General features: G+C 73.7%; 50 protein-coding genes and 2 tRNA genes (1 of these 52 running past the window's edge). 40 read left to right on the top strand and 12 right to left on the bottom strand.

Features of this window, described 5'->3' with window-relative positions; translation table 11 throughout:
* Both AC1C2W_RS08560 and AC1C2W_RS08555 read left to right on the top strand, forming a co-directional pair.
* A partial coding sequence (locus AC1C2W_RS08560; RefSeq protein WP_495412870.1) for a helix-hairpin-helix domain-containing protein occupies nt 1-856 on the top strand: 856 nt, incomplete at its 5' end.
* A gap of 140 nt (nt 857-996) precedes the next feature.
* A complete protein-coding gene (locus AC1C2W_RS08555; RefSeq protein WP_495412869.1) occupies nt 997-2,163 on the top strand; it encodes a glycerophosphodiester phosphodiesterase family protein in 1,167 nt (388 codons plus the stop codon).
* 43 nt (nt 2,164-2,206) lie between these two features.
* Here AC1C2W_RS08555 and AC1C2W_RS08550 read toward each other — a convergent pair whose 3' ends face one another.
* Nucleotides 2,207-2,608 (bottom strand): DUF6841 family protein, encoded by a 402-nt coding sequence (locus AC1C2W_RS08550; RefSeq protein ID WP_495412868.1) that lies wholly within the window; start codon nt 2,606-2,608, stop codon nt 2,207-2,209.
* A gap of 35 nt (nt 2,609-2,643) precedes the next feature.
* Here AC1C2W_RS08550 and AC1C2W_RS08545 point away from each other — a divergent pair, with 35 nt between their 5' ends.
* Nucleotides 2,644-3,252 (top strand): hypothetical protein, encoded by a 609-nt coding sequence (locus AC1C2W_RS08545; RefSeq protein WP_495412867.1) that lies wholly within the window; start codon nt 2,644-2,646, stop codon nt 3,250-3,252.
* 69 nt (nt 3,253-3,321) lie between these two features.
* Here the strand turns inward: AC1C2W_RS08545 and AC1C2W_RS08540 are convergent, their stop codons facing one another.
* Nucleotides 3,322-4,167 carry a serine protein kinase RIO gene (locus AC1C2W_RS08540; protein ID WP_495389489.1) on the bottom strand — a complete coding sequence of 282 codons (846 nt, stop codon included), beginning with the start codon at nt 4,165-4,167 and terminating at the stop codon, nt 3,322-3,324.
* Nucleotides 4,168-4,495: 328 nt separating this feature from the next.
* Here AC1C2W_RS08540 and AC1C2W_RS08535 point away from each other — a divergent pair, with 328 nt between their 5' ends.
* Nucleotides 4,496-5,350: an MBL fold metallo-hydrolase gene (locus tag AC1C2W_RS08535; protein WP_495412866.1), complete on the top strand. Its 855-nt coding sequence runs from the start codon at nt 4,496-4,498 to the stop codon at nt 5,348-5,350.
* Nucleotides 5,351-5,354: 4 nt separating this feature from the next.
* On the opposite strand, the gene AC1C2W_RS08530 is transcribed toward AC1C2W_RS08535, so the two are convergent.
* Nucleotides 5,355-6,179 carry a metal-dependent hydrolase gene (locus tag AC1C2W_RS08530; protein WP_495389163.1) on the bottom strand — a complete coding sequence of 275 codons (825 nt, stop codon included), beginning with the start codon at nt 6,177-6,179 and terminating at the stop codon, nt 5,355-5,357.
* Between the two features lie 236 nt (nt 6,180-6,415).
* Here AC1C2W_RS08530 and AC1C2W_RS08525 point away from each other — a divergent pair.
* Both AC1C2W_RS08525 and AC1C2W_RS08520 read left to right on the top strand, forming a co-directional pair.
* Nucleotides 6,416-6,500: transfer RNA gene (locus AC1C2W_RS08525), tRNA-Leu, on the top strand.
* A gap of 378 nt (nt 6,501-6,878) precedes the next feature.
* The gene (locus AC1C2W_RS08520) at nt 6,879-8,567 is read left to right on the top strand and encodes a DHA2 family efflux MFS transporter permease subunit (protein WP_495412865.1); all 1,689 of its coding nucleotides are present in this window, start codon (nt 6,879-6,881) and stop codon (nt 8,565-8,567) included.
* 10 nt (nt 8,568-8,577) lie between these two features.
* Here the strand turns inward: AC1C2W_RS08520 and AC1C2W_RS08515 are convergent, their stop codons facing one another.
* Entirely contained in the window at nt 8,578-9,621 is a 1,044-nt protein-coding gene (locus AC1C2W_RS08515) for a DUF2776 family protein (RefSeq protein ID WP_495389165.1), read from the bottom strand.
* A 208-nt stretch (nt 9,622-9,829) separates the two neighbouring features.
* Between AC1C2W_RS08515 and AC1C2W_RS08510 the strand changes: the two genes are divergently transcribed.
* The 4 genes from AC1C2W_RS08510 (at nt 9,830) to AC1C2W_RS08495 (ending at nt 15,011) form a co-directional block, all read left to right on the top strand.
* Nucleotides 9,830-11,056 (top strand): AI-2E family transporter, encoded by a 1,227-nt coding sequence (locus tag AC1C2W_RS08510; protein ID WP_495412864.1) that lies wholly within the window; start codon nt 9,830-9,832, stop codon nt 11,054-11,056.
* Nucleotides 11,057-11,088: 32 nt separating this feature from the next.
* The gene (locus AC1C2W_RS08505; RefSeq protein WP_495389167.1) at nt 11,089-11,688 is read left to right on the top strand and encodes a GNAT family N-acetyltransferase; all 600 of its coding nucleotides are present in this window, start codon (nt 11,089-11,091) and stop codon (nt 11,686-11,688) included.
* Between the two features lie 246 nt (nt 11,689-11,934).
* Nucleotides 11,935-13,566, top strand: coding sequence for an ABC-F family ATP-binding cassette domain-containing protein (locus AC1C2W_RS08500; RefSeq protein WP_495412863.1), 1,632 nt, complete (start codon nt 11,935-11,937; stop codon nt 13,564-13,566).
* Between the two features lie 68 nt (nt 13,567-13,634).
* Complete coding sequence (locus tag AC1C2W_RS08495; protein ID WP_495389169.1) at nt 13,635-15,011, top strand: M20/M25/M40 family metallo-hydrolase; 1,377 nt, start codon at nt 13,635-13,637, stop codon at nt 15,009-15,011.
* 31 nt (nt 15,012-15,042) lie between these two features.
* Here AC1C2W_RS08495 and AC1C2W_RS08490 read toward each other — a convergent pair whose 3' ends face one another.
* Both AC1C2W_RS08490 and AC1C2W_RS08485 read right to left on the bottom strand, forming a co-directional pair.
* The gene (locus AC1C2W_RS08490; protein ID WP_495389490.1) at nt 15,043-15,912 is read right to left on the bottom strand and encodes a fructosamine kinase family protein; all 870 of its coding nucleotides are present in this window, start codon (nt 15,910-15,912) and stop codon (nt 15,043-15,045) included.
* Nucleotides 15,909-16,160 (bottom strand): DUF5703 family protein, encoded by a 252-nt coding sequence (locus AC1C2W_RS08485; RefSeq protein ID WP_495389170.1) that lies wholly within the window; start codon nt 16,158-16,160, stop codon nt 15,909-15,911. Before AC1C2W_RS08485 ends, AC1C2W_RS08490 begins: the two co-directional genes overlap by 4 nt.
* Before the next feature lie 73 nt (nt 16,161-16,233).
* Here AC1C2W_RS08485 and AC1C2W_RS08480 point away from each other — a divergent pair, with 73 nt between their 5' ends.
* Nucleotides 16,234-16,575, top strand: a complete 342-nt coding sequence (locus AC1C2W_RS08480) for a primosomal protein (RefSeq protein WP_495389171.1) — start codon at nt 16,234-16,236, stop codon at nt 16,573-16,575.
* On the opposite strand, the gene AC1C2W_RS08475 is transcribed toward AC1C2W_RS08480, so the two are convergent.
* Entirely contained in the window at nt 16,557-17,522 is a 966-nt protein-coding gene (locus AC1C2W_RS08475) for an aldo/keto reductase (RefSeq protein WP_495389172.1), read from the bottom strand. The two genes, AC1C2W_RS08480 and AC1C2W_RS08475, sit on opposite strands and share 19 nt — an antisense overlap.
* 51 nt (nt 17,523-17,573) lie before the next feature.
* Here AC1C2W_RS08475 and AC1C2W_RS08470 point away from each other — a divergent pair, with 51 nt between their 5' ends.
* Nucleotides 17,574-18,446, top strand: a complete 873-nt coding sequence (locus AC1C2W_RS08470) for an undecaprenyl-diphosphate phosphatase (RefSeq protein WP_495389173.1) — start codon at nt 17,574-17,576, stop codon at nt 18,444-18,446.
* 60 nt (nt 18,447-18,506) lie between these two features.
* A complete protein-coding gene (mshC, locus tag AC1C2W_RS08465) occupies nt 18,507-19,790 on the top strand; it encodes a cysteine--1-D-myo-inosityl 2-amino-2-deoxy-alpha-D-glucopyranoside ligase (RefSeq protein ID WP_495389174.1) in 1,284 nt (427 codons plus the stop codon).
* A gap of 25 nt (nt 19,791-19,815) precedes the next feature.
* Here the strand turns inward: mshC and AC1C2W_RS08460 are convergent, their stop codons facing one another.
* Nucleotides 19,816-20,049 carry a hypothetical protein gene (locus AC1C2W_RS08460; protein ID WP_495412862.1) on the bottom strand — a complete coding sequence of 78 codons (234 nt, stop codon included), beginning with the start codon at nt 20,047-20,049 and terminating at the stop codon, nt 19,816-19,818.
* 94 nt (nt 20,050-20,143) lie between these two features.
* Nucleotides 20,144-21,064: a PAC2 family protein gene (locus AC1C2W_RS08455; RefSeq protein ID WP_495412861.1), complete on the bottom strand. Its 921-nt coding sequence runs from the start codon at nt 21,062-21,064 to the stop codon at nt 20,144-20,146.
* An 85-nt stretch (nt 21,065-21,149) separates the two neighbouring features.
* Here AC1C2W_RS08455 and AC1C2W_RS08450 point away from each other — a divergent pair, with 85 nt between their 5' ends.
* A complete protein-coding gene (locus AC1C2W_RS08450; RefSeq protein ID WP_495389177.1) occupies nt 21,150-21,863 on the top strand; it encodes an HAD family hydrolase in 714 nt (237 codons plus the stop codon).
* A gap of 9 nt (nt 21,864-21,872) precedes the next feature.
* On the opposite strand, the gene AC1C2W_RS08445 is transcribed toward AC1C2W_RS08450, so the two are convergent.
* The gene (locus AC1C2W_RS08445) at nt 21,873-22,790 is read right to left on the bottom strand and encodes a RecB family exonuclease (protein ID WP_495389178.1); all 918 of its coding nucleotides are present in this window, start codon (nt 22,788-22,790) and stop codon (nt 21,873-21,875) included.
* Between the two features lie 77 nt (nt 22,791-22,867).
* Between AC1C2W_RS08445 and AC1C2W_RS08440 the strand changes: the two genes are divergently transcribed.
* The 23 genes from AC1C2W_RS08440 (at nt 22,868) to pyk (ending at nt 53,197) form a co-directional block, all read left to right on the top strand.
* Nucleotides 22,868-23,986, top strand: a complete 1,119-nt coding sequence (locus tag AC1C2W_RS08440; RefSeq protein WP_495389179.1) for a site-2 protease family protein — start codon at nt 22,868-22,870, stop codon at nt 23,984-23,986.
* Nucleotides 23,987-24,033: 47 nt separating this feature from the next.
* Nucleotides 24,034-25,122 (top strand): tRNA (adenine-N1)-methyltransferase, encoded by a 1,089-nt coding sequence (locus tag AC1C2W_RS08435; protein ID WP_495412880.1) that lies wholly within the window; start codon nt 24,034-24,036, stop codon nt 25,120-25,122.
* Between the two features lie 172 nt (nt 25,123-25,294).
* On the top strand, nt 25,295-26,962 hold the full coding sequence (arc, locus tag AC1C2W_RS08430; RefSeq protein ID WP_495389180.1) for a proteasome ATPase: 1,668 nt from the start codon (nt 25,295-25,297) through the stop codon (nt 26,960-26,962).
* 59 nt (nt 26,963-27,021) lie between these two features.
* Nucleotides 27,022-28,749 (top strand): depupylase/deamidase Dop, encoded by a 1,728-nt coding sequence (dop, locus tag AC1C2W_RS08425; protein WP_495412879.1) that lies wholly within the window; start codon nt 27,022-27,024, stop codon nt 28,747-28,749.
* A gap of 179 nt (nt 28,750-28,928) precedes the next feature.
* Nucleotides 28,929-29,126, top strand: coding sequence for a ubiquitin-like protein Pup (locus AC1C2W_RS08420; protein WP_495389181.1), 198 nt, complete (start codon nt 28,929-28,931; stop codon nt 29,124-29,126).
* 6 nt (nt 29,127-29,132) lie between these two features.
* Nucleotides 29,133-30,062 (top strand): proteasome subunit beta, encoded by a 930-nt coding sequence (gene prcB / locus AC1C2W_RS08415; RefSeq protein ID WP_495412860.1) that lies wholly within the window; start codon nt 29,133-29,135, stop codon nt 30,060-30,062.
* Nucleotides 30,059-30,781, top strand: coding sequence for a proteasome subunit alpha (gene prcA, locus AC1C2W_RS08410; RefSeq protein ID WP_495412859.1), 723 nt, complete (start codon nt 30,059-30,061; stop codon nt 30,779-30,781). The genes prcB and prcA overlap by 4 nt, the downstream gene beginning before the upstream one ends.
* Nucleotides 30,782-30,835: 54 nt before the next feature.
* Nucleotides 30,836-32,197: a Pup--protein ligase gene (pafA, locus tag AC1C2W_RS08405; protein WP_495389184.1), complete on the top strand. Its 1,362-nt coding sequence runs from the start codon at nt 30,836-30,838 to the stop codon at nt 32,195-32,197.
* Between the two features lie 226 nt (nt 32,198-32,423).
* Nucleotides 32,424-33,401, top strand: a complete 978-nt coding sequence (locus AC1C2W_RS08400) for an FKBP-type peptidyl-prolyl cis-trans isomerase (protein WP_495389185.1) — start codon at nt 32,424-32,426, stop codon at nt 33,399-33,401.
* Nucleotides 33,402-33,408: 7 nt separating this feature from the next.
* The gene (gene hisF / locus AC1C2W_RS08395; protein WP_495389186.1) at nt 33,409-34,182 is read left to right on the top strand and encodes an imidazole glycerol phosphate synthase subunit HisF; all 774 of its coding nucleotides are present in this window, start codon (nt 33,409-33,411) and stop codon (nt 34,180-34,182) included.
* Nucleotides 34,183-34,209: 27 nt separating this feature from the next.
* Nucleotides 34,210-36,165 carry an ABC transporter ATP-binding protein gene (locus AC1C2W_RS08390; protein WP_495412858.1) on the top strand — a complete coding sequence of 652 codons (1,956 nt, stop codon included), beginning with the start codon at nt 34,210-34,212 and terminating at the stop codon, nt 36,163-36,165.
* On the top strand, nt 36,162-37,979 hold the full coding sequence (locus AC1C2W_RS08385; RefSeq protein ID WP_495412857.1) for an ABC transporter ATP-binding protein: 1,818 nt from the start codon (nt 36,162-36,164) through the stop codon (nt 37,977-37,979). Before AC1C2W_RS08390 ends, AC1C2W_RS08385 begins: the two co-directional genes overlap by 4 nt.
* A 79-nt stretch (nt 37,980-38,058) precedes the next feature.
* Nucleotides 38,059-38,508, top strand: coding sequence for a phosphoribosyl-AMP cyclohydrolase (gene hisI, locus AC1C2W_RS08380; RefSeq protein ID WP_495389189.1), 450 nt, complete (start codon nt 38,059-38,061; stop codon nt 38,506-38,508).
* Between the two features lie 35 nt (nt 38,509-38,543).
* Entirely contained in the window at nt 38,544-40,109 is a 1,566-nt protein-coding gene (locus tag AC1C2W_RS08375; RefSeq protein WP_495389493.1) for an anthranilate synthase component I, read from the top strand.
* Nucleotides 40,110-40,161: 52 nt separating this feature from the next.
* Nucleotides 40,162-40,869, top strand: a complete 708-nt coding sequence (locus tag AC1C2W_RS08370; protein WP_495412856.1) for a Trp biosynthesis-associated membrane protein — start codon at nt 40,162-40,164, stop codon at nt 40,867-40,869.
* 41 nt (nt 40,870-40,910) lie between these two features.
* Nucleotides 40,911-41,189, top strand: a complete 279-nt coding sequence (locus AC1C2W_RS08365; protein WP_495389191.1) for an HGxxPAAW family protein — start codon at nt 40,911-40,913, stop codon at nt 41,187-41,189.
* Nucleotides 41,190-41,345: 156 nt separating this feature from the next.
* Nucleotides 41,346-42,170, top strand: coding sequence for an indole-3-glycerol phosphate synthase TrpC (gene trpC, locus AC1C2W_RS08360; protein ID WP_495389192.1), 825 nt, complete (start codon nt 41,346-41,348; stop codon nt 42,168-42,170).
* Between the two features lie 96 nt (nt 42,171-42,266).
* The gene (gene trpB / locus AC1C2W_RS08355; protein ID WP_495389193.1) at nt 42,267-43,613 is read left to right on the top strand and encodes a tryptophan synthase subunit beta; all 1,347 of its coding nucleotides are present in this window, start codon (nt 42,267-42,269) and stop codon (nt 43,611-43,613) included.
* Nucleotides 43,610-44,494, top strand: a complete 885-nt coding sequence (gene trpA / locus AC1C2W_RS08350; protein ID WP_495389194.1) for a tryptophan synthase subunit alpha — start codon at nt 43,610-43,612, stop codon at nt 44,492-44,494. Before trpB ends, trpA begins: the two co-directional genes overlap by 4 nt.
* The gene (gene lgt / locus AC1C2W_RS08345) at nt 44,494-45,525 is read left to right on the top strand and encodes a prolipoprotein diacylglyceryl transferase (RefSeq protein WP_495389494.1); all 1,032 of its coding nucleotides are present in this window, start codon (nt 44,494-44,496) and stop codon (nt 45,523-45,525) included. The genes trpA and lgt overlap by 1 nt, the downstream gene beginning before the upstream one ends.
* Before the next feature lie 118 nt (nt 45,526-45,643).
* Entirely contained in the window at nt 45,644-50,218 is a 4,575-nt protein-coding gene (gene gltB, locus AC1C2W_RS08340) for a glutamate synthase large subunit (protein ID WP_495389195.1), read from the top strand.
* On the top strand, nt 50,211-51,677 hold the full coding sequence (locus AC1C2W_RS08335) for a glutamate synthase subunit beta (protein ID WP_495389196.1): 1,467 nt from the start codon (nt 50,211-50,213) through the stop codon (nt 51,675-51,677). Before gltB ends, AC1C2W_RS08335 begins: the two co-directional genes overlap by 8 nt.
* 95 nt (nt 51,678-51,772) lie before the next feature.
* Nucleotides 51,773-53,197, top strand: a complete 1,425-nt coding sequence (gene pyk, locus AC1C2W_RS08330) for a pyruvate kinase (RefSeq protein WP_495389197.1) — start codon at nt 51,773-51,775, stop codon at nt 53,195-53,197.
* A 104-nt stretch (nt 53,198-53,301) separates the two neighbouring features.
* Here the strand turns inward: pyk and AC1C2W_RS08325 are convergent.
* Nucleotides 53,302-53,375: transfer RNA gene (locus AC1C2W_RS08325), tRNA-Leu, on the bottom strand.
* Nucleotides 53,376-53,570: 195 nt separating this feature from the next.
* Here AC1C2W_RS08325 and AC1C2W_RS08320 point away from each other — a divergent pair.
* Both AC1C2W_RS08320 and AC1C2W_RS08315 read left to right on the top strand, forming a co-directional pair.
* Entirely contained in the window at nt 53,571-54,194 is a 624-nt protein-coding gene (locus AC1C2W_RS08320; protein ID WP_495389495.1) for an ANTAR domain-containing response regulator, read from the top strand.
* Between the two features lie 220 nt (nt 54,195-54,414).
* Nucleotides 54,415-55,188, top strand: coding sequence for a GNAT family N-acetyltransferase (locus AC1C2W_RS08315; RefSeq protein ID WP_495389198.1), 774 nt, complete (start codon nt 54,415-54,417; stop codon nt 55,186-55,188).
* Nucleotides 55,189-55,238: 50 nt separating this feature from the next.
* Here the strand turns inward: AC1C2W_RS08315 and AC1C2W_RS08310 are convergent, their stop codons facing one another.
* Nucleotides 55,239-55,679, bottom strand: coding sequence for a hotdog fold thioesterase (locus tag AC1C2W_RS08310; RefSeq protein ID WP_495389199.1), 441 nt, complete (start codon nt 55,677-55,679; stop codon nt 55,239-55,241).
* Here AC1C2W_RS08310 and polA point away from each other — a divergent pair.
* Nucleotides 55,678-57,201 carry the 5' portion of a DNA polymerase I gene (gene polA, locus AC1C2W_RS08305; protein ID WP_495389200.1) on the top strand. Its footprint extends 1,251 nt past the window's final position, so the window shows 1,524 of its 2,775 coding nt (coding positions 1-1,524); the start codon lies at nt 55,678-55,680; its stop codon lies off the right edge, out of view. The two genes, AC1C2W_RS08310 and polA, sit on opposite strands and share 2 nt — an antisense overlap.

Below are 57,201 nucleotides of genomic sequence, written 5' to 3'. Positions count from 1 at the left end.
GGTTGAGCCTGTCGAAACCCCGCCGGTTGAGCCTGTCGAAACCCCGCCGGTTGAGCCTGTCGAAACCCCGCTGGTTGAGCCTGTCGAAACCCCGCCGGTTGAGCCTGTCGAAACCCCGCCGGACGGGGGGTTCGGGCCGGAGCCGGACCCGGCGCTGGCGGTGCGCCTCGGGCTGTCCGCCGTCCGGGGGATCGGGGACGAGCTCGCCGAGCAGATGGTCGCCGAGCGGGAGGACGGCCCGTTCCGGGACCTGCGGGACCTGGCCCGCCGGGTCGGGCTCAGCACCTTCCAGCTCGAGTCGCTCGCGACCGCGGGCGCGACGGAGGGGCTCGGCACGGGACGCCGGGAGGCGCTGTGGGCGGCGGGCGCCCTCGGTCAGGAGGGGCCGGGCACCCTGCCGGGTGTGTCCGTCGGGGTCGACGCCCCGACGCTGCCGGGTATGACCTCGGTCGAGGTCGACGTCGCGGACGCCTGGGCCACCGGCATCACGCCGGGCTCGGCGTCGCCGCTGGAGCACGTGCGCGAGGGCCTGGAGCGGGCGGGCGTGCTCACCGTCGCCCAGGCGTTCGCCACCGAGGCCGGCCGGCGGGTGGCGGTCGGCGGCGTCGTGACGCACCGCCAGCGCCCGGGCACGGCGGGCGGTGTGACGTTCCTGTCGCTCGAGGACGAGACGGGGCTGCTCAACGTCATCTGCACGGTGGGCCTGTGGCGACGGTTCGCCGCGGTGGCCCGCGCCGCCCCCGCGATGGTGGTCCGCGGCCGGGTGGAGAGCGCGGACGGCGCGGTCAACCTGCTCGCGGAGCACCTCGCGCCGCTGCGTCTGCCGGTGGCCACCCGATCGCGGGACTTCCGGTGAGGGGCGTCGTCACGGTGCCCGGGCCGGACGGGGAGAGGGCTCGGCGCCCGTTGCGAGGACGCCGTGAGTTCACCGTGCCGTCGCCGACACGCCGCGCCCGGTCCACGCGGCGGCCACGGGGCGGGTCGACGCTCGACGGCATGCGAACACGACAGGTGCTGAGCTCTGTGCTGCTCGCCGGGGCGCTGGTGGCGACAGGCGTCGTCCCCGCGACCGCCGCCGATGCCCCCGCCGGCGCTCGACAGGGCGCCGGCCAGGAATCTGAGCGCGGACGCGGCCAGCACGGGCAGCGGACGTTCGACCTGCAGGCACACCGGGGCGGCGTGGCGATGACGGTCGAGAACACGCTGCCCGCGTTCGCGAAGGCCCTCGAGCTCGGCGTGAGCACGCTCGAGCTGGACGTGCAGATCACCGCGGACGGGTACGCGGTCGTGACCCACGACCGCGATCTCAACCCCGCCAAGTGCGTGGACACCGGGCCCGCGTTCCCGGACGACCCCGAGTACCCGTACGTGCCCGGCACCACGTACATCAAGGACCTCACGCTCGCCCAGGTGCGCACGATCGATTGCGGGTCCCTGCGCCAGCCGCAGTTCCCGGACCAGGAGGTGCACCCCGGCGAACGCCTCCCGCTGCTGTCGGAGGTCTTCGACCTCGTCAACGACTACCGGGCACGCCAGGTCACGCTGAACGTCGAGACCAAGGTCGAGGCGGGCGCACCGGAGCAGACCGCGCCGCGCGAGCAGTTCGTGCAGGTCGTGGCGCGGGAGGTGCGCCGCGCGCGCCTCGTGGACCAGGTGACGATCCAGAGCTTCGACTGGGGCTCGCTCATGCGAATGCGCGAGGTGGAGCCGCGGCTGCCGGTCGTGGCGCTGACCAACGGCCAGCAGTTCCTGCAGCAGAGCCAGGCCGGCGCGTCGCCCTGGCTCGGCGGCCTCGACATCGACGACTTCGACGGCTCGCTGCAGGAACGGTTCGTCGCGGCGGCGGTGTCGTTCGGCGCCGACGCCGTGTCCCCGGTGCACGGCGACCCGCAGGACGGCACCGTCGACGACCCTGGCTACGTCGTCTTTACCACGCGCCGGCTCGTGGACGCCGCCCATGGCGAAGGCATGCGCGTGATCCCATGGACGGTCGACGACCCCGCGACGATCGAGTTCCTCATGGACCTGGGGGTCGACGGGCTCATCACCGACGCCCCGGACCTGTTGCGCAGCATCATGGCCGAGCGACACCTCAAGCTGCCCAAGCCGTACCACGCGCGGCGGCACCGCGAGGCGCCGTCGCCCGCGGGCGACATGGGCTGATCACCACGGGCCGGTCGCGGAGGGCAGCCCCCGCGCCGGGCGGTCAGTCGACGGGTGCGAGGACGCAGACGGCGAACGTGCTCCGCCCGCGGCGGAGCAGGTAGCGGACCCGTTCGGTCGCGCTCTCGCCCGCGAGCTCGTCGCGGTAGCTCCATCGCACGTCCACCCACAGGAGGCCCCAGCCTGCCTCGTCGACGGCCACCACCTCGGGGACGGCCGCGACGGCCTCGCGGGCGTCGTCGGCCATGGGGCGCGACCGGTGCAGGTCCAGGACCTCCTCCGGCGAGGTCAGGACGCTCGACGCGGTCTGGCCGGCGTGCAGGGCGGGCAGGTCGAAGCGCTCGGTGAGGTCCTCCAGGTCGCCCGCGCCCAGCGCGAGCCCGAGGTCCGCGAAGAAGGTCGCCAGCGCCTCGCCGTCGTACGTGTCGGCCGGCTCGGTCCCCATCCGCCCACGGTAGCGCCGTGGCATCATCAGCGCCCATGAGCCCTCGTGGTGCGCGACGCCTCCTGCCTGCCGGTGCCGTGCTGCTGCTCCTGTCCGCGTGCGCTCCCGCGGGCCCCGCCGGCGGGGACGACGTCGCCGCGGCGGCGGCCCGATGGGGGACGGCGCCCCGGTACGTGCTGACCACGACGGCGACGGGCTTCGATCCGGTGCCGATGTCGGCCGGCGCCTACGGCACCGACGGGTTCTCGCTGATCTTCTCGGACGACACGGGCAGTACCTTCCTGCTCACCGCCACGGGCGACGCGATGAGCGCGGACGACTGCGCGACCGGCCAGGTCAGGGACACCACCGGCGGCTCGGTGGACGGTCCCGTCATGTGCACGGTGGAAGGGGAGCTGTTCCACCGGACGTCCGGGGAGGCGGAGGAGTTCGTCGTCGTGCGCGACGGGGTCGAGCTGCGGGTCTCGGGGCCCGCGGTCGACCGGGCCTCCCTCCGGGAGGCCGCGGAGCACGTCCGCGTCCCGACCGACGACGAGCTGGCGGAGCTGGTGTCCGAGGCACCCACGACGCAGGAGCCGGTCGAGCGCGGCGACCTGCCGCCGGGGGACGGCGCCCCCGACAACAGCGTGGGCCTGGGTGGCTGAGGGCACACCGTCAGGTCGGTGCACGGGCACGCCCCGAGCTTCGTCGATGGGTGAAGGGCGCCGCGGCCGCTACCAGGCCTGCGCGAAGACGTCGGCGAACAGCTCGTCGGGGTCGACGTCGAGTCCTCGAGCGGTGAACCACGTGCAGACGTTGCGGCAGTCGCGGTGCAGCAGGTCCGCGCCGAACGGGTTCGCCACGAGGTCCACGACCTGGGGCAGGTCGATGATCACGAGGCGTCCCCCGTTGTCGGCGTTGTCGGCGCCGTCGACGAGGATGTTGTACGGCGACAGGTCGCCGTGGGCCCACCCGAGGCGGGAGATCACCCCCATCCCGCGGCGCAGCTGGTCGAACCACTCCGCCAGCAGGTCCGGCGCGGGCCGGGTGCGGGCGAGCCGGGGCGCCGCCTCGTAGGTGCCGTCGTCCGTCTCCCCGCCGACGAACTCCATGAGAAGCTCCGTGCCGTCGATCTGCACGGGGTAGGGGACCGGTGCGCCGGCGTCCCAGAGCCTCGACAGCGCCAGGAACTCGGCGTCGGCCCACTGGGTGGCGGCCACGGCCTTGCCCCACGACGACTTGCGGTCCTCGATGGCGCGCTGGTCGCGGGTGCGCCGCACGCGGCGCCCGTCGGTGTACTCGCCGTCGCGGTGGAACTGCCGGTGGTCGCGGCTGCGGTACCGCTTGGCGGCGAGCAGGCTGTGGCGTGTCGGGTCGTCGGGCACGGCGCGCTCGAGGAGGAAGACGTCCGCCTCCTTGCCGGTCTTGAGGATGCCGAGCTCGGTGTCGAACGCCGCGTCGGCGGTGACGACCCAGTCGGGCCGCGGATCGGGGCCGCGCTGGCCCTTGGTCACGGACGTCCAGGTGGACCACCGCTGGTCGGGGCCGGGCTCTGCCGGGAGGACACCGTCGGCCGGCAGGGCGGCGGCGAAGGGGAGAGGGGGAAGGTCGTCGATCTGTTCGTTCCGGGGGTGGTGCTGGTGCACGCGAGACTCCTGCTCAGGCAGAGGAGCTCGCTTCGCGGCCCCTCAGGATCGGGTGGTGACCGCCCGCCGGAGAGTCTCCGGGTGGGCGCACGTGACGACGTCGTCCATCGTTCTGCCCTCCTTCGCTGCGGGCCCGCGCCGATCGCGTGCCGCCAGCCGAGAGCATGCCAGCGGGTCCTCGCGTGGGTCCAGGTCTTTTCGGTTCGGCCTTTTCTTCGCGTTCGGCCTTCTTCCCGCTCGTCCCGCTCCGTATCGTGCGGGGATGGGATTCGTGCCGGTCGTCGACGACGACGAGGGGGTCGCCGTCCGCACCAGCAGGCGGCTGAGCACCACGACCACCCTCGTCCTCGGACGGCACGGGGAAGCCGGGCCGGGCGCCCTCCTCGTGGACCCGGCGTGGGAGGCGGACGAGCTCGCGGCGATCGCCGCCGAGGTGCGGGCCCGCGGCGCGCGGGTGGTCGCGGGGTTCGCGACCCACGCCCACCACGACCACCTGCTGTGGCACCCGGACCTCGGGCTCGACGTGCCGCGCTGGGCGACCCCGCGGGCCGCCGGGGTGGCGGCGTCGGCGCGCGCCCGGCTACGCGCCGAGGCCCGCGCGGACGCGCGGCGCTACGGCGGCACGCCCTCCCCGCCGGAGGTGCTCGACCTGATCGGGCGCGTCGCGCCTGTGCCGCCGGGCGACCGGGGCGTCCCCGACCCGGAGGGTGTGCTGCCACCCACCGAGATCGTGACGCACGAGGGCCACGCCCCCGGGCACGGGGCGGTGTGGCTGCCGCGCAGCCGCGTGCTCGTCGCGGGGGACATGCTCAGCGACGTCGAGCTCCCGCTGCCGTGCGACGAGTTCACCGGGCCCGGCATCGGGGTCAGGGGTGCCGCGGCGCGCGACGTCGCGACCTACCTCGAGGGGCTCGAGCGGCTCGCGCCGTACGTCGCGCGCTGCGCCGCCCTCGTGCCCGGCCACGGGGCACCGACGACGGATCCCGGCGCCCGGCTCGACGCCGACCGGCGCTACCTCGACGCGGTGCTGGCGGGCCGGCGCCACGACGACGCACGGCTCGCGCGCCCCGACATGGCCGCCGAGGACCGCCGGCTCCGCGACGCCGTCCGGGGCTGACGGGTCACGAACCGAGGGTGGTCGCCCAGGCCGTCGCCTGCTCCCAGACCGGCTGGGTGTCGTAGCCCATCTGCGCGAGGGCCGCCCAGACCACGCCGACGACGGCGTAGAGGCTGACCGGGGTCATGACCAGCCACTCGCGCCACGACCCGGCGTCGCCCAGGATCGGCAGCGAGAGGTTGCCGCCGTCGCGCCACACGTCGTCGAACGGCAGCACCCGGAAGCGGCGCACCCAGTACGGGGAGCGGAACTTCAGCGGCCACAGGAGGGGGACGCCGGCCGTGGTGAGCATGTCGCCGATCACGTGCACGGCGCAGCCGAGCGCCACGCAGAACGGCATCCAGTTCCACTCCTCGGGCGCGAAGACGGCCACGCAGGCGGCGAGGAACAGCGACAGCGTCCAGTTCCACCAGCGGCGCCCGCCGGTGACCTTCCACGCGCGCAGCGCGAACGCGATGAGGAGCACCGCCAGGATGCCCGGGCCGACGAGCACCTCGCCGAAGGCCTCCGTGCGGATCGAGACCATGCCCATCACCCAGGCGATCGCGGTGAAGACGGCGATGCCGAGGATCGAGTGGGTGCCGTTGCGGTGCCCGCCGGAGACGGCCGCGACGATCTTGGCCACGCCCTCGGAGACGGGCGGCAGCGAGTGCGCGATGGTCCCGTTGTGGTGGTCGGCGTCGGGCAGCAGGGCCGCCCCCGCGCACACGAGGGCGCCCGTCATCACCCCGACGTCGGAGACCGGGTGCCAGCCGAACGCGAACGGGGCCGTGGACGTGACCGCGACCCAGGCCGCCGCTCCCGACGCGGCGTGGTGCCCACCCATCATGACCTGCGGCGCTCCTGTTCTCGGCGTGCCCGACGACTCGTCCAGTTCCTCACCCTTGACCGGTTGGTCCTCGGGCCGAGGAGGACGCTACACGCCGCCGCCGACGCGCCGGGCGAGCGTTCCGGCGACGTCAGGAGGGGCGGTGCGGGCGGGCCGAGGATTGCGAGAGCCCGGCCTGCCCGTGCTATGTTTTTCCCCGCACCGAGACGGCGTTACGACGCTGTCGAGGTCCACTCGTCCGGGTGGCGGAATGGCAGACGCGCTAGCTTGAGGTGCTAGTGCCCTTTATCGGGCGTGGGGGTTCAAGTCCCCCTCCGGACACTCGTTGAGACAGCGACGACGAAGGCCTCCCGGTCCACAACGGGGGGCCTTCGTCGTTCCGCGACGGAGCGTCCGTGGCCGGGTGTGGCACCGTACATCACGGCTGCCGTCGGCGCGATCGCTTCGAGACGCACGGTCGCTTCCAACTCCCACTTCCACCTCCCGATGACCGGTCCTGTCGACCCTGCGACGGCGCGGAGCGCAAGGGCTTGACGGTGGCGTAGGCCGGTCCCCGGGCGGGGTCTCGGGGCCCGTCCTACCGTGGATGCACGCCCGTCAGGACGGACTCGTTCCTCGGCCCTGCCCCGTCTGCTCTCCGCCTGACCGCACCGGAGAGCGACTCCGCGCCACGATCGCCCTGCTCGAGGAGGAGTGTCCATGAGCACGCAGCCGAACGGGTCGAGCGGAACCGGCGCGGCATCGGCGGCAGCACCGCCGAGCGGGGCCAAGGACCACCGGTGGGCGGGGCTGGTCGTCCTGGCGACCGCGCTGTCGATGATCGTGCTGGACGGGACGATCGTGGGCGTCGCGCTCCCCACGATCATCCGGGAGCTGCGCCTGGACCTGAACGACGGCCAATGGGTCAACGCGTCCTACTCGGTCGTGTTCGCGGCCCTGCTGCTGTCCGCGGGTCGCCTGGGCGACCGGCTGGGCCGCCGCAACCTGCTCCTCGTGGGCGTCGTGGTCTTCCTGGGCGGCAGCATCCTCGCCTCGCAGGCCGACGGCGCCGGGACCCTGATCACGGCGCGCCTGGTCCAGGGGATCGGCGGTGCACTCGTCCTCCCGGCGACCCTGTCGACCGTCAACGCGACGTTCCGCGGCAAGGAACGGGCGATCGCGTTCGGCGTCTGGGGCGCGGTGATCTCGGGCATGGCCGCGGTCGGGCCGCTCCTGGGTGGCTGGCTCACCACGTCGTTCACCTGGCCGTGGATCTTCCTCGTCAACATCCCGATCGGTGTGGCGGTCATCATCGGGGCACTCCTCGTGGTCCCCGAGACCCGCGCGCACATCACGGTGCCGGGGCTCGACGGTCTCGGCCTCCTGACGAGCGCGCTCGGGTTCGGCGCGGTCGTCTTCGCGCTCATCGAGGGGCAGTCGCTCGGCTGGTGGGCGCCCGAGGCCGAGCTCAAGGTCTTCGGCCTTGTCTGGGGGACGGGCGCCCCGATCTCGCCCGTGCCGGTCATCGGCGCGATCGGCGTGCTGTTCATCGTCGCGTTCGTGCTCTGGGAGCGGCACCGCGCGCGGATCGCCCGCTCCGCCCTGCTCGACCTCTCGCTCTTCCACATCGCGACGTTCCGCTGGGGCAACCTCACCGCGATGCTCGTCGCGATCGGCGAGTTCGGCCTGATCTTCGTGCTCCCGCTCTACCTCGTGAACATCCTGGGCCTGACCACCATGGGCGCGGGCCTGGTGCTCGCGACCATGGCCGCGGGCGCGTTCTTCTCGGGGGCCATGGCCCGGCATCTCGCCGCCGCGATCGGCTCGCCACGCACGATCGTCCTGGGCCTCGTGCTCGAGGTCGTCGGCGTGCTCGCGGTGGCCCTGGTCGTGACGCCGACCGTGTCGTCCTTGCTCGTCGCGGCCCTTCTCGTGATCTACGGACTGGGGCTGGGCCTCGCGTCCGCGCAGCTCACGGGCACGACCCTCGTCGACGTCCCGGCCCAGGAGTCCGGCCAGGCGTCCGCGGCGCAGTCCACGGCCCGCCAGCTCGGCTCGGCGCTCGGCACCGCATTCATCGGGGCGGCGCTCGCGATCGGCCTGTCGACCACGGTCCCGCCCGCCCTGGAGACGGTCGACGACGTCCCGCCCGCCGTCGCGACCCAGATGGCCGACGCGACGCAGCAGTCGGCGGGCGGCACCATCCCGGAGCTGCGCGCCGAGGGCACCCGGAGCCAGCTCGGCGAGAAGACGCCTGAGGTCGTCGGCGCACTCTCCGACGGGTTCAGCGACGGCACCCGGGTCTCCCTGTTCGTCGCCTCGGGATTCCTGCTGCTGGGCCTGCTGTGCTCGCTGCGGGTCGTCGCGGCGGCGCGACGCGAGGAGCCCGAGCGGGGTGCGACGTCGTGACCGCTCGCGACTATTTCGAGGTCCCGGCCTCGAGGATCGACACGATCGAGAACAGCGTGAAGCAGACCGCGCCGAGTCCCACCAGGACGTGCGCACCGACGAAGTAGCCTGGCTGGGAGAAGGTCGCCTCGAAGAGGAACGCCGCGAAGAACAGGCACGCGAGCGCCGTGGCCACCGGGATGATCGGGATCCGGTTGGCGAGGGCGAAGACCTGGCGCCACACGAGCGCGAGCAGCAGCACCTTGGACAGGATGCTGAAGCAGATGAGGCCCAGACCGATCAGCACGGTCCCGGGGGCCAGGCGCGCCGACTCGTCCGAGCCGAACAGCACCACGAGCCCCAGGACCACGTTGACGGTTCCCATCGCGACGACCCACCACGACCAGCGGTAGCGCTCGGCGTCGCCGAACTCGTTGCGCACCTGTCGCACGATGCTCGCGACGAGCGCGACGAGCGCGGAGCAGATCAGTGACAGGCCGGTCATGACGTGTCCCGCGACCAGCGCGGTGTTGCCGCCCTTCGCGTAGAGGGTTACCGCGACCACGAGCCCGATCAGTGCGAGCAGCGCGGGGATCGCGATCAGCACGGCACCGACGCCACGTGAGTAGGCACCTTCCGGCGCACCGCCCCCGACGGGACGCGCAGCGCTCTTCTGAATGAGCACGAACTTGGTCGACGCGGTGGCCACGGTGCTCACGCATCCCGCGATGAACCCGATGCCGAGCACCACGTGCCCGGCCGCGACGAACTGCGGCTCGTCGCCCCGGGTGATGATCGCGACGCCCCAGATCACCGTCGCGAGGGCGACCGCGTACCCGAGCGCCGGCAGCGCGACGACCCAGAACTGGCCGTACCGGTGGACGAGCTGGCGGATGATCGTCGCAGCGGTCGTGAAGAGCGCGATGCAGATCGCCGCCAGGGCGATGTTGACGTGGCCGGCGACGAAGTGGTCCGCGTCGTCACCGCCAGACAGGACGTAGAGCCCGAATGCGAGGCATACCGCCCCCATCACCAGCGGTATCGCACGGAAGAGGACACTGATCGTCGGGTTCATGCTCACCCCTCGGCCGGGACGTACCGTGCGGGCAAGCGTAGGTCAGGCGACGGACGACGGCCCGTCGGAGAGCCCTGACCGCCCTACTCGACGAGGCCGCTGCGCCCGGGCCTGCGGCGACACGGCCGGACCGCCGTCCCGCCGGGGCTGTCGCGGTGCGGCACACTGGGGGCACGTGAGGGGCACGGTCGGCGAGAGGAGCCCACGGGTGTCGAAGCACTCCAGCGAGAATGTCCCCGCCTGGCTGCGGTCCTCGGCCGGATGGTCGTGGCGGCTCATCGCCCTGACGGCCGCCGTGGCGCTCGTGTTCTGGGCGACGGTGCAAGTGCAGCTCGTCTTCGTGGCCGTGTTCCTCGGGCTCGTCTTCGCCTCGGTGCTCAACCCGGTGGCCGGCTTCTACGCGAAGATCATGCCCCGCCCGCTGGCCACCGCGCTCGCGATCCTCAGCGCGTTCCTCGTCCTCGGCGGCCTGATCACGTACGTCGTGGCGTCCGTGGCCGGCCAGTGGGAGCAGCTCGCCGGCCAGTTCGACACGGGCGTGCAGCAGATCCTCAAGTACCTCGAGAGCGGGCCGTTCGGCCTGTCCGTGACGGTCGACCAGATCAACGAATGGATCAACCAGGGCCGTCAGTGGCTGACGGACAATGCCGACTCGCTGGTCAGCCAGGCGGCACAGAGCGCGGGGTCCGTCTTCGAGGGCTTCGCGATCTTCGCTCTCGCGATCTTCAGCACCGTCTTCTTCGTCGCGTCGGGCGGGAAGATGTGGCGGTGGTTCCTGGGGCAGATCCCGGAGCAGCACCGCTCGCGGTGGCAGGCCGCGGCGGGTGCCGGCTGGTACAGCTTCTCGGGCTATGCCCGGGGCACCGTCATCATCGCCTTCACCGACGGCGTCCTGGCGTTCATCCTGCTGACCATCCTCGGCGTGCCGCTCGCGGCGCCCCTGGCCGTCCTCGTGTTCATCGGCGCGTTCATCCCGCTGATCGGCGCGCCGCTGGCGATGATCATCGCGGCCGTCGTGGCGCTCGCGGCCAACGGGATCGTCACGGCGCTCATCGTCACGATCGGCATCGCGCTGATCGGCCAGCTCGAGGGGCACGTGCTCCAGCCGCTCATCATGGGTAAGCAGGTCGCGCTGCACCCGCTGGTCATCGGCCTCGGCGTCACGGCCGGCACGGTGCTGGCCGGGATCCTGGGCGCGATCGTCGCCGTCCCGCTCCTGGCCGTCGCGTGGACGGTCTTCTCCACCCTGCGGGGCGACCGCCCGCATCCGGAGCGCAACGGGTCCGGGGAACCGGACGACGGGTCGCCGCCCGGCGAGGACGGCGGACAGGACGACGCAGGGCACGAGGACGCGGGGTCGGACGAGGCGGGGTCGGAAGAGGTGTCGCACAGCGACGGTGCCGCGCGCTCGGGGGGCGTCGGACAAACAGCGTGAACCGGCTCCGGGGCGCGTGCCAGGATGCGCGCATGGAACCGTTCGTCCTCGCCACCGACCGCGTCCGTCTCTCCGTCCCGACGGGCGCCGACGTCGACCGGATCGCCGACGTCTGCGCCGACGCCGCCATCGCGCGGTGGACCACGGTGCCCACGCCGTACGGCCGGTCGGACGCCGAGGGGTTCGTCACGGGGATGGTCGCCGAAGGCTGGGCCCGGGAGAAGAACTTCACCTGGGCGATCCGGGAGCCTGGCGGCGTCGACGGCCCGGTGCTGGGCATGGTCGGCGTCAGCTGCGAGGACGCCCCCGGCACGGACCGCATGGGCGAGCTCGGGTACTGGTGCGCCCCGGACGCGCGGGGCAGGGGCCTCACGACCGAGGCGGCCCGCCTCGTCGTCGACTGGGCGCTGGACCCGGAGGGCCTGGGCCTGGCGCGTGCGCACTGGCTCGCGTACGTGGGCAACTGGCCGTCGCGGCGCGTCGCCTGGAAGCTCGGGTTCCGGTACGAGGGCACGCTGCGGCGGTTCGGACTGCAGCGGGGCACGCGGCACGACTCGTGGGTGGGTTCGCTGCTGCCGGACGACCCGCGCGAGCCGAACGAGCCGTGGCCGGCCGAGGCATCCGCCGCCTGACCGGCCCCGATATCGGGTTGCCGCGGGCGCAGGGGGCGTGGCATGGTCGTCGCCGTCCCTGCGGCTCCCGCCGTGCGTGAGAGGGGACGGCTCCCGGACGAGAGGCGGCCACGGCGATGACGGGCACCCAGGCCACCGCCTGACCGCGTCGACCCCACGGCTCCCCGCCGGCCACGTGCCGCGCGCGAGGAGAGAAGTCGGCGTACCCGCCGTCCGTCCTCCCCACGCCACCGCTGGAGCCCGCCCGTGCCTGTTACCCACCCCTCCGTCGCCCTGCGCGACGTCACCTTCTCGTGGCCCGACGGGGCCACCCCGATCGCCGGCGTCTCCGGCGCCTTCTCCCGTGGCCGCACCGGCCTCGTCGGCCTGAACGGCACCGGAAAGTCCACGCTGCTGCGCCTCGTCGCCGGCCGGCTGCGACCGTCGTCGGGTGCGATCGCCGTCTCCGGGGACGCGGACTACCTGCCGCAGCACCTCACCCTCGACACCCGCGCCACCGTGGCCGACCTGCTCGGCGTGCGCGGCGTCGTGGACGCCGTGCGCGCCATCACGGACGGCGACGTGGCACCCGACCGGCTCGAGAGGCTCTTCGACACCGTCGGCGACGGCTGGGACGTCGAGGAGCGTGCGGTCGCCGCGCTCGGTGCTGTCGGGTTGCCCGCCGCCGACGGCGTGCTCGACCGCCCGGTCGGCACGCTGTCGGGCGGCGAGGCGATGCTGGTGGCAGTCACCGGCGTGCGGCTGCGCGGCGCGGACGTCGCCCTGCTCGACGAGCCTACGAACAACCTGGACGGCGCCGCGCGCGAGCGCCTCCACGAGATCGTGCGCACGTGGCGCGGGGCGCTGGTGGTGGTCTCCCACGACCGCGACCTCCTCGAGCTCGTGGACGACACGGCGGAGCTGCGCACCGGCTCCCTGGCCACCTTCGGTGGGCCGTACTCGCAGTACGAGCAATGGCTCGAGGGGCAGCAGGAGGCGGCCCGCCAGGCGCTCCGTGACGCGGAGCAGACGCTGCGCCGGGAGAAGCGGCAGCGGGTCGAGGCCCAGGAGCGCATCGCGCACTCCGAGCGGCAGGGCCGCAAGGATGCCGCGAACAGCCGGTACGTCAAGGCCGTGATCAACGACCGCCGCAACTCGGCGCAGAAGGCGCAGGGCGCGCGGCGCGGCGCGGCGGCGGACAAGGAGGCCGTCGCGCGGGCCGCGGTCGAGTCGGCCGAGCGGTCGGTGCGCGACGACGACCGTATCGTCGTCGACCTGCCCGACCCCGACGTGCCCGCGGGCCGTCGCCTGGCCGTGCTGCGCGGGACGGACGGCCGCGAGATCGTCCTCGCCGGGCCGGAGCGCGTGGCGCTCACCGGCCCCAACGGCGTCGGGAAGACGACGCTTCTGGAGCAGCTCGTCGGGGGGTCGCCGGACGCACGGCCCGAAGGCTTCGGCTCGGGCGCCCGGGCGGAGGCGCTCACCGAGCGGGTCGGCTACCTGCCCCAGCGGCTCGACGTGCTCGACGACGACCAGACGGTGCTGGACGCGGTCCGCTCGGGTGCCCCGCACCTGACCCCGGGCGAGCTGCGCAACCGCCTCGCGCGGTTCCTCGTACGCGGCGACCAGGTGGACCGACCCGTCGCCACGCTCTCGGGCGGGGAACGCTTCCGCGTCACCCTCGCCCGACTGCTGCTGGCCGACCCGCCGGCGCAGCTGCTGGTGCTCGACGAGCCCACCAACAACCTGGACCTCACCAGCACCGATCAGCTCGTGCAGGCGCTGTCGGCCTACCGCGGCGGCCTGCTGGTGGTGAGCCACGACCGGGCGTTCCTGGAGCGCGTCGGGCTCGAGGCCGAGCTGGTGCTGGGGGCCGACGGCACCCTCGCGCGCACCTGACCGCCAGCATGCCGGGAGGAGCCCGGGTCCGGGCTCGTCCCGGCGGTGCGGCGACTACGGTGGGCCGCATGACGACCGAGCCGACGACCCGCCCGACGACCGGACCGACGGGCAACCCTGTCGTGCCGCCCACCGCCCCGACCAGCGCCGAGGACGAGGTCGCGCGGATCTGTCAGGACCTGCTGCGGATCGACACGTCGAACTACGGCAACGGCGAGGGGCCGGGGGAGCGGCGGGCGGCGGAGCACGTCGCCGCGCTGCTCACCGAGGTGGGTCTCGAGGTGGAGCTGTTCGAGTCGGAGCCCGGCCGGACCTCGGTCGTGACGCGGCTCGAGGGCACCGACCCCACGCGGCCCGCGCTGGTGCTGCACGGGCACACCGACGTGGTGCCCGCCGCCGCCGAGGACTGGTCGGTGGACCCGTTCGCGGGCGAGGAGATCGACGGCCTGCTGTGGGGTCGCGGCGCGGTGGACATGAAGGACATGGACGCGATGATCCTGTCCGTGGTGCGGCAGATGGCCCGCGAGGGACGCCGCCCGGCGCGCGACGTCGTCGTCGCCTTCTTCGCCGACGAGGAGGCGGGCGGCGTCCGCGGCGCGCAGTGGGCCGTGCGGCATCGGCCGGAGCTCTTCGAGGGCGCCACCGAGGCGATCAGCGAGGTGGGCGGCTTCTCGGTGGAGGTCGGCGGCCGGCGCGCCTACCTGCTGCAGACGGCGGAGAAGGGCCTCGCGTGGCTGCGCCTGGTCGCCGACGGGCGGGCCGGGCACGGCTCCCAGGTGAACCACGAGAACGCGGTGACGGAGCTCGCCGCGGCGGTCGCGCGCATCGGACAGCACAGCTGGCCCTCCACGCTCACGCCCACCGTGGACCAGCTGCTGCGCGGGGTGTCCGACCTCACCGGCCTCCGGTTCGATGCCGAGGACCCCGACGCGGTGGACGCGCTGGTGGCGGCGCTGGGCCCGGCGGCGAAGTTCGTCGGCGCCACGGTGCGGAACACCTCCAACCCGACCCAGCTCGAGGCCGGGTACAAGGCGAACGTGATCCCGGGCCGCGCCGAGGCCGCGATCGACGTCCGGCTGCTGCCGGGGCACGAGGAGGAGGGGATGGCGACCCTGCGCGAGCTGGCCGGCCCGCGCGTGCGGGTGGAGCCGATCCACCAGGACACCGCCCTCGAGGTGCCGTTCTCGGGCGACCTGGTCGACACGATGGTCGCCTCCCTTCTGGCGGAGGACCCGGGGGCAGTGGTGCTGCCGTACACGCTCTCGGGCGGCACGGACAACAAGTCCCTGTCGCGCCTCGGCATCACCGGCTACGGGTTCGCCCCGCTGCGGCTACCCGGGGACCTCGACTTCGCCGGCATGTTCCACGGCGTGGACGAGCGGGTCCCGGTCGACTCGCTGCGCTTCGGCACGCGCGTGCTGGACCGGCTGCTGCGCACCTGCTGACGGCCGCGGACGACCGCACACGACGGGCGCGTCAGGCCGCGCCCAGCCGGGCCAGCAGGTGGCGGGTCTGCTGCACGTACCCGCCCCCGAACAGCACGGCGTGCACCGCGAGCGGGTACAGCTGGTGCAGGCGCACCCGGTCGCGCCAGCCCGGCGCCGGCGGGTGCGCCGCCTCGTAGCCGGCCATGATCTCGTCCAGGTGCGGCGCGCCGAAGAGCGCGAGCATCGCCAGGTCGGCCTCGCGGTGCCCGCCGTGCGCCGCAGGGTCGATCAGCACCGCCTCGGCGGCGGACGCCGGCCCGGGAGCCCACAGGACGTTCCCCGACCAGAGGTCGCCGTGCACGCGCGCCGGCGCCTCGCGTGCAGCTGGGCCGGCGAGCGCGCCGAGCCGCCCGCACACGCGCTCGAACGCCGCAGCGTCCTGCGCGGTGAGCACGCCGCGCTCGCGCCCCTGCGCGGCGACCGGGCGCAGCCGCGCGTGGGCGTAGAACGCCGGCCAGTCGCCCCACGTGCCGGCGACCATGGGCAGCGGGTCGTCCAGCGGGCCGAAGTACCCGCGGACCGCCCCGGGCGGCAGCACGCCGAAGCCGTCCGCCCCGGCGTCGTGCAGGACGGCGAGCCGGCGCCCGAGGTCGCGTGCGGCGCTGGGCGTCGGGCGCGCCGCCGAGACCCGCTCGAGGTCGAGGTGCCCGGCACCGACGTCGAGGACCCGGGCGACGCGCGGGCCGCCCGGCACTCCGAGCCAGCGCAGGCCGGCGGCCTCCGTGTCGAAGAACCCGGGCGGAGCGTCGGGGCGGGACTTGCGGAAGGCCTCCGCCATGCCCGTCACCTGCCCCTGCTGTCGCCCGCTGTCGTCTGCTGTCACCTGCGCGTCCTCCTCGACCGGTGCGGTCGAGGTCAGAACGTCGGCGTGACCTTGATGATCTTGCGGCGCAGCCACACCCGGCGTTCGCCACCCATGTAGAGGCGGGTGCGGGCGAGCTCCCACCGGCCGTACTCGGCCTCCTCGGTGAGCATCCTGCGTGCGTCCGGGACGCTGGTGCCCCGGTCGATGGTGAGCACGCGGTACTCGTACTGTCCGTGCTTGCGCCAGGCGGACGTCGCGCCGGAGCGCGCGCCTGCCTGCGTCGTCGACGGGATCGAAGCCATCCGCCGTCCTCCCGAAGTGCTCGCGGGCGGTTTTTGTCTGCCCATTGTGCCCCCGGGGCGCTACCGTCAGAGCATGACCGCAGACCCGCGTGCCGCGCTGGACCGCTTTGTCGCCGCGTTGGAGGCGCACTACCACGCGGTGTCGACCCGCAGGGGGGACGACGACCCGGCGGTCGACGACGCGTACGAGGTGCTGGCCGATGCGTTCGAGGTCTACGAGGACGCGCTCGCCCAGGTGTACTCCGAGGTGACGCCCTTTTTCCTCGACGACGGTGAGGACGACGGCGACGAGGACGACGACGACGAGGACGACGACGGCGACGAGGAGGAGGACGACCTCGACGCCGATCTCGAAGGTGCCACCGACCGCGCCGAGGTGGAGCCCCCCGGCCAGGCCTACCAGCGCTCGGGGTAGCCGATCTCGGGGGCGGACACGTCGTCGAGAGCGGCGTGCACCTCGCCCGGGAGGTCGAGGTCCAGGGCCGCGACGGACGCGCGCAGTTGCGCCGGGGTGCGGGCGCCGACGATCGCGCTCGCGACGGTGTCACGGGCGAGGAGCCACGCGAGGGCCACCTCGAGCGGTGCGCGGCCGAGCCCGTCGGCGGCGGTGGCCACTGCCTCGACCACCGACGAGGAGGCCGCGTCCAGGTAGGGGTCGACGAAGGCCGCGAGGTGCGCGGACGCCGCCCGGGAGTCCGCCGGGATCGCCCGCCGGTACTTGCCGGTGAGAACGCCACGGCCCAGCGGGGACCAGGCCAGCAGGCCGAGGCCGAGGGCGTCGGCGGCGGGCACCACGTCGCGCTCGGCGCCGCGCTGCAGCAGGGAGTACTCGAGCTCCAGGGCGGTCAGGCCGGTGGCGTCGGCCTCCAGCAGGGTCGCCGCGCGGGCCGCCGCCCACCCGGGATGGTTGGAGAGCCCGACGTAGCGGGCCCGGCCGGACGCGACGGCGAGGCGCAGTGCGGAGACGGTCTCGGCGAGCGGCGTCGTCGGGTCGGGGCAGGCGACCAGGAACAGGTCCACGTGATCGGTGCCGAGGCGGGCCAGGGACGCGTCCAGGTCGGCGAGCAGCCCCGCCCGGGACGCGTCGACGGTGGCCCCGGAGCGGCCGGCGCGCACGCCGCCCTTGGTGCACAGCACCAGCTCGTCGCGGGCGACCTTCACGTCCAGGAGGGAACCGATGAGGCGTTCGGCGTCGCCGTCGCCGTACGTGGCGGCGGTGTCGACGAGGTTCCCGCCCGCGTCCACGAAGTCGCGCAGCTGCTCCCCGGCGTCGAGGTCGTCGGTGTCCCGCCCCCACGTCATCGTCCCCAGGCCCAGCTCGGACACGCGCAGGCCCGTGCGGCCCACCTGACGACGCTCCATGGCGGGCCAGGCTACCGGCAAACCCTCTGCGCCCGGGTAGTGTGACCGCCCGTGAATGCCTGGGAAGCGATCCTGCTCGGCCTGGTCCAGGGCCTGACCGAGTTCCTGCCGATCTCCTCGAGCGCGCACCTGCGCATCGTCGGGGAGCTGCTCGGCGGGAGCGATCCCGGGGCGGCGTTCACCGCGATCACCCAGATCGGCACCGAGGCGGCCGTGCTCCTGTACTACCGCCGCACCATCCGGGACATCTGCGTCGCCTGGTGGCGTTCGCTCGTGGGTGCCCACGGCCGCGACTGGCGGGCCCGCCTCGGCGCGCACGACGCGCAGGCACGCATGGCCTGGTTCATCGCGCTCGGCTCGATCCCCATCGGCGTGCTCGGCCTGCTCTTCCAGGACCAGATCGAGACGTACCTGCGCAACCTCTGGATCACCGTGACGACGCTCGTCGTCTTCGGCCTCCTGCTGGGTTGGGCGGACAAGATCGGGCGTCGCACCCGCAAGCTCGACGAGCTGACGCCGCGCCGCGCGGTCGCCTTCGGGTTCGCGCAGGCACTGGCGCTCATCCCGGGCGTGTCGCGCTCCGGTGGCACCATCACCGCGGGCCTGCTCATGGGGTTCACGCGCAAGGCTGCCGCGGACTACTCGTTCCTGCTGGCGGTCCCCGCCGTCCTCCTCTCAGGCTTCTACCAGCTCGCCAAGTCGGTCGGCGACGACCCCGCCCCCGGGGCGCCCGGGGCCGGCGCGACCCTCATCGCCACCCTCGTGGCGTTCGTCGTCGGCTACGTGGTGATCATCGGCTTCCTCAAGCTGATCACCACGCACTCCTTCATGCCGTTCGTCTGGTACCGGCTCGGCCTCGCGGCCGTGGTCGTGGTGCTGCTCCTCACCGGGGTGCTCACGGCGAACGGCGGGATCGTCGTTTGACGGGTCGGCCCGTGACCTTGCCGGTGACGGACCCGGTGACCTGACCGGTAGCCTGGGCGCGTGCGTTCCTGGCCCGCCCCGCAGATCCCCGAGCTCCCCGAACCGGCCGACGGCCGCCGCACCCCCGTCCGGGTGCACGACAGCACCACCGGACGGCTCGTGGACCCGGCGCCCGGGGAGTCCGCCCGCTACTACGTGTGCGGCATCACCCCGTACGACGCGACCCATCTCGGTCACGCCAGCACCTACCTGGCGTTCGACCTGCTGCACCGCGCGTGGCTCGACGCGGGCAAGGACGTGACCTTCGTCTCGAACGTCACCGACGTCGACGACCCGCTCCTGGAGCGTGCCACGGCCACCGGCGTCGACTGGCGGGACCTGGCGGCCGACCAGATCGCGCTGTTCCGCGAGGACATGACGGCGCTCGGCATGGTCCCGCCCGCCACCTGGACCGGCGCGGTCGAGTCGGTGCCCGCCGTCGTCGAGGCCGTCGAGCGGCTGCTGGAGGCCGGCTTCGCCTACCGCGTGCCGATCGAGCCGGGCGCGGGCGGCGACGACCCGGGCCTCGGCGACGTGTACGCCGACCTGTCCGCCGACCCCGACTTCGGCCGGGTCGGCGGGTTCGACCCGGCGACCATGGCCGCGCTCTTCGCCGAGCGCGGCGGCGACCCGCAGCGCGAGGGCAAGAAGGATCCGCTCGACCCGCTGCTGTGGCGGCGCGAGCGCGACGGCGAGCCCGCGTGGGACGGCGCGTCCCTGGGCACGGGCCGCCCGGGCTGGCACATCGAGTGCGCGGTGATCGCCCGGGACGGCCTCGGCCTGCCCTTCGACCTGCAGGGCGGGGGAGCGGACCTGCTGTTCCCGCACCACGAGATGTCCACCTCCCACGACCGCCTGCTCGGCGGCGGCGGCGCCCGGGTGCATGCGCACGCCGGTCTGGTCGCGTACCAGGGCGAGAAGATGAGCAAGTCGCGCGGCAACCTCGTGTTCGTCTCCGCGCTGCGGCACGCGGGGGTCGACCCGATGGCGATCCGGCTCGCGCTGCTCGGCCATCACTACCGGGACGAGTGGGAGTGGACCGACGCCGACCTCGACGCCGGCACGGCGCGGCTCGAGCGGTGGCGCACCGCGGTCTCCGGCAACGGCGGCCCCGACGCGGCCGGCACGCTCGCCGCCGTCCGCGCCGCGCTTGCCGACGACCTCGACGGCCCGGCGGCGCTCGCGGCCGTCGACGCCTGGGCCGACCGCTCGCTCGAGGAGGGCCGCGACACCGCGTCCGACCACGAGGGTGCTCCCGGCGTGCTGGCCCGGGCCATCGACGCCCTCCTGGGCGTGCGGCTCTAGCCTCCGCGCCTTCGCCCCGCCCGGCTCAGGCGACCGGGTCCGCCCGGATGCCGTCGTCCATGCTCAGCAGCCCGGTGCGGACCAGGGCGTCGACCCAGTCCTCGAGCTCCCCGACCTCAGGCGCGGGCGTCCACCGCTCGCCGATCCGCACCGACCCGGACCACACCGGCAGCGCGATCGTGGCGCCGAGCGCCGGGTTCTTGCAGAGGCCGCCACGAACACAAAGGGCGCGAGCTCGACCCCCCCCAGTACGTCTCACCCTCGATGCTCGTCACGGTGCGGGCGTGCAGGCTCGGCCCGTCGAGCTCGGCGTCCAGACCGCCGTCAGGATGTCGGATGAAGGAGGGGTGGGCCTAGCCCCGGTCGCCCTTGTCCCCCTTGTCGCCCTCCCCGCCCTTGTCGCCGCCCTTGTCGCCGCCCTTGTCGCCGCCCACGTCGCGGCGGCGCAGATAGCGCTCGAACTCGCGGGCGATGGCATCGCCGGACGCCTCGGGCAGCTCGGCGGTGTCCTTGGCCTCCTCGAGCTGCTGCACGTACTCCGCGATCTCGGCGTCGTCCGACGCGAGCTCGTCGACGCCGTGCTGCCAGGCCTCGGCGTCCTCGGGCAGCTCGCCCAGCGGCACCGGGGCGGCGATCAGCTCCTCCACACGGGTGAGGATCGCCAGCGCGGCCTTCGGCGACGGCGGGTTGGCGACGTAGTGCGGCACCGCCGCCCACAGCGACACGGACTGGAACCCGCGCCGGTCGGCCTCGTGCTGCAGCACCCCGACGATCCCCGTGGGGCCCTCGTAGGTGCTGGGCTCGACGTCGAGCACCGCCTGCAGCCCGGAGCTCTCGGTGGTGGCCGTCATCGGGATCGGGCGGGTGTGGGGGACATCGGCGAGCAGCGCGCCCAGGGTGACCACGGTGCGCACGCCGTGCTCGGCGGCGAGGTCGAGCAGCTCCGCGCAGTACGACCGCCACCGGAACGACGGCTCGATGCCGTGCACGAGCACCACGGAGCGGTCGGGCAGCTCGGCGACGGAGACGGTGGTGGTGGGCCAGGTGAGCGTGCGCTCCCCGTCGGGCCCGGTCTCCGTGACCGGGCGGTTCACCTGGAAGTCGTGGTAGTCCTCCGGGTCCAGCTCCCGCACCTGGTGGGCGTCCCACACCTCGGCCAGGTGGGTGAGGGCCGCGGTCGCGGCGCTCCCGGCGTCGTTCCATCCCTCGAACGCGGCGATCATCACGGTCTGCCGTGCGGCGTGGCGCCCGGTGTTCTCCGGCTCGGTCGTCATCCGTCCAGCGTATACAGCGCCCGCGCGTGCCCGACGTCACGCGGACGCGGGGAATGGGCGCGCGCCCGGTCCGTACGATGGAGGGGTGCCAGAGACCCTCGCCCCCGCCCCGGAACCGACCGCCCCGACCCTGCCGGCCGCGGTCCTGTGGGACATGGACGGCACGCTCGTGGACACCGAGCCGTACTGGATCGCGGCGGAGCACGAGCTCGTGGCCGAGCATGGGGGCACGTGGAGCGACGAGCAGGCGCTGCAGATGGTCGGCAACGCCCTGACGGTCTCGGCGGCGATCCTGCGCGACCAGGGCGGTGTCGACCTCCCCGTGGATGAGATCGTCGAGCGGCTCCTGCGGCGCGTGATCGAGCAGGTGCGCGTGGAGGTGCCGTGGCAGCCCGGCGCGCTGAACCTCCTCACCGCGCTGGCCGACGCGGGCGTGCCCTGCGCGCTGGTGACGATGAGCTACACCGAGCTGGCCGGGGAGGTCGTGTCGCGGGCTCCGGCCGAGTCCTTCGCCACGATCGTCACGGGTGACCAGGTGACGCGGGGCAAGCCCGACCCGGAGCCGTACCTGCTGGCGGCCGAGAGGCTAGGCGTCGACGCGAGCGCCTGCGTCGCGATCGAGGACTCCCCGACGGGGATCGCGTCGGCGCGCGCCGCGGGCGTGACCACGCTCGGCGTCGAGGCCGTGCTGCCCGTCCCTCGGCTGGAGGGCCTGAGCCGCGTGTCGTCCCTGGAGAAGGTGGACGTCGCCACCATCGCGCGCATCGGCGCCGGGCAGGTCGTCGACCTCACGGTGTGACGGTGACGGTCACGGTGTGACGGGCGCAGCCGCCTCGACCTCGACCCCGAGCCGCTCGCGCAGCGCCTCCGCCGGCACGACGGGCGGCTCGCCGCCGAACTCGGGGCACACCGACTGGTGCGCGCACCACCCGCACAGCCGGCTGCGCCGCGGGCGCCAGTCCCCGGTGCGCGCCGCGTCCTCGATCGCCGACCACAGGGCGCGCACCTTGGCCTCCGTGGCCTCGAGCTCCCGCTCGCTGGGCTCGGCCCGCAGCACCTGGCCGTCGCCGAGGTACACGAGCTGCAGCATGCGCGGGAGCACCCCGCGCTCGCGCCACAGCACGAGCCCGTAGAAACGCATCTGGAACAGGGCCGACGCCTCGTACCCCGGGCCGGGCGCCCGGCCCGTCTTGTAGTCGACCACCCGCAGCGCGCCGTCGGGCGCGACGTCGAGCCGGTCCACGATCCCCCGCAGCGCGGGACCGTCGTCCAGCAGGGTCTCGACGCGCAGCTCACGGGCCTCCGGCTCCAGCCGGTTGGGGTCCTCGAGCGTGAAGTACGTGCCGAGAAGCTTGCGCGCGCGCCCGAGCCAGTCCTCGGGCGTGGTGCCGGCGGCGTCGCCGCCCGGCTCGAAGAGCGTGGCGTACCGCGGCTCGGCCGCGACCAGGCGGTGCCACTCGCCCGGCAGCAGCGCCACCGCCGCCTCCGGGGTGCGCTCGCCGCGCGGGGCGTCGTAGAGCCGCTCGAGGACGGCGTGCACCAGCGTGCCGCGCGCCGCGGCCGACGACGGGGGCTCGGGCAGCCGGTCCACGACGCGGAAGCGGAACAGCAGCGGGCACTGCATGAAGTCGTTCGCGCGAGACGGCGACAGCCCCGGGATGCGCACGGAAGGCGCCGCGGGCGCTGCGGGTGCCGTGGGCGCCGTGGGACCCGTGGTCGTCGTCATGCGCGTCACCCTACGGGCGGCTCCGGACACACCCGGACACGCCGGGACGCACCCGGTGCGGCGGCTAGCCTGGCCCCGTGACCTCTCGCTCCCGGGGATGGGTGGTCGGCCGCGTCGCGGGCGCCCCCGTCCTCGTCACCCCCTCGTGGTTCCTCGGCGCCGTCGTCCTCACCCTGGTGTTCGCGCCCACCGTCAGCCGGTTCTCCCCGCAGATGGCGACCACCAGCGTGCTCGTCGTCGCCTTCGCCTTCGTGCTGCTGCTGTTCGCCTCCGTCTTCCTGCACGAGATGGCGCACGCGCTCGTGGCCAGAGCGCGCGGGCACAAGGTGACCGAGCTGGCCGTGACGCTCTGGGGCGGGCACACGGCGTACACGGGCGCCGGGGCGCGCCCCCTCGACGGCGCGCTGGTCGCCGTCGTAGGGCCCCTGACCAACCTGGTCCTCGCCGCGGCATTCTGGGTCGCGTTCCAGCTCCAGCCCGCGGCGACGGTGCCGTCGATGCTGCTGCTCGCGGGGGCGTTCTCGAACGCGTTCGTCGGGATCTTCAACCTGCTGCCCGGCCTGCCGCTCGACGGCGGGCAGATCCTCGAGTCGATCGTCTGGGGTGCGACCGGCTCCCGCACGCGCGGCACCGTGGCCGCCGGCTGGGTGGGTCGCGTGGTCGCCGTCGGCGTCGTCGCGTGGGCGCTGCTATGGCCGCTGCAGGACGGCCGGTCGCCCTCCTGGGTCACGGTCGTCTGGGCGGCGCTCATCGGCGCGTTCCTGTGGTCCGGGGCCGGTGAGGCGATCAAGGGCGCGCACTCGCGGGCGCAGGTCGCGGGGCTGTCCGCGCGCGGGCTGGCCGTCCCCGCCGTCGTCGTCCCGGTCGGCACGACGGTCGCCGGCGTGTCGGACGCCGCGGCCGCCCACCCCGGCGCGGTCGTGACCGTGGCCGGGCCACAGGGCGAGCCGGTGGGCTGGGTGGACCCCGCGGCCGCCGCCAGCGTGCCCGCCGACCAGGCGCGCATGACCCCGGTCGAGGCCGTCGTGGTCCCGTTCCCGCCCGGCTCCGCGGTGGCGGCCGGCCTGGAGGGCAACGACCTGCTGACCCACCTGGCCCGCGCGTCGTCCGGGGCCCGCGTGGTGCCGGTCGTCGAGGGCGGCCGGGTCACCGGGGTGCTGGACGTGGCGAGGGTGGCGGCTGCGCTGCGCCGGTAGACTCGCCCGTCGTGACTCCCGCCGACCCCGCACCCCGCCCGACCGACATGTCGACCTCTCTCTCGACCGACTCGACGGTCGGCACGGCCACCGGCGCCGAGCTGCGCCGGGGCCCTCTGCGCGTGGGCGACAGGGTGCAGCTGACCGACCCCAAGGGGCGCCTGCACACCATCACCCTGCAGCCCGAGGGCACGTTCCACACGCACAAGGGCTACTTCCGGCACGAGGACCTCATCGGGCGCCCCGAGGGGTGGGTCGTGACCAACACGGCCGGCATCGAGTACCTCGCCCTGCGGCCCCTGCTCAGCGACTACGTGCTCTCCATGCCGCGCGGCGCGGCGGTCGTCTACCCGAAGGACGCCGGCCAGATCGTGCAGATGGCCGACATCTTCCCGGGCGCGCGCGTCGTCGAGGCCGGCGTCGGTTCCGGCGCGCTGACCATGTCCCTGCTGCGTGCCGTCGGCGACGCCGGCGAGCTGCACTCGATCGAGCGCCGCGAGGACTTCGCCGCGATCGCGCGCGGCAACGTCGAGTCCTTCTTCGGGGGCGCGCACCCGGCGTGGCGGCTCTCGGTCGGCGACCTGTCCGACGTGCTGCCCACCGTCGCGGACCCCGGCACCGTCGACCGCGTGGTGCTCGACATGCTCGCCCCGTGGGAGAACACCGACGCCGTCGCGGAGGCGCTCGCGCCCGGCGGCGTGCTCATCTGCTACGTCGCGACGGCCACCCAGCTCTCCCGCACCGCCGAGGACCTGCGCGCCGACGGCCGGTTCGCCGAGCCCCAGGCCTGGGAGTCCATGGTGCGCGGCTGGCACCTGGAGGGCCTGGCGGTGCGCCCGCAGCACCGGATGATCGGCCACACGGGCTTCCTGGTGACGGCGCGTCGGCTCGCGGACGGCGTCACCCCTCCCGAGCGCACCCGCCGCCCCTCGAAGGGCGCGTACCCCGGCCCGGAGGCGACCTGGTCGGAGGAGGCCCTGGGCGAACGCCCCGTCTCGGACAAGAAGGTCCGCCGGGTGCGCCGCGACCTCGGCGTCGCTCCCGGGGACGGGGCGCCCGACGCGACGGATGCCGCCCCCGAGGCACCCCTCGAAGTCTCCCTCGAAGCTCCCCGCGAGGACCCGGAGCAGGTCTGAGGCCCGGTCACCGGGAGGTCTCGGTCGTGTGAACGTCGCGACCGCTCCGTGAAATGAACCCCCGGACGTCCTTGTTGATGTCTAGGGTGCGTGTTGATGTCTAGGGTGCTTAGTCCGGGGGCACCTTCCCGCCCGGGGAGGCGGCCACCCGGCCCGCACGAGAGGGGATGCGATGACCGACTACCCTGTCCGACCGGAGCCTCGACCGGAGCCGTCGGGGCTCCCCACCGGGCCGAGCCACGACGCGCAGCTTGCTCTCATCGCCGCCAAGAACGAGCGGCTCGCCGAGGCGCTCCGCGCCGCGCGCGACCAGATCGTCGAGCTCAAGGGCCAGATCGACGAGCTCGCCAAGCCCCCGGGCACCTACGCGACGTTCCTCGCGGCGCACGAGGACGGCAGCGTCGACATCTCGTCGGCCGGCCGCAAGATGCACGTGCAGGCGAGCCCCGGCCTCGGGGTCGACACGCTCCGCCCGGGCCAGGAGGTCAAGCTCAACGAGGCCATGACCGTGGTCGAGGCCGGCGGGTACGAGCGCACCGGCGAGCTGGTCACCGTCAAGGAGGTGCTCGACGCCGAGCGGGTGCTCGTGGTCGGTCGCGCCGACGAGGAGCGGGTGGTCCGCCTGGCCGGGTCGGTCGCGGACGCCGCGTTGCGCGTCGGGGACGCGCTGACCGTCGACGTGCGGAGCGGCTTCGTGTACGAGGTGGTGCCCAAGTCCGAGGTCGAGGAGCTCGTCCTCGAGGAGGTCCCGGACATCGCCTACGAGGACATCGGCGGGCTCGGGCCGCAGATCGAGCAGATCCGTGACGCCGTCGAGCTGCCGTTCTCGCACCCGGACCTCTTCCGCGAGCACGGCCTGCGCCCGCCCAAGGGCGTGCTGCTGTACGGGCCCCCCGGCTGCGGCAAGACGCTCATCGCCAAGGCAGTGGCGAGCTCCCTCGCGGGGATGGTCGCGACCACGCAGGGCGGCGACCCCGGCGCGAAGAGCTATTTCCTCAACGTCAAGGGCCCGGAGCTGCTCAACAAGTACGTGGGCGAGACGGAGCGGCACATCCGGCTGATCTTCGCCCGCGCCCGGGAGAAGGCGACCCAGGGCGCCCCCGTCGTCGTGTTCTTCGACGAGATGGAGTCGCTCTTCCGCACCCGCGGCACGGGCCTGTCGTCGGACGTCGAGACGACGATCGTGCCCCAGCTCCTGGCCGAGATCGACGGCGTCGAGCGGCTCGACAACGTCATCGTCATCGGCGCCTCCAACCGCGAGGACATGATCGACCCCGCGATCCTGCGGCCCGGCCGGCTGGACGTGAAGATCAAGATCGAGCGGCCGGACGCCGAGGGCGCCACGGAGATCTTCGGCAAGTACCTCACGCCGGCGCTGCCCATCCACCCGGACGACCTGGCGGAGCACGGCGGCAGCGAGTCCGAGGCGATCGAGGCCATGATCAGCAGCGTCGTCGAGCGCATGTACTCCGAGGACGAGGAGAACCAGTTCCTCGAGGTCACGTACGCCTCGGGGGACAAGGAAACGCTGTACTTCAAGGACTTCAACTCCGGCGCCATGATCCAGAACGTCGTGGACCGCGCCAAGAAGTCGGCCATCAAGGACCTCCTGTCCACGGGGCAGCGCGGCATCCGCGTGGAGCACCTGCTGTCCGCGTGCGTGGACGAGTTCAAGGAGAACGAGGACCTGCCCAACACGACCAACCCCGACGACTGGGCACGGATCAGCGGCAAGAAGGGCGAGCGCATCGTCTTCATCCGCACGATCGTCCAGAAGAAGGGCGGGGACGGTACGCCGCGCACCATCGACACGGTGACGAGCACGGGCCAGTACCTGTAGCCCCGGGCCGCACCAGGGGCCCGGACCCCTAGGGTGGTGGCGTGAGCGTTCGTCGCGTGATGGGGATCGAGACCGAGTACGGCGTGCTGGCACCGGGACGGCCGATGGCCAACCCGATGCTCATGAGCTCCCAGGTGGTCATGACGTACCGCGCCCTGGTGGCGCGGGCGGGCGCCCGCCCGCCCGCGCGCTGGGACTACGACGACGAGGACCCGCTGCAGGACGCCCGCGGCTTCCACCTGCAGCGCGCGTCCGCCCATCCGTCGCTGCTCACGGACGACCCGTCGCGCCCTGCGCCCTCGGGGCCGGGCGCGGCAGCCGCCGGGGAGGGACCCGTGTCGGCACAGATCGCGTCCGCGGGCGGCACGCCCGGGACGTCGGGTCGCGGACGCGCCGCCGGGCGCTCGGCGGCCCGGCAGCAGCCGGAGGACGTCGAGCGGCCCTCCACCGAGGACTACGACGACCCGAGCGCCGCGAACTGCATCCTCACCAACGGCGCCCGTCTGTACGTCGACCACGCCCACCCCGAGTACTCCTCGCCGGAGGTCACCGGGCCGCGGGACGGCGTGCTGTGGGACGTCGCGGGGGAGCGGGTGATGCTGGCGTCGGTGCGGGCGCTCGCGGAGGTGCCCGGCGGCGAGGTGGTGCTGTACAAGAACAACGTCGACGGCAAGGGCGCCAGCTACGGCACGCACGAGAACTACCTCGTCGACCGGGAGCTACCGTTCGGCACGCTCGTCGAGCTGCTGACGCCGTTCCTCGTCACGCGCCAGGTGTTCACCGGCTCCGGCCGCGTGGGCCTCGGGGCGACGGGGGCCGAGCCGGGCTTCCAGCTCTCCCAGCGCGCGGACTACATCGAGGCCGAGGTCGGTCTGGAGACCACCCTGCGCCGCCCGATCGTCAACACCCGCGACGAGCCGCACGCGGACCGCGCACGCTGGCGCCGGCTGCACCTCATCATCGGCGACGCCAACCTGTTCGAGGTCGCGACGTTCCTCAAGCTCGGCACCACCTCGCTCGTGCTCTGGGTGCTCGAGCACCTGGAGGAGCTGGCCGAGGCGGGCGTCCCCGCGCGCGAGGAGCTGGCCGCGCTCCGGCTCGCCGACCCGGTCGCGGACGTGCAGCGGGTGTCGCGCGACCTGAGCCTGACCGTCCGCCTGGAGCTCGCCGACGGCAGCCGCCGCACGGCGCTGGAGATCCAGGAGGCGTACGTCGACGTCGTGGCGCGCGCCCTCGGCGCCGTGGGCACCGGCGAGGGGGTCGAGGGCGTCGACGACGAGACCGCGCAGGTGCTGGACCGCTGGCGCTCGGTGCTGAGCCGGCTCGCCGCCGATCCGGCGACGTGCGCGCGCGAGGTCGAGTGGGTCGCGAAGCGTCGCCTGCTGGAGGGGCTGCGCTCCCGCGACGGGCTGGACTGGGACCATTCGCGGCTGCGCGCCCTCGACCTGCAGTGGACGGACGTGCGCCCGGAGCGGGGCATCTACCACCGGCTCGTGGCGTCGGGCGCCGTGGAGCGCCTCGTCGACGACGACCGCGTCGCGGACGCGGTGCACCACGCGCCCGCGGACACTCGCGCCTGGTTCCGGGGCGAGGTCATGGCGCGCTACGCCGACCAGGTCTCGGCCGCGAGCTGGGACTCCGTGATCTTCGACGTCCCCGGCGCCGCTGCCCTGCAGCGGGTCCCGATGCTCGACCCCGCGCGCGGGACGCGGGAGCACATCGGCGCGCTCCTGGACGCCAGCCCGGACGCGGCCGCGCTGCTCAAGGGGCTGCGCGGCGAGGGATGACCGCCCAGGTGGAGGCGCCCGCGGGGGCGGACGGCCCGCCCGTGGGTGGTCTCTTTCAGCCCAGGGCGCAACCGGCACGGACGTCGGCGCGCGCTGTCGGCCCCAGCGCATAGGCTGGCGATCGCGAGACACTCCCGGAGCCTCCCGCCGGGGGCCCGCAGCAGCAAAGGAGGCGGACCATGGCCGGTCAGGAACGGATCAACCCGCAGCACGAGGACCGCGCGCCCGACGACGACGCGGGCACCCCCGCCCCGGCCGCCCCGCAGGCGTCCGAGCGGGACGCCGAGGTGGACGCCCTGCTGGAGGAGATCGACGAGGTCCTCGAGACCAACGCCGAGTCGTTCGTGCGCGGCTTCGTGCAGAAGGGCGGTCAGTGATCGCCCATGGCCACCATTGATAGCCCAGGCAGCTCGGGGCGGCTCCCGGACGCGTTCCTGCGTCCGGGATCGTCCTCGTTCGTGGACTTCCTCGCCGCCCACGCGCCCGACCGGCTGCCGGGCCACCGCGCCACCCTCGGCGGAGCCGGGGCGTCGGCCGACGGGCTGGCACCGCATGCGACGACCGTCGTCGCCCTCACGTTCGGCACGGACGACGGGGGCCGCGGCGTGATCATGGCCGGCGACCGGCGGGCGACCGCCGGGAACCTGATCGCGAGCCGGGAGATGGAGAAGGTCTTCGCGGCCGACGCGTATTCGGTGGTCGGCATCGCCGGCTCCGCGGGCGTCGCGATCGAGCTCGTGCGGCTGTTCCAGCTCGAGCTGGAGCACTACGAGAAGATCGAGGGCTCCCTGCTCTCCCTGGACGGCAAGGCCAACCGGCTCTCGACGATGATCCGCGGCAACCTCCCGATGGCCCTGCAGGGCCTCGCGGTGGTGCCGCTCTTCGCCGGCTACGACCTCGACCGCGGCTACGGCCGGCTGTTCAGCTACGACGTCACCGGCGGGCGCTACGAGGAGTACGACCACCACTCGGTCGGCTCCGGCTCCGTGTTCGCCCGGGGCGCCCTGAAGAAGCTGTGGCGGCCGGGCCTGGACGCCGCCTTGGCCGTGGGCGTCGCGATCGAGGCGCTGTACGACGCGGCCGACGACGACAGCGCGACCGGTGGCCCGGACCCCGTGCGCCAGATCTGGCCCGTGGTCAACGTCGTCGCGGCCGACGGCGTGCGCCGGGTGGGCGACGACGAGCTCGCCGCCTTGGTCCAGCGGATCGTGACCGAGCGGAGCGCGGCCCACCGGGCCGCGCACGGCGACCGGCCCGCCGGCGGCGCCCCGCGAAACCGCCAGCAGGGGACGCAGGGAGGTGCGCACGCATGACGATGCCGTTCTACGTCTCGCCCGAGCAGCTCATGAAGGACCGGGCGGACTTCGCCCGCAAGGGCATCGCCCGTGGCCGGTCCGTCGTGGTGCTGGCCTACGACGGGGGGATCGCGTTCGCCACGGAGAACCCGTCGCGCGCGCTGCACAAGATCTCCGAGATCTACGACCGCATCGCGTTCGCCGCGGTCGGCAAGTACAACGAGTTCGAGAACCTGCGCGTGGCCGGCGTGCGCTACGCGGACCTGCGCGGGTTCTCCTACGACCGCACCGACGTCACGGCGCGGGGCCTCGCCAACGCGTACGCGCAGACACTCGGCACCGTCTTCACCACGGAATCCAAGCCGCTCGAGGTCGAGCTCGTCGTCGCGGAGGTGGGGTCCACCCCGGCCGAGGACCAGATCTACCGCCTCTCCTACGACGGCTCGGTCGCCGACGAGCACGGGCACGTGGTCATGGGCGGACAGGCGGAGCAGCTGGCCGCACGGGTCGGAGAGGCCTGGCACGAGGTCATGACGCTGCCGGAGGTGCTGGCCCTGGCGGTGCGCACGCTCGGAGCGGTGGGGGCCGACGGCGCCGTCGTCCCCCCCGGCGAGGAGCGGGAGATCGCACCCGCGGGGCTCGAGGTGGCGGTGCTCGAGCGCGAGGGCCGGCGACGGGCGTTCCGCCGGCTGCAGGGCGCCGCGCTCGCCGGGCTGCTCGAGCAGCCCGGCGACTGAGACGGGTTCGAGCAGGGCCGAACGGGTCGAGCAGGACCGACAGAGGGAGGCGTCGTGGACCGCAGGATCTTCGGTCTGGAGACCGAGTACGGGGTGACGTGCGCGGCGGACGACGGGCGGGGCCTCTCCGCCGACGAGGTGGCGCGCTACCTGTTCCGCAAGGTCGTGGCGTGGGGGCGGTCGTCGAACGTCTTCCTGCGCAACGGCTCGCGGCTGTACCTCGACGTCGGCTCCCACCCGGAGTACGCCACCGCGGAGTGCGACGACGTGCACCAGCTGGTCGCCTACGACCGCGGGGGCGAGCGCATCCTCGAGGGGCTGGTCGCCGACGCGCAGGAGCGACTGGAGCACGAGGGCCTGTCCGGCAAGGTGCACCTGTTCAAGAACAACACCGACTCGGCGGGCAACTCCTACGGGTGCCACGAGAACTACCTCGTGCGCCGCCAGGGAGACTTCTCGCGGCTTTCCGACGTGCTGGTCCCGTTCCTCATCACGCGCCAGGTGCTCACCGGCGCCGGCAAGGTGCTCGCCACGCCGCGGGGCGCGGTCTTCTGCCTGTCGCAGCGGGCGGACCACATCTGGGAGGCCGTCTCCAGCGCCACCACGCGGTCACGGCCGATCATCAACACCCGCGACGAGCCGCACGCCGATGCCGAGAGCTACCGCCGCCTCCACGTCATCGTGGGCGACTCGTCCATGGCCGAGCCGACGACGATGCTCAAGGTGGGCGCCACCGACCTCGTCCTGCGGCTCGTCGAGGCCGGCGTGCCGATGCGCGACCTCACCCTGGAGAACCCGATCCGCGCGATCCGGGAGATCAGCCACGACCGCACCGGGCTGCACCCGGTGCAGCTCGCCAACGGCCGCACGGCCACGGCCGTCGACATCCAGTGGGAGTACTTCCACCGGGTCCGCGAGCACGTGGACGCGCACCTGGGCGCGACACCCGTCGTCAAGCAGGTGCTGGAGCTGTGGGAGCGCGGGCTGCGCGCCCTGGAGACGTCCAACCTGACCCTGGTGGACCGGGAGCTGGACTGGGTCATCAAGCTGCGCCTCATCGAGCGCTACCAGGCCAAGCACGACCTGGCCCTGGACGACCCGCGCATCGCCCGGCTCGACCTGGCGTACCACGACATCTCCCGCACCGAGGGCCTGTACAACCTGCTCGCCGCGCGCGGCATGGTCGAGCGGGTGGTGACCGACCTCGAGGTCTTCGAGTCGACGGCGGTGCCGCCGCCCACGACGCGGGCCAAGCTGCGCGGCGACTTCGTGCGCGCCGCGCAGGAGGCGCGCCGCGACTACACGGTCGACTGGGTGCACCTCAAGCTGAACGACCAGGCGCAGCGCACCGTGCTGTGCAAGGACCCGTTCCGCAACGTGGACGAGAGGGTCGATCGGTTGATCGAGTCCATGTAGTCGTCGCTGGTCGAGCTGGTCGAGATCCGGTGGTCGGGTCTGTCGAGATCCGGCGGCCTCTCTGCGTGGACGCGTTCACGGGCGCCAGGGCGCCCTCCACTTCGGGAGGGATACGTCCACGCGGAGAGGCCGCCGAATCTCGACAGGCCCTCTGGTGGGCGCCTTGCGCACGGTTTTCGGGTGAACGGATACATCGTTCGTCGGGTGGGCATGGCAAGATGTCGCGGTGCTTCGCCGCCGACTGAAACTGCTGCTGGTCCTGCTGCTCGGTGGCACCCTCGTCCTCGGCGGCTGCAGCTCGTCCCTGCTGAATGACGTGGTGCCGACGTCGACGCCCTCGGTGGCGCCCGTGCAGGTGTCGGGAGCTGTGGGCGAGCCGCCCGCCCTCGAGTACACGCAGCCCTACGACGTGGTGCGCTCCGGGGCCCGGACCGTGTGGCCGGGCTCGGGCGAGCCTGTCGTGGACGGCGAGCCGGTGCTGCTCAACATGTACGCCGAGGACGGCCGGGACGGCAGCGTCATCTCCACCACATACATCGACGCGCCGGCCTGGTACACGATGTCGGCCGACTCGCTCGGCTCCAACCTCTACGACACGCTCCGCGGCCAGCAGGTGGGGGCGCGCATGCTGCTCGCCGAGGAGGACGACGAGGTGCCCGTGATCCTCGTGGTCGACGTGCTGCCGACGCGTGCGGCGGGGACGGACGTGCCGGCAGCCGACGGGCTCCCGACGGTCGAGCGGGGCGACGACGGGGCTCCGGAGGTCCGGGTCGACTCGGACGCGGAGCCGCCCGAGGAGCTGCGCGTGCAGCCGCTGGTGCGCGGTACGGGCCCGCAGGTGCAGGTGGGGCAGGTCGTGACGATGCGCTTCACCGCGGTGCGCTGGAGCGACGGGAAGCAGTTCGACACGACGTGGACGCCGGACACCCGCCCGCAGTCCGCGACGGTCGGGATCGGGCAGCTCGTCGACGGCCTCGACCAGGGCCTCGTGGAGCAGACGGCGGGGTCCCAGGTGCTGCTCGTCGTGCCCCCGGACCTCGGCTACGGTGGCACCAGCAGTGACCTCGCGGGCGAGACGCTGGTGTACGTCGTCGACATCCTTGACGCGCACTTCCAGGTGACCGAGGACGAGTCGACCGGCAAGGGCGACGACGGCGGGAGCCCCGACGAGAAGTCCGGCGACAGCGACACGAAGGAAGAGTGAGCCCCGCATGTCCGTGGCCGTCCGTGTGATCCCGTGCCTCGACGTCGACGACGGGCGGGTCGTCAAGGGAGTGAACTTCACCAACCTCCGCGACGCCGGCGACCCCGTCGAGCTCGCCGCGCGCTACGACCGGGAGGGCGCGGACGAGGTCACGTTCCTCGACGTCTCCGCGTCCTCGGGCGACCGCGCCACGATGATCGACGTCGTGCGCCGCACCGCGGACCAGGTCTTCGTGCCGCTCACGGTGGGCGGCGGGGTGCGGTCGACGGACGACGTCGACCGCCTGCTGCGCGCCGGCGCGGACAAGGTGGGCGTGAACACGGCGGCCGTCGCCCGCCCCGAGCTCGTCGCGGAGATCGCGGCCCGCTTCGGGCGCCAGGTGCTGACGCTGTCGGTCGACGCGCGGCGGGTCACGGGAGAGACGGTCACGCCGTCGGGCTACGAGGTGACGACGCACGGCGGCCGCCGGGGCACCGGCATCGACGCCGTCCAGTGGGCGCAGCGCACGGCCGAGCTCGGCGCGGGCGAGATCCTGCTGAACTCCATGGACGCCGACGGCACCACTTCGGGATTCGACCTGGAGATGCTCGCCGCGGTCCGGGAGCGCGTGGGCGTGCCGCTGATCGCGTCGGGCGGCGCGGGCACCCCCGACCACTTCGTCGCGGCCGCCCGTGCCGGCGCCGACGCGCTGCTCGCCGCGAGCGTCTTCCACTTCGGCACGCTGTCGGTCGGCCAGGTCAAGGACGCGCTGGCGGCGGCGGGCATCGAGGTCCGCCGGTGAGCCGGTGTCGATGACGAGCGGCTGTCCATGACCGGGAGACCTCCGGCCGCAGCCCTCTCCGGGTCGCGGCTGCGTCGCTCGGCGACGCTCGTGTGGCGCGGGATGCGCTCCGAGCCCCGCCTGTACGTGCTGGCCGTGGCGGCGTCCGCGCTCTTCGGGGCGGCCACCGTGGCGGTGAGCCGCGCGGTGGGCTGGGCCACGGACGCCGTCGTGGTGCCGGCCATCGGGGGCGACCCGGCGGCGCGGGACCGGATCTGGCTGGCCGGCCTGGTCCTCGCCGCGGTCGCCGTCACCCTCGCGCTCGGCGTGGCGGGTCGGCGCATCTGGGCCGGCTACGGCTTCGCCGCGATCCAGGCGCACCACCGGCGCGGGCTGTCGGGCCAGTACCTGCGGCTGCCCATGTCGTGGCACCGGGCGCACCCGGCCGGGCAGCTGCTGTCCGCGGCGAGCGCGGACGTCGAGGCCGCCACGGGCGTGTTCAACCCGCTGCCCTTCGCGCTCGGCGTGGTGGTCATGATCGTGGTGGCCACGGCGATGCTGCTGGCGATCGACGTGTGGCTTGCGGCCGCGGCCCTCGTCGTCGTGCCGGCCGCGATTGTCGCCAACGTGGTGTTCCAGCGGTACATGTCGCCGGCGGTCACCCGCGCCCAGCAGCTGCGGGCCGAGGTCGCCGACGTCGCGCACGAGTCCTTCGAGGGCGCGCTCCTGGTCAAGTCCCTGGGCACCGCCGACCGCGAGGAGCGGCGGTTTGCTGAGCGCACGGACGAGCTGCGGGCGGCCAACGTGCGGGTGGGCACGGTGCGGGCGTTCTTCGACCCGGTCATCGAGCTGCTCCCGTCGCTCGGGACGCTGGCGGTGCTCGGCGTGGGCACGTGGCGCGCGGCGTCGGGGGCGGTGGACGCCGGGGACGTCGTGACGGCCGCGTACCTGCTGACGGTCATGGCCGTGCCGGTGCGCGCCTTCGGCTGGGTGCTGGGCGAGCTGCCGCGCGCGCTGGTGGGCTACGACCGGATCGCCCGTGTGCTCGACGCCCCCGTCACCCTCATCCCCGGCTCCCGACCGCTGCCGGGCGGGCCCGGCGGCCTGGCGGTGCGGCTGGCCGGGGTGGGCGTCGACGTCCCCGCGGCCGGCACCACGGTCACCCTGCTCGACGGCGTGGACCTCGACATCCCGCCCGGCACCACGGTCGCCGTCGTCGGCAGCACCGGGGCGGGCAAGACGACCCTCGTCTCGTTGCTCGCGCGCCTCAGCGACCCCAGCCGCGGGCAGGTGCTGCTCGACGGCGTCGACGTCCGGGAGCTTGCGGGCGGCGAGATCCCGACGCGGGTGGCGTTGGTGGCGCAGCAGACGTTCGTCTTCGAGGACACCGTGCGTGCCAACGTGACGCTGGCGGACCAGGACGAGGGCCGGGACCAGGACGAGGACCAGGACGAGGGCCAGGGAGATCGGGTCGGCGGGACGGGTACGACGCCGGACGACGCCGCGGTCTGGGAGGCGCTGCGCGTCGCCCGGGTCGACGACGTCGTGCGGGCGCTGCCCGGCGGGCTCGACGCGCCGCTGGGCGAGCGGGGCGCGAACCTCTCCGGCGGCCAGCGCCAGCGCCTCGCGATCGCGCGCGCCCTGGTGCGCCGCCCTCGGCTGCTGGTGCTGGACGACGCCACCTCGGCAGTCGACCCGAGGGTGGAGTCCGAGATCCTCGGGTCCCTGGCCCGCGCACGGGGCGGTGACGACGGCGACGACGGGGCGCCCGCCACGACGGTGGTCATGGTGGCGTATCGCATGTCGTCCGTCTCGCTGGCCGACGTCGTCGTGCACCTCGAGGGCGGGCGGGTCGTCGACGTCGGCACGCACGGCGAGCTGCTCGCGCGCGACCCCGGGTACCACGACCTCGCGACGGCATACGAGCGCGAGACGGCCCGTCGGGCCCGGGAACTCGCGGACGAGCGCGCCGCGGGGGAGACGCTGGGAGAGGACGTGCCGTGAGCCGGTCGCGGATCGCCACCGCCAGCGAGCTGGGCGTCCTCGCCACGTTGCGCCGGGGCGTGCAGATCTCCCCGCAGATCGTGGACGGGATCTGGCTCACCCTCGCCCTCGCCGTGCTCGCCGCCGCCGGGCGCGTCGTGGTGCCGGTGGCCGTGCAGCGCACGATCGACGACGGCATCCTCGCCACGGGTGGCCCCGACGGCGGGCGAGTCGTGCTCCTCACGGTGCTCGCGGGCGGGGCGGTGATCGTGTCCGGGCTGTGCACGGCGATGGTCAACGTCCGCCTGTTCCGCAGCACGGAGACCGGCCTCGCGGCGCTGCGGGTGCAGGCGTTCCGCCACGTGCACGACCTGTCCACGCTGACACAGGGGACCGAACGACGCGGGGCGCTGGTCTCGCGGGTCACCTCCGACGTCGACACGATCTCGCTGTTCGTGCAGTGGGGCGGCATCATGCTGCTCGTCTCGAGCATGCAGGTGCTGGTGGCCACCGCCCTCATGGCGGTGTACTCCTGGCAGCTCACCCTGGTGGTGTGGCTGTGCTTCGTCCCGCTCTTCCTGGTGCTGCGGCGAGCGCAGCCCACGGTGAACCGGGCCTACTCCGCGGTGCGGCAGGCGGTCGGCGCGATGCTCGGCACGATCTCGGAGGCCGTGGTCGGGGCGGAGACCGTCCGCGCCTACGGCGTGGCCCGGCGCACCGGCCGCCGGATCGACGCCGCGGTGGAGGAGACCCGCTCGACGCAGGCACGCGCCCAGCTGCTGGTGGCGTCGGTGTTCTCGGGCGGCGTGCTGGTCGCCAACCTGGTGCTGGCCGTGGTGGTCGTGGTGGGCACGCTGCTCGGGGTCGGCGGTGGCCTCACCGCGGGGCAGGTGGTGGCCTTCCTCTTCCTGGTGCAGCTCTTCACCGGGCCCGTGCAGATGGCCACCGAGATCCTCAACGAGCTGCAGAACGCGGTGGCGGGGTGGCGCCGGGTGCTCGCGGTGCTCGAGACGCCCGTCGACGTGGCCGAGGCACCCGACGCCGTGGCGAGCCCGCGCGGCCCGGCCGCCGTGACGCTGCGCGGCGTGCGGTTCGCCTACCCGGACGGCCCGGAGGTGCTGCACGGGGTGGACCTCGAGCTGCCCGCGCGCTGCAAGATCGCCGTCGTCGGGCGGACGGGCTCGGGCAAGACGACCGTCGCCAAGCTCGTCACCCGGCTCATGGACCCCACCGACGGGCAGGTGCTGCTGGACGGCACCGACCTGCGCCGCCTCCGGCTCGACTCGCTGCGTGAGCGCGTGGTGCTCGTGCCGCAGGAGGGATTCCTCCTCGACGGCACGGTCGGGCAGAACATCGCCTACGGGCTGCGGCCGAACTCGTCGGTCGAGCCGGTCGAGCCGGTCGAGCCGGTCGAGACCTTGGCCCGCGTCGCCGGAGCGGTCGAAGCACTCGGTCTGGCCGACTGGGTGGCCGGGCTCCCGCAGGGCCTGGCGACGCCGGTCGGCCAGCGCGGTGAGGCCCTGAGCGCGGGGGAGCGGCAGCTCGTGGCGATCGCGCGCGCCTTCCTCGCGGCGCCGGACCTGCTGGTGCTGGACGAGGCGACGTCGGCGGTGGACCCGGTGGCGGAGGTGCGGATCGCGAGGGCGCTGGACTCGTTGACGTCCGGCCGCTCGACCCTGACCATCGCCCACCGGCTCTCGACGGCGGAGGCCAGCGACCTCGTCGTCGTGGTGGACGACGGCCGCGTGGTCGAGGTGGGCGGGCATGCCGAGCTCGCCGCCGCGGGCGGCGTCTACGCGCGGATGCACGCGAGCTGGGTCGCGCAGTCGCGGTAGGGCGGTCGTGACGAGGATGACGTCGGCCGGCGGCGGAACAGGGGCCCGGCGGGCGGCGCGGGCGTGTCAAGATGCTCGGGTGCAGACGCCCACCCTCCCCGCATCGCACCTCGACCCAGCGATCGCCGCACGGCTCAAGCGCGACGAGCACGGCCTCGTCGCCGCGATCGTGCAGCAGCACGACTCGGGCGAGGTGCTCATGCTCGGCTGGATGGACGACGAGGCGCTGCACCGCACGCTCACCGAGGGCAGGGTGACGTTCTGGAGCCGGTCGCGGCAGGAGCACTGGCGCAAGGGCGACACGTCCGGCCACGTGCAGCACGTGCGCTCCGTGGCCCTGGACTGCGACGGCGACGCGCTGCTGGTGCGCGTCCACCAGGTCGGCGCCGCCTGCCACACGGGTGCGCGCACCTGCTTCGAGGCCGGGGGCGACCTCGGCGCCGTCGTCGGCACCGAGCCCGACGACGCCGTCCCCGACGAGACCCAGCCCGACGAGACCCAGCCCGCCACGACCCAGGAGGACCGGTGACCACGCCCGCCGTCACGCCGCCCGCGCCCGCCCCGCTGCCGACCTCCGTCGCGGGGCCGACGCAGGACGACCTGGCGTGGGGCGCCACGTGGCCGGGCCTGGGCACGTTCCGCGTGCTGGCCGCGGATCGCCGCGTGATCCCCGTGGTGCGGCGCGTCCTCGCCGACGACGTGACGCCGGTCGGCCTGTACCGCACGCTGGCTGCCGACCGGCCGGGCACGTTCGTGCTGGAGTCCGCGGAGTCGTCGGGCGGCTGGTCGCGCTGGTCCTTCATCGGCGTGGACTCGCGCGCGACCCTGACGGCCGTCGACGGCCGGGCGGTGTGGCACGGCGACGTCCCCGCCGGCATCCCGACCTCGGGCGACGTCGTCGAGGTGCTGGGCGCCGCGCTGGAGGCCCTGCGCACGCCGCCGATCGAGGGGCTGCCGCCCCTCACCGGGGGACTCACCGGCGCGCTGGGGTGGGACGTCGTGCGGCACTGGGAGCCCACGCTGCCGGCGAGCGCGCCCGACGAGCTCGGCGTGCCGGAGGTGGCGCTGAGCCTCGCCACCGACCTGGTGGCGGTGGACCACCACACGGGCACAGCCTGGCTGATCGCCAACGCGATCAACGGCGACGGCACGGACGAGCGCGTCGACCAGGCGCACGCCGACGCCGTGGCGCGGCTCGATGCGATGCAGGCGCGGCTCGCCGCCCCGGCTCCCGCCGAGCCGACCGTGCTGCGCCCGACGGACGAGGTGGCCGAGCCCCGCCTGGAGTTCCGCTCCACCCGCCCGGAGTTCGAGGCGGCCGTGCAGGCGGGGCAGGAGGCGATCCGCGAGGGCGAGGTGTTCCAGGTGGTGCTGTCGCAGCGCCTCGACCTGGACTGCCCGGCCCCGCCGCTCGACGTCTACCGCGCGCTGCGCACCATCAACCCGAGCCCGTACATGTACTACTTCCGGCTCACCGGCCCCGACGGCCGTGACTTCTCCGTGGTCGGGTCCAGCCCCGAGACGCTCGTCAAGGTCACCGACGGGCATGTCACGACCTACCCGATCGCGGGGTCGCGCCCGCGCGGCGCCACGGTGGAGGAGGACGTCGCCCTCGGCGAGGAGCTGCTCGCCGACCCCAAGGAGCGGGCCGAGCACCTCATGCTGGTCGACCTGTCGCGCAACGACCTGGTCAAGGTGTGCGAGCCGACGTCGGTCGAGGTGGTCGAGTTCATGTCCACCCGGCGGTTCAGCCACATCATGCACCTGTGCTCCACCGTGGTCGGGCGCCTGCGGGCGGGCGCCACGGCGCTCGACACGCTGCGCGCCACGTTCCCGGCCGGCACCCTCTCGGGGGCGCCCAAGCCCCGGGCGATCGCGCTCATCGACGCCCTCGAGCCGGCGTCGCGCGGGATCTACGGCGGCACGGTGGGCTACTTCGACTTCGGCGGCAACATGGACATGGCCATCGCGATCCGCACGGCGTGCATCCGCGACGGCCGGGCGTGGGTGCAGGCCGGCGGCGGCATCGTGGCCGACTCCGTGCCCGCGCTGGAGTACGAGGAGTCGCGCAACAAGGCCGCCGCCGCCGTGCGCGCGGTGCAGCTGGCCGCGCGGTTCCGGTCGCTGTGAGCGGGCATGACGGACGGGCACGACGGACGGGCACGACGGACGGACGGGACTGATGGACGACGAACGAGGGACGACGGGCGGCGGGGCCCGCACGCGCGGCGGGGGCCGCACGCGCGGCGGGGGCCCGCTGCGGGTGCGGTCGCGCGCCGTCTGGTCGGTGGTGGCGGTCGGCGGGCTCACGCTCGCGACGGCGTCCCCCACCTGGCTGAGCACCACCGTGGCGACCGCACTGGAGCCGACGGTCGACGTCGCGGTGACGGGCACGAGCGCGGCACCGGCGGTCGGGGCCGCCGCCCTGGTCGTCGTGGCGGCGGGCATCGCGCTCGCGATCGCGGGCCGGGTGGCGCGCTGGGTGGCGCTCGCGGTGGTGGCGCTCGCGGGCGTGCTGGCGGCGGTGTCGGCGGCCGGGGTGCTGGCCGACCCGGTGCCTGCGGCGACGTCGGGGGCGTCGGAGTCGGCGGGCGTGACGGACCTCACGTCGGCGATCACGGTCGCGGTCTGGCCGTGGCTCACGGTGGTGCTCGGCGCAGCCGCGGTGGTCGTCGCGGTGCTCGCCGCCCTCGGGTCCGCGGCTTGGGGCGCGACGTCCGGCCGCCACGAGCGGGCCCCGGGCGCCGGCTCCGAGGACGCCCCGGGCGGCGACCTGCCGGACGCCGACGGGAGGGGGCCTGGCGAGCAGGCTGACGAGGGAGGTCAGCACGACCCGCACGACGCGTGGGACGCGCTCTCCCGGGGCACGGACCCGTCGACGGACCGCTAGGCTGGTCCGCGCACCACGTCACGAAAGGGCAATCACATTCCATGACCGAGAACCGCAACGCCGAGGTCGCCTACCTGCCTCCGGCCGTCCCGCCCTCGAACCACGGCCACACGACCGCGGCGTGGACCGCGATGATCGGCATCATGCTGGGAGTGCTCGTCGGCGCCGTCGGGATACTCCCCGGTGTCCCCGACGCGCTGGTCTGGGTCGGCGCCGTGATCGTGGTCGGCGCGCTCGTGGTCGGCGGCGTGCTCCGCAGCATGGGCTACGGCCAGGCCAAGGCGGGCGTCACGCCGCGGCGTACCTCCTCCGGTCACTGAGCGGACCAGCACCGCAGAGACGGCGCGCGCCCACCCCCTCGGGGCGGGCGCGCGCCGTCGTCTCACGCTCGGAGACGTGGCAGGGGCCCCTCGCGGGCGGGCCTACGATGACAGTCAGACGCCGGTGCGGCGTCGCGGGGACGGGGGAGGCAGACCATGACGGTCCTGGAGGACATCGTCGCGGGGGTCCGTGAGGACCTGGCCGTGCGTCAGGCGCGGACGCCGCTCGACGACCTGAAGGAGCGCGCGGCACGCGTGCCAGGCGCTCTCGAGTGCCAGCGCCGCCTGCTCTCGGAGGATCGCGTCGCCGTGATCGCCGAGGTCAAGCGTTCGAGCCCCAGCAAGGGCGACCTGGCACCGATCTCGGACCCGGCGGCGCTGGCGGAGGACTACGCCCGCGGCGGGGCGAGCGTCATCTCGGTGCTCACCGAGCAGCGCCGGTTCGGCGGCAGCCTGGCCGACCTGGACGCGGTGCGCGCCCGCGTCGACGTGCCGGTGCTGCGCAAGGACTTCGTCGTCACGCCCTACCAGGTGTGGGAGGCGCGGGCGCACGGGGCGGACCTGGTGCTGCTCATCGTCGCGGCCCTGGAGCAGACCGTGCTCACGTCGCTGATCGAGCGCGTGCACTCGCTCGGCATGACGGCGCTGGTCGAGGCCCACACCGAGGACGAGGTGCGCCGCGCGCTCGACGCCGGGGCACGGGTCGTCGGGGTCAACGCCCGCAACCTCAAGACCCTCGAGGTGGACCGGTCGACCTTCGCCCGGCTCGCCCCGCTCGTCCCGGACGACGTCGTGCGCGTCGCCGAGTCGGGCGTGCGGGGCCCGCACGACGTGCTCGACTACGCGCGCTCCGGCGCGCACGCGGTGCTCGTGGGCGAGGCCCTCGTGACCGACGGGACGCCGCGTCGCTCCGTGGCCGACCTGGTGGCGGCCGGCCAGCACCCGGCGCTGTGGTCGGTCCGCCCGGCGGCCCAGCCCTGATCCCTCGCAGGGGCGGCGCGCGGCGGGCCACCCTGGACGGCAGCACCACGCCCGGCCCCGAGGCCACTGCGGACCGGTAGCCTCGGACGACTCACCATGCACCGCCCCCACCGAGACGGAGGACCCGTGCCCGACCAGCCCGTACGGGAGGCGCTGACCGAGACCCTGGCCCACCAGGTGCTCGGCAAGCTCGCGGACGTCGAGGGCCCGTACTTCGGGCAGTTCGGCGGCCGCTTCGTGCCCGAAGCCCTGATCGCCGCGCTCGACGAGCTCGAGACGGAGTACCGCAAGGCCCTCGGCGACCCCGCGTTCACCGACGAGCTGGCGCGGCTGCACCGGGACTACACCGGCCGCCCGTCGCCCCTGACCGAGGTCCCGCGCTTCGCGGAGCACGCGGGGGGCGCGCAGGCGGGTCACCGGATCTTCCTCAAGCGCGAGGACCTGAACCACACCGGTTCGCACAAGATCAACAATGTGCTGGGCCAGGCCCTGCTGGTCAAGCGTATGGGCAAGACGCGCGTGATCGCGGAGACCGGCGCGGGCCAGCACGGCGTCGCGACGGCGACCGCTGCCGCCCTCCTCGACCTCGAGTGCGTGGTGTACATGGGCGAGGAGGACACGCAGCGCCAGGCGCTCAACGTCGCGCGCATGCGGCTCCTCGGCGCCGAGGTGATCCCCGTGAGCATCGGCTCGCGTACGCTGAAGGACGCCATCAACGAGGCGCTGCGCGACTGGGTCGCCAACGTCGAGTCCACGCACTACCTGCTCGGCACCGTCACCGGGCCACACCCGTTCCCCGAGATGGTGCGCGAGTTCCACCGCATCATCGGCGAGGAGGCGCGCGAGCAGATCCTCGAGCGCACGGGCCGGCTGCCGGACGCCCTCGCCGCCTGTGTGGGCGGCGGCTCCAACGCCCTCGGGCTCTTCAACGCCTTCCTCGACGACGAGGGCGTGGCCCTGCACGGCTACGAGGCGGGCGGCGAGGGCATCGAGTCCGGACGACACGCCGCGCGCTTCTCGGGCGGTGCGCCGGGGGTGCTGCACGGCGCGCGCTCCTACCTGCTGCAGGACGACGACGGCCAGACGCTGCCGAGCCACTCCGTCTCCGCGGGCCTGGACTACCCGAGCGTGGGGCCGGCGCACGCGTGGCTGCACGACCTCGGTCGGGCCACGTACGAGCCGGTGACGGACGACGAGGCCATGCAGGCGTTCCAGCTGCTGTGCCGCACCGAGGGGATCATCCCCGCGATCGAGTCGGCGCACGCGCTCGCGGGCGCGCTGCGCCTCGGCCGGTCCGAGGCGGCGGCGGGTCGCACCGACCAGATCATCCTGGTGAACCTCTCGGGCCGGGGGGACAAGGACGTGGCCACGGCGGCGCGGTGGTTCGGCCTCCTCGACGACCAGGAGACCGGCGGCCCGAGCGAGCACGAGGGGGACCTGTGACCACGACGACCAGCACCTCGCCGACGGCCGCCCGACTCGACGCGCTGCGTGCCGAGGGGCGCGCGGCGCTCGTGGGCTACTTTCCCGTCGGCTTCCCCGACGTCGACCGCTCCGTGGAGGCCGTGCTCGCCATGGTCGACGCCGGCGTCGACGTCGTCGAGATCGGTGTGCCGTACACGGACCCGGTCATGGACGGCCCGGTGGTCCAGCGCGCCGCGGAGGTGGCGCTCGCCGCCGGCGCGCGGGTGCGTGACGTGCTGCGCGTCGTCGAGGCGGTCGCGGAGCACTCCGGCGGGCGCGTGCCCGCCTTGGTGATGTCCTACTGGAACCCGGTGCTGCGGTACGGCGTCGACGCGTTCGCGCGGGACCTCGCCGGCGCCGGCGGCGCCGGTCTGATCACGCCCGACCTGATCCCTGACGAGGGGGCCGAGTGGATCGAGGCCTCTGCCGCGCATGGGCTGGACCGGGTCTTCCTCGTCGCGCCGAGCTCGACGCCGGAGCGCCTGCGGCTCACCGCCCGCGCCTCGCGCGGCTTCGTGTACGCGGCGTCCACGATGGGCGTGACCGGCGTCCGGGCCACGGTGGGCGGGCGTGCCGAGCAGCTGGTGGCCGACACCCGGGCAGCAGGAGCCGAGCACGTCTGCGTCGGTCTCGGCGTGTCGACGGGCGACCAGGCCGCCGAGGTCGGCCGGTACGCCGACGGTGTCATCGTCGGCTCCGCGCTGGTGCGCCCGCTGCTGGCCGACCGTCCCTGGGCGGAGCGGGTCGAGACGTTGCAGTCGACCGTCGCGGAGCTCGCCGACGGGGTCCGCCGTTCTCGCGCGCCCGACCACACGGCCGACCAGTCCGAGCATGCCCCCCTTCAGGAGGAGACCCCGTGATCGCGACGTCCCTGGTGACCGCCGTGCAGGCCGCCATCCCGAGCCCGTCGCAGCACACCTGGTACCTGGGCCCCGTGCCCCTGCGCGCCTACGCGCTCGCGATCCTGGCCGGCATCGTCGTCGCGATCTGGATGACGACCAAGCGCTGGGTCGCCCGCGGCGGCGAGGCCGACGACGTGCTCGACATCGCTTTCTGGGCCGTCCCGTTCGGCATCGTCGGCGGGCGGCTGTACCACGTGATCAGCACGCCCGAGCCCTACTGGGGCGCGGGCGGCGACCCCATCCGCGCCCTGTACGTGTGGGAGGGCGGCCTGGGGATCTGGGGCGCCGTCGCGCTCGGCGGCCTCGGTGCGTGGATCGGCTGCCGCCGCAAGGGCGTGCGACTGAGCTCCTTCGCCGACGCCGTCGCCCCCGGCCTGCTGGTGGCACAGGCCGTCGGCAGGCTGGGCAACTGGTTCAACCAGGAGCTCTTCGGCGCCCCCACGTCGCTGCCGTGGGGCCTGGAGATCTCTCCCGAGGTCATCGAGCGTCTGAACTACTCGACCGGCACCTCGTTCGTGGAGGGAACCCTGTTCCATCCGACGTTCCTGTACGAGATGCTCTGGAACCTCGCGGCGGCCGCGGTTCTCATCTGGCTCGACCGACGGTACAGACTCGGTCATGGGCGGGTATTCTGGGCCTACGTCGCGCTCTACACTCTCGGCAGGGTGTGGATCGAGATGCTCCGCATCGACACCGCCGAGCACGTGCTCGGACTCCGGCTGAACGTGTGGACGTCGATCGTGGTGGGCCTCGGCGCCGTCATCGCGTTCGTCGTCATCGGCAGGCGGTACCCGGACCGAGAGGTCGGGGTCGCACTGCCCGGCGCCACCCCTGCCGGGCAGGCTGAGGGCGACCGCACCCAGGATGCGTCGGCCGAGGCCGGCGCGGACGACCTGCACGACACCGAGCTCGACACCCAGCTCGACACGACGAGCACCGCGGACGCGGACGCCGCCGGGCCCGACCAGGGGCCGGCCGGCCGCGTCTGAGGCGGTACCGACCGGGGACCACCCGGGGGTGCCTCTCATATTTCCGACGGGCCGAGGGCGTCCCGACCACGTTTGAGCATGACGCGCCCGCGTGCGGGCGTGCAGGAGGACGGTGTTGATGACCACGCCGCAGCATCGGGTCGCGCGGCCCTCGGCCCAAGGCCTCTACGACCCCGCGGCCGAGCACGACGCGTGCGGTGTCGCGTTCGTCGCGACCCTGCGCGGGACGCCCGGCCGCGACATCGTGGACGCGGGTCTGACGGCCCTGCTGAACCTGGACCACCGTGGCGCTGTGGGCGCCGAGGAGAACAGCGGTGACGGGGCCGGGATCCTCACGCAGATCCCGGACGCCTTCGTCCGCGACGTGGTGGCCGCCGAGCTGCCGCCCGCCGGCCACTACGCGATCGGCATGGCTTTTCTGCCGCAGGATCCCTCCGAGGCCGAGGCCGACGCCGTCGCGCGCCGGTTCGAGACGATCGCCGCCGAGGAGAAGCTCGACGTGCTGGCCTGGCGCGACGTGCCCGTCACGCGCGACCTCGTCGGCCCCACCGCGCGGGCGTCGATGCCGTTGTTCCGCCAGGTCGTCGTGGCGGACCCGTCGCGCGAGCTGTCCGGGCTCGAGCTCGACCGCCGCACGTACCGCCTGCGCAAGCGGGCGCAGCACGAGCTGGACCTGTTCCTCGCGTCGCTGTCGAGCCGCACCCTGACCTACAAGGGCATGCTCACCACGGCGCAGCTCGAGCCGTTCTTCCCCGACCTCAGCGACCCCCGGTACGCGTCCGAGCTCGCACTCGTCCATTCGCGCTTCTCGACCAACACGTTCCCCTCCTGGCCGCTCGCGCAGCCGTTCCGGCTCGTGGCGCACAACGGCGAGATCAACACGGTGCGCGGCAACCGCAACTGGATGGCGGCCCGCGAGAGCACCATGGCCAGCGAGGCGCTGGGCGACCTCGCCCCGCTGCTGCCGGTGTGCACCGAGGGGTCGAGCGACTCTGCCAGCTTCGACGAGGTGCTGGAGCTGCTGCACCTGTCGGGCCGGTCGCTGCCGCACGCCGTGCTGATGATGGTTCCCGAGGCGTGGGAGAACCACGCCGAGATGGACCCCGCACGGCGCGCCTTCTACCAGTACCACGCCAATCTCATCGAGCCCTGGGACGGGCCCGCCTGTCTCACGTTCACCGACGGCACCCTGATCGGCGCGGTCCTGGACCGCAACGGGCTGCGCCCGGGCCGCTACTGGGTCACCGAGGACGGGCTCGTGGTCCTCGCCTCGGAGGCGGGCGTCCTGGACCTCGACCCGGCGACCATCGTGCGCAAGGGCCGCCTGGAGCCGGGCCGGATGTTCCTGGTGGACACCGCCCAGGGCCGGATCGTCGAGGACGACGAGCTCAAGTCGCAGCTCGCCGCCCAGCGCCCGTACGGCGAGTGGATCGCGGGCAACACGATCACCCTCGACTCGCTCCCCGAGCGTGAGCACGTCGCCCACTCGCCCGCGTCGGTCCAGCGCCGGCAGCGGGCCTTCGGGTACACGACCGAGGAGCTCAAGGTCATCCTGACGCCGATGGCGGACACGGGCGCGGAGCCGCTCGGGGCGATGGGCTCGGACACGCCGATCGCCGTCCTGTCGAGCCGGCCGCGACTGCTGTTCGACTACTTCACGCAGATGTTCGCGCAGGTGACCAACCCCCCGCTGGACTCGATCCGCGAGCAGCTGGTCACCGCGATCGACAGCACCATCGGCCCGGAGCCGAACCTGCTCGAGGAGGTCGCGCAGCACGCCCGCAAGCTCGACCTGCCCTTCCCGGTGCTGGACAACGACGAGCTCGCCAAGATCGTGCGCATCGACCGGGACCCGCGCCTGGAGGGCGAGTTCCGCGCGGGCATCGTGCGGGGCCTCTACCAGGTCTCGGGCGGCGGCAAGGCGCTCCAGGAGCGGCTGGACGAGATCTTCGCCGAGGTGGACGCGCAGCTCGCGGGCGGCGTGACGCACGTCGTGCTGTCCGACCGCGACTCGGACTCCGAGCTCGCGCCGATCCCGTCGCTGCTCCTGACCAGCGCGGTGCACCACCACCTGCTGCGCCGGGGCACGCGCACCCGCATCTCGCTCGTCGTCGAGGCCGGTGACGTGCGCGAGGTGCACCACGTGGCGCTCCTCATCGGCTACGGGGCGGCGGCGGTCAACCCGTACCTCGCGATGGAGACGGTCGAGGACCTCGCCCTGCGCGGCTACCTCGACGTCACCCCCGAGACGGCGGTCGCCCACCTCATCAAGGCGCTCGGCAACGGTGTGCTCAAGGTGATGAGCAAGATGGGCATCTCGACGATCATGTCGTACCGCGGTGCGCAGATCTTCGAGGCCGTCGGGCTGTCGCACGAGCTGGTGGAGGACTACTTCACCGGCACCACGAGCCGGCTGGCCGGCATCGGCCTGGACGTCGTCGCGGCCGAGGTCGCGGCCCGGCACGCCGAGGCGTACCCGGCGTCCGGCAACCACAAGCCGCACCAGCGGCTCACCAGCGGCGGCGAGTACCAGTGGCGCCGCGACGGCGAGGAGCACCTCTTCGACCCGGAGACGGTCTTCCGCCTGCAGCACGCGACGCGCACCGGCCGGATGGATATCTTCCGCCAGTACACCCGGCGGGTGGACGAGCAGTCGCGTCGCCTCATGACGCTGCGCGGCCTGCTGCGCTTCGACCCCGAACGCGAACCGGTGCCGATCGACGAGGTCGAACCGGTCAGCGAGATCGTCAAGCGGTTCAACACCGGCGCCATGTCCTACGGCTCGATCTCGGCCGAGGCGCACGAGACCCTGGCGATCGCGATGAACCGCCTCGGCGGACGCTCCAACACCGGCGAGGGCGGCGAGGACTCGGAGCGCCTGTACGACCCCGAGCGTCGCTCGCGGGTCAAGCAGATCGCGTCGGGCCGCTTCGGCGTGACCAGCGAGTACCTCACGAACGCCGACGACATCCAGATCAAGCTCGCCCAAGGCGCGAAGCCGGGGGAGGGCGGCCAGCTGCCCGGGCCCAAGGTGTACCCGTGGGTCGCGAAGACCCGGCACTCGACGCCCGGCGTCGGCCTCATCTCGCCGCCGCCGCACCACGACATCTACTCGATCGAGGACCTGGCGCAGCTGATCCACGACGCCAAGAACGCGAACCCCGCGGCGCGCGTGCACGTCAAGCTCGTGTCCGAGTTCGGCGTCGGCACCGTGGCCACGGGCGTGTCCAAGGCGCACGCGGACGTCGTCCTGATCTCGGGGCACGACGGCGGCACGGGTGCGAGCCCGCTCACGTCGCTCAAGCATGCGGGGACCCCCTGGGAGATCGGCCTCTCCGAGACCCAGCAGACCCTCGTGCTCAACAACCTGCGCGACCGCATCGTCGTGCAGGTGGACGGGCAGATGAAGACCGGGCGCGACGTCGTCGTGGCCGCGCTGCTGGGGGCCGAGGAGTTCGGCTTCGCGACGGCGCCGATGGTCGTCTCGGGCTGCGTCATGATGCGCGTGTGCCACCTGGACACGTGCCCGGTGGGCGTGGCGACGCAGAACCCGGAGCTGCGCCGGCGGTTCACGGGCAAGCCCGAGTTCGTCGTGAACTTCTTCGAGTTCATCGCCCAGGAGGTGCGCGAGCACCTCGCCTCGCTCGGCTTCCGGTCCGTCGAGGAGGCGGTCGGGCACGTCGACGCGCTCGACACCCGCAAGGCCGTCGACCACTGGAAGGCGCAGGGACTGGACCTGGCGCCCGTGCTGGCCGCCACCGAGGCGGCGCCGGGCTCGAAGCTGCACCAGGTGCGGACGCAGGACCACGGCCTGGCGAAGGCGCTCGACAACCAGCTCATCGAGAAGGCGCGCCCGGCTCTCGAGGACGCGCTCCCCGTGCACATCGAGGCGCCGGTGCGCAACGTCAACCGGACGATCGGCACGATGCTCGGCCACGAGGTGACCAAGCGGTACCGCGGCGTGGGCCTGCCTGACGACACGATCGACGTCACCCTGACCGGCTCCGCCGGCCAGTCGCTGGGCGCGTTCCTGCCGCGGGGAGTCACGCTGCGGCTCTTCGGCGACGCCAACGACTACGTGGGCAAGGGGCTGTCGGGCGGGCGGATCGTCGTGCGGCCGGACCGCTCGGCCGTGCTTGAGGGCGCCGCGAACGTCGTGGCGGGCAACGTCATCGGTTACGGCGCGACCTCCGGCGAGATCCTGCTGCGCGGGCGGGTCGGCGAGCGCTTCGGCGTGCGCAACTCGGGCGCGACGCTGGTCGTGGAGGGCGTGGGCGACCACGGCTGCGAGTACATGACCGGCGGCACCGTGCTGGTGCTGGGCCCGACGGGCCGCAACTTCGGCGCGGGCATGTCGGGCGGCGTCGCGTACGTGCTCAACCTGCGGGACGTCGCGATGAACGGCCGGGCCGTGGCGAGCGGCGAGCTCGACGTGGGGCCGCTGGACGACGAGGACTGGGCCCGCGTGCGCGGGCTGCTGGAGCGGCACCGCGAGGAGACGGGCTCGCCCGTGGCGGCGGAGCTGCTCGAGGAGGCCGACGTCAGGGCGCGCTTCTCGCGCGTCGTGCCGGTGGGCTGGGCGCGCGTGCGCGCTGCCCTGGCCGACGCGGAGGCCGCCGGGAAGACGCTGGGCGAGGGCGACGACTTCGACCCCGCGATGTGGGAGCGGATCATGGAGGTGGCGCGTGGCTGACCCCCGCGGATTCCTGAAGGTGCGGGAGCGCGAGCTCCCTCCCAACCGTCCGGTCGAGGTGCGCCTGCGCGACTGGAAGGACACGCACGACCACCGGGAGGACGGGCAGCCCTTCCTGAAGGAGCAGGCCGGCCGCTGTATGGACTGCGGCATCCCGTTCTGCCACCAGGGCTGCCCGCTGGGCAACCTCATCCCCGAGTGGAACGACCTGGTGTGGCGGGGCCAGTGGGCCGACGCCATCGAGCGCCTGCACGCGACCAACAACTTCCCGGAGTTCACCGGTCGCGTCTGCCCGGCGCCGTGTGAGACGAGCTGCGTGCTGGGCATCAACCAGCCCGCGGTGACGATCAAGAACGTCGAGGTCTCGATCATCGACGAGGCGTTCGCCCGCGGCCTGGTCACGCCCCAGGTGCCTCAGCGGCTCACGGGCTCGACCGTCGCCGTCGTCGGCTCCGGCCCGGCCGGCCTCGCGGCGGCCCAGCAGCTCACCCGGGCCGGCCACACCGTCGTCGTGTACGAGCGGGACGACGCGATCGGCGGCCTGCTGCGCTACGGCATCCCGGACTTCAAGCTGGAGAAGCTGCACATCGACCGGCGCCTGGCGCAGATGGAGGCTGAGGGCACCAGGTTCCGGCCGGGCGTCGCGATCGGCCGGGACATCACCTGGGACGCGTTGCGCCGGCGGTTCGACGCCGTCGTCGTCGCGACCGGCGCCACCGTGCCGCGTGACCTGGGCCTGCCCGGCCGCAACCTGGCGGGCATCCACGTCGCGATGGACTTCCTGACGCCGTCCAACAAGGCGGTGCAAGGGAACCACGTCGAGGGCGCCCCGAGCGCCGAGGGCAAGCGCGTCGTCATCATCGGCGGCGGCGACACCGGCTCCGACTGTCTCGGCACGTCGCTGCGGCAGGGAGCCGCGAGCGTCACGACGCTGGCGATCGGCAAGAAGCCGCCGCTCGAGCGGTCGGCGACCCAGCCGTGGCCCACCGACCCGATCGTCTTCGAGGTCTCGACGTCCCACGAGGAGGGCGGTGAGCGCACCTACCTCGCCTCGACGGTAGAGTTCGTGGGCGACGGGTACGGCAACGTCCGCTCCCTGCGGGTCGCGGAGACCGAGTACCTGCCGGACGGTCGTCGGGCGCCCAAGCCGGGCACCGAGCACGAGATCCCGGCCGACCTGGTGCTGATCGCCATGGGCTTCACGGGTCCGGAGACGGACGAGCTGGAGACGCAGACCGGCGCGGAGCTGACCAGCCGTGGGCTCGTGCGGCGCGGCGACGACTACGCCACCAGCGTGCCTGGCGTGTTCGCGACGGGCGACGCCGGCCGGGGGCAGTCGCTGATCGTCTGGGCGATCGCGGAGGGGCGCGCCACGGCGGCCGCCGTCGACGCCTACCTGCAGGGCAGCACCGAGCTGCCCGCGCCGGTGGGCCCGCGGACGGTCGCGCTGCGAGGATAAGCAGTACAAGGATGAAGCAGTACCCGGGTGCCGGGACCGGCACCCGGTGCCGGTCCCGGTTCGCGCCGGGGCCGATCGACGACGAGGCTGGAGACATGCGCAGAGCGAAGATCGTGTGCACCATCGGACCCGCGACGGAGTCCCCGGAGAAGCTCCGGGAGCTGGTCGACGCGGGCATGGACGTGGCCCGGATCAACCGGAGCCACGGCGAGCAGGCGGAGCACGAGGCCGTCTACCACGGTGTACGAGCGGCGGCGAAGGACTCCGGTCGTAACGTCGCGGTCCTCGTCGACCTGCAGGGTCCGAAGATCCGGCTCGGCCGGTTCGCGGGCGACGTGAAGCACTTCCTCAACGAGGGCGACACCTTCACCATCACCACGGAGGAGGTCGCGGGCACCAAGGAGCTCGTCTCGACCACCCACAAGGGCCTGCCGAACGACGCCCGCGTCGGCGACCCGATCCTGATCGACGACGGCAAGGTCCGCGTGCGGGTCACCGCCGTCGAGGGCCCGCGCGTCGTGACGACGGTCGAGGTGGGCGGCCCGGTCTCGAACAACAAGGGTCTGAACCTGCCGGGCGTCGCGGTCTCCGTTCCCGCGCTGTCGGAGAAGGACACCGACGACCTGCGCTGGGCGCTTCGCCTGGGCGCGGACATCATCGCGCTGTCGTTCGTGCGGTCCGCGAAGGACTACGACGACGTCGCGCAGATCATGGCCGAGGAGGGGCGCACCGTGCCCGTCGTCGCCAAGATCGAGAAGCCGCAGGCGGTGGAGAACCTCGAGGAGGTCGTCGCCGCGTTCGACGCCTTCATGGTGGCCCGTGGCGACCTTGCCGTGGAGATGCCGCTCGAGCAGGTGCCGCTGGTGCAGAAGCGCATCGTGGAGCTCGCGCGCCGCAACGCGAAGCCGGTCATCGTCGCGACGCAGGTGCTGGAGTCCATGACGACCAGCCCCACCCCGACGCGCGCCGAGGCCTCCGACTGCGCGAACGCCGTGCTCGACGGCGCGGACGCGGTCATGCTCTCGGGCGAGACCAGCGTCGGCGACTACCCGATCGTCACCGTGCAGACGATGGCGCGGATCATCGAGGCGACGGAGGAGGCGGGTCGCGAGCGGATCGCGCCGCTCGGCTCGACGCCGCACACGCGTGGCGGCATCATCACCCGCGCCGCCGCGGAGATCGGCGACTCGCTCGGCGTGAAGTACCTCGTGACCTTCACGCAGTCGGGCGACTCCGCGAAGCGCATGTCGCGCCTGCGCTCGGGGATCCCGCTGCTGGCGTTCACCCCGGAGGAGAGCGTGCGCAACGTCCTCGCGCTCACGTGGGGCACCACCTCCTACCAGGTGCCGCGGGTCGAGAGCGTCGACGCGATGGTCGGCCAGGTCGACTCGACCCTGCGCGCGAACGGGCTCGCGGAGCCCGGCGACCGCGTGGTGATCGTCTCCGGCGCCCCGGTGGGCGTCCCCGGGACGACGAACTCGATCCTCGTGCACCAGGTCGGCAGCCACAGCGACATGTGAGCCCGTCCCGGGTCGGCAGCGACCCGGTCGACCTCGAGCACGAAAAGGACCCCGTACCGCTCCGGCGGTGCGGGGTCCTCGTCGTGGTGTCCGGGCCTGAGGGGTACCCCGAGCGGGATTCGAACCCGCAACACTCCGATTTTGAGTCGGATGCCTCTGCCAGTTGGGCTACCGGGGCGTGCGTGGACCATCGAACCACAACGGCAGGGGGCCGCCCAATCGCGCGCAGCGGGGCGAACGGCACCTCGCCGGGTCGCATGCGTCACACCGGTGACCGCACGCGACCTGCCTCCCGCGGACTAGGATGTGGGACGTGACCGACGAGAAGCCCAACGACGAGACCGGGGCGACGGTGCCGCTCGACCTGCCGCCCATGATCGACCAGGCGCCGGAGGAGGCGCCGAAGCCGACGAACGAACGGCCGGCCCGCCGGGCCGTCGTCGTCGAGGACGAGGCGCTCATCCGGATGGATGTCGTCGAGACCCTGCGCGAGGCGGGGTTCGAGGTCGTCGGCGAGGCCGGCGACGGCGAGACCGCGGTGCAGCTGGCGATCGAGCTCAAGCCCGACGTCGTGGTCATGGACGTCAAGATGCCCGAGCTCGACGGCATCTCCGCGGCCGAGCGGATCGGCAAGGCCCACGCCGCCCCGGTCGTCCTGCTCACGGCGTTCTCGCAGACGGAGCTCGTCGAGCGGGCGCGTGACGCCGGCGCGATGGCGTACGTCGTCAAGCCGTTCACCCCGGCCGACCTGCTGCCGGCGGTGGAGATCGCGATCTCCCGCTACCAGCAGATCGGTGCGCTCGAGTCGGAGGTCGCGGACCTCACCGAGCGGTTCGAGACCCGCAAGCGCGTCGACCGCGCCAAGGGCCTGCTCATGACCAAGATGGGTCTGAGCGAGCCGGAGTCCTTCCGCTGGATCCAGAAGACGTCGATGGACCGTCGCCTCACGATGCGCGAGGTCGCCGACGCCGTGATCGAGCAGGTCGGCGGCGCCTGACCCGCGGGCCGTGATCCGGCCGTAGGACACGTTCCTGCGGCCGGGCCACGGCCATTGTGCGACACCCCCACGGCCGCTATCGTCGCGTGGGTGTCGTGACCAATCTGTGATATTCATGCTTCAACGACCGTGAGGCCGGGCGCCGCCCGAGCCGAGGTCCGGGGCGACGACGGGAACGTTCCCGCGTGCACGGGCCACGGTCCTCGTCGAGGAGGTGCCGATGCGTGCAACGGTCGAGGTCCGGCCGGCCGGCCGGGACGACATGGTCGACGTCGCGCACCTGGCCGAGCGCGCCGTCGAGGAGTCGCCGACCGTCGTGCAGGGGCCGCCCGCCGAAACCTCGCGTCTGCTGGAGCACCTGAGCGTGCTCGTCGGGGCCGGCGGGCAGGTGCTCGTCGCGACCCACGAGGACGAGGTCTGCGGCTTCGCGGTGCTGCGCGTCATCGACCCTCTCCTGTTCGCGACCACGACGAGCCTGTACGTCGACGCTGTCTTTGTCTCGCCCGCCGCCCGGCGGCGTGGCGTCGGGCACGCGCTGCTCGCCTCGGCGGCCGCGACGGCCGCGGACCGAGGTGCGGAGAACGTGTACTGCGCCCCCGCCCCGGGTGCCCGCGGGATGCACCGGTTCCTCGCGCGTCTCGGGTTCGCGCCCACGTCCGGCCACCGCGTGGTGGCCGCGGCCACGCTCCAGCGACGCCTCGTCCAGGAAGGGCCGCGGTCGTCGCGAGCGGCGGCGCGCGTCGGCCGGCGGGCCGCCACTCGGGCCGCCATCGAGGACCTCGTCGCCCGCCGCCGTCGCGCGCGGGCCGCGGGGCTACCCACCGGTCCGGTCGACCTGCGGGTGTTCCAGGCCGAGCGGGACGCGGCCCTGCACGAGGCGACCGGACGGGCCGCGGAGAACCAGGCAGGCGACGCCGTCGACGCCGTGGTGGACGGCGCCACCGCGCTCGGGATCGTCCCCCGCCGGGACACCAGCGAGCCCATCCCCTCCTGAGGTCCGGGGGCCGGGCTTGATCGAAGCCGGTCGCGCCGTCGGACCGGGGATCAGCGGGCGTCGAGCACCATGCACGTGAGCCGGGCCGTGCAGACCCGGCGGCCCTCGTCGTCGGCGATCACGATCTCGTAGGCGGCCGTCGAGCGCCCGAGGTGCAGCGCGCGCGCCTCGCCGTGCACCGTGCCCGAACGCACACCCCGATGGTGGGTGGCGTTGAGCTCCAGTCCCACCGCCGCGCGCCCGGGGCCGGCGTGCTGCTGCGCCGCGACGGACGCGAGGGTCTCCGCCAGCGACGCCGTCGCGCCGCCGTGGAGCAGCCCGGCGGGCTGGATGTTGCCCGCCACAGGCATGGTCCCGGTCGTCAGGTCGGCCCCGACGCTCGTGAGGACGATGCCCAATCGCTCGATGAGCGTGCCACGGCTCGCGGACACCCACTGCTCCAGCGTGCGGGGGAACTCCGGCTGGGAGGCGTCGGTCGGGGTGTCGGTCATGGGCGATAGGTTGGCACCCGTGACGACCTCTGCGCGAACCGGGACCGCGAGCACCGGCGTGAGCCCGCACGGGACCCGCCCACGCCTCCTCCTGATCGACGGCCATTCCATGGCGTACCGCGCGTTCTTCGCGCTGCCGGACACCCTGGTGACGTCGAGCGGACAGGTAACGAACGCCGTCTACGGCTTCACCTCGATGCTGACCAACCTGCTGCGCGACGAGCAGCCCACGCACGCCGCCGTCGCGTTCGACGCGGGCCGCGTCACGTTCCGCACGGAGAGGTTCCCCGAGTACAAGGGCAACCGTGACGCGACGCCGGAGGTGTTCCGGGGGCAGGTGCCGCTCATCAAGGAGGTCCTCGAGGCGCTCCGGATCCCGGCCCTGGAGCGCGACGGCATCGAGGCCGACGACATCCTGGCCACCCTGGCCCGAGAGGGCGCCGAGGCGGGTCTGGACGTGCTGGTGTGCTCCGGCGACCGCGACGCGCTCCAGCTCGTCACGGAGCGGGTGACCGTGCTCTACCCGAAGCGCGGCGTCTCCGATCTCGCGCGCATGACGCCCGAGGCTGTCGCGGAGAAGTACGGCGTACCCCCGGAGCAGTACCCCGACCTGGCGGCGCTGGTCGGGGAGACGAGCGACAACCTGCCCGGTGTGGCCGGCGTCGGGCCCAAGACGGCGGCGAAGTGGGTCACCACGTACGGGGGCCTCGAGCCGCTGCTCGACCACGTGGACGAGCTCAAGGGCAAGGCCGCCGAGAACCTGCGCGCCGCCGTCGAGCAGGTGCGGCTCAACCGCGAGCTCAACGCCCTGCTGGACCACCTCGAGCTGCCACTCGCGGTGGACGAGCTGAAGCTCAGCGGGTTCGACCTCGAGGCCGTGCACCGCGTCTCCGACACGCTGCAGTTCGGCACCCTGCGTGACCGACTGCTCGCGGCGGACCCCGCGGCCGAGCCGGCCGAGCCCGCCGCGGTCGCCAGTGTCCAGGTCGCGCTCGCGGCGCTCGAGGCGGGCGGCCTCGGCGCGTGGCTCGCGGCGCGGGCGGGCCACGCCCTTGGCCTCGAGGTCACGGGGACGGCGACCCCGGGAGCCGGCGACGCCTGGGAGGTCGCGATCGCCGACGGCGCCACGGACGAGGGCGCGGCGGCGGTCGTCGACCTTTCCGACGCGGCGCCCGAGGACGAGCGCGCCCTGGCGGCCTGGCTCGCGGACCCGGCGGCGCCCAAGGTGGTGCACGGGGCCAAGACGTCCTGGCACGAGCTCGCCGGGCGAGGGCTGGACCTGTCGGGCGTGACCTTCGACACCGAGCTCGCCGCCTACCTGTGCTACCCCGACCAGCGGGGCTACGACCTGGCGGACCTGTCGGTGCGGCTCCTGGGCCGTGAGCTGACAACGGGTGAGCCTGCCGGTGCGGGCGGGCAGGGTGCCCTCGACCTCGCGCTCGACGGCGTGGACACCGACGACCCGCGCGCCCGGCAGGCGGCGGTCCGGGCCGCGGCCGTGGTCGATCTCGCCGAGGCGTTG

This window comes from Isoptericola sp. Y581 (genome assembly GCF_059445475.1).
This window is presented reverse-complemented; position numbering and strand designations above follow the sequence as displayed.

Coding starts and splice junctions, on each gene's coding strand:
- AC1C2W_RS08555 (WP_495412869.1), top strand. CDS start 997: ATGCGAACACGACAGGTGCTGAGCTCTGTGCTGCTCGCCGGGGCGCTG.
- AC1C2W_RS08550 (WP_495412868.1), bottom strand. CDS start 2,608: ATGGGGACCGAGCCGGCCGACACGTACGACGGCGAGGCGCTGGCGACC.
- AC1C2W_RS08545 (WP_495412867.1), top strand. CDS start 2,644: ATGAGCCCTCGTGGTGCGCGACGCCTCCTGCCTGCCGGTGCCGTGCTG.
- AC1C2W_RS08535 (WP_495412866.1), top strand. CDS start 4,496: ATGGGATTCGTGCCGGTCGTCGACGACGACGAGGGGGTCGCCGTCCGC.
- AC1C2W_RS08530 (WP_495389163.1), bottom strand. CDS start 6,179: ATGATGGGTGGGCACCACGCCGCGTCGGGAGCGGCGGCCTGGGTCGCG.
- AC1C2W_RS08520 (WP_495412865.1), top strand. CDS start 6,879: ATGAGCACGCAGCCGAACGGGTCGAGCGGAACCGGCGCGGCATCGGCG.
- AC1C2W_RS08515 (WP_495389165.1), bottom strand. CDS start 9,621: ATGAACCCGACGATCAGTGTCCTCTTCCGTGCGATACCGCTGGTGATG.
- AC1C2W_RS08505 (WP_495389167.1), top strand. CDS start 11,089: ATGGAACCGTTCGTCCTCGCCACCGACCGCGTCCGTCTCTCCGTCCCG.
- AC1C2W_RS08495 (WP_495389169.1), top strand. CDS start 13,635: ATGACGACCGAGCCGACGACCCGCCCGACGACCGGACCGACGGGCAAC.
- AC1C2W_RS08485 (WP_495389170.1), bottom strand. CDS start 16,160: ATGGCTTCGATCCCGTCGACGACGCAGGCAGGCGCGCGCTCCGGCGCG.
- AC1C2W_RS08480 (WP_495389171.1), top strand. CDS start 16,234: ATGACCGCAGACCCGCGTGCCGCGCTGGACCGCTTTGTCGCCGCGTTG.
- AC1C2W_RS08475 (WP_495389172.1), bottom strand. CDS start 17,522: ATGGAGCGTCGTCAGGTGGGCCGCACGGGCCTGCGCGTGTCCGAGCTG.
- AC1C2W_RS08455 (WP_495412861.1), bottom strand. CDS start 21,064: ATGACGACCGAGCCGGAGAACACCGGGCGCCACGCCGCACGGCAGACC.
- AC1C2W_RS08445 (WP_495389178.1), bottom strand. CDS start 22,790: ATGACGACGACCACGGGTCCCACGGCGCCCACGGCACCCGCAGCGCCC.
- AC1C2W_RS08435 (WP_495412880.1), top strand. CDS start 24,034: ATGTCGACCTCTCTCTCGACCGACTCGACGGTCGGCACGGCCACCGGC.
- arc (WP_495389180.1), top strand. CDS start 25,295: ATGACCGACTACCCTGTCCGACCGGAGCCTCGACCGGAGCCGTCGGGG.
- dop (WP_495412879.1), top strand. CDS start 27,022: ATGGGGATCGAGACCGAGTACGGCGTGCTGGCACCGGGACGGCCGATG.
- AC1C2W_RS08420 (WP_495389181.1), top strand. CDS start 28,929: ATGGCCGGTCAGGAACGGATCAACCCGCAGCACGAGGACCGCGCGCCC.
- prcB (WP_495412860.1), top strand. CDS start 29,133: ATGGCCACCATTGATAGCCCAGGCAGCTCGGGGCGGCTCCCGGACGCG.
- prcA (WP_495412859.1), top strand. CDS start 30,059: ATGACGATGCCGTTCTACGTCTCGCCCGAGCAGCTCATGAAGGACCGG.
- hisF (WP_495389186.1), top strand. CDS start 33,409: ATGTCCGTGGCCGTCCGTGTGATCCCGTGCCTCGACGTCGACGACGGG.
- AC1C2W_RS08390 (WP_495412858.1), top strand. CDS start 34,210: ATGACCGGGAGACCTCCGGCCGCAGCCCTCTCCGGGTCGCGGCTGCGT.
- AC1C2W_RS08370 (WP_495412856.1), top strand. CDS start 40,162: ATGGACGACGAACGAGGGACGACGGGCGGCGGGGCCCGCACGCGCGGC.
- AC1C2W_RS08365 (WP_495389191.1), top strand. CDS start 40,911: ATGACCGAGAACCGCAACGCCGAGGTCGCCTACCTGCCTCCGGCCGTC.
- trpC (WP_495389192.1), top strand. CDS start 41,346: ATGACGGTCCTGGAGGACATCGTCGCGGGGGTCCGTGAGGACCTGGCC.
- trpB (WP_495389193.1), top strand. CDS start 42,267: ATGCACCGCCCCCACCGAGACGGAGGACCCGTGCCCGACCAGCCCGTA.
- gltB (WP_495389195.1), top strand. CDS start 45,644: ATGACCACGCCGCAGCATCGGGTCGCGCGGCCCTCGGCCCAAGGCCTC.
- pyk (WP_495389197.1), top strand. CDS start 51,773: ATGCGCAGAGCGAAGATCGTGTGCACCATCGGACCCGCGACGGAGTCC.
- AC1C2W_RS08320 (WP_495389495.1), top strand. CDS start 53,571: ATGATCGACCAGGCGCCGGAGGAGGCGCCGAAGCCGACGAACGAACGG.
- AC1C2W_RS08315 (WP_495389198.1), top strand. CDS start 54,415: ATGCGTGCAACGGTCGAGGTCCGGCCGGCCGGCCGGGACGACATGGTC.
- AC1C2W_RS08310 (WP_495389199.1), bottom strand. CDS start 55,679: ATGACCGACACCCCGACCGACGCCTCCCAGCCGGAGTTCCCCCGCACG.